At 69.1% G+C, this 57,671-nt stretch carries 48 protein-coding genes and 2 pseudogenes (2 of these 50 cut by a window edge); 17 read left to right on the top strand and 33 right to left on the bottom strand.

What is annotated here, in order from left to right; translation table 11 throughout:
• Together ABI214_RS16495 and ABI214_RS16490 are read right to left on the bottom strand one after the other, a co-directional pair.
• On the bottom strand, positions 1-699 hold the 5' portion of the coding sequence (locus tag ABI214_RS16495; protein WP_348603597.1) for an aromatic ring-hydroxylating oxygenase subunit alpha. 729 nt of this gene lie to the left of the window's left edge; 699 of the gene's 1,428 nt are visible here — the first part of the coding sequence; its start codon is at positions 697-699; the stop codon falls past the left edge of the window.
• Positions 700-1,017: 318 nt separating this feature from the next.
• Entirely contained in the window at positions 1,018-2,262 is a 1,245-nt protein-coding gene (locus ABI214_RS16490; protein WP_348603596.1) for an acyl-CoA dehydrogenase family protein, read from the bottom strand.
• Positions 2,263-2,430: 168 nt separating this feature from the next.
• On the opposite strand from ABI214_RS16490, the gene ABI214_RS16485 reads away from it, so the two are divergent.
• The gene (locus tag ABI214_RS16485) at positions 2,431-2,916 is read left to right on the top strand and encodes a MarR family winged helix-turn-helix transcriptional regulator (RefSeq protein WP_348603595.1); all 486 of its coding nucleotides are present in this window, start codon (positions 2,431-2,433) and stop codon (positions 2,914-2,916) included.
• Between the two features lie 34 nt (positions 2,917-2,950).
• Complete coding sequence (locus tag ABI214_RS16480) at positions 2,951-3,346, top strand: DUF5313 family protein (RefSeq protein ID WP_348603594.1); 396 nt, start codon at positions 2,951-2,953, stop codon at positions 3,344-3,346.
• 10 nt (positions 3,347-3,356) lie between these two features.
• Here ABI214_RS16480 and ABI214_RS16475 read toward each other — a convergent pair whose 3' ends face one another.
• From ABI214_RS16475 to ABI214_RS16455, 5 genes are all read right to left on the bottom strand, one after another.
• The gene (locus ABI214_RS16475; RefSeq protein WP_348603593.1) at positions 3,357-4,592 is read right to left on the bottom strand and encodes a PucR family transcriptional regulator; all 1,236 of its coding nucleotides are present in this window, start codon (positions 4,590-4,592) and stop codon (positions 3,357-3,359) included.
• Between the two features lie 64 nt (positions 4,593-4,656).
• Positions 4,657-5,937: an RNA polymerase sigma factor gene (locus ABI214_RS16470; protein WP_348603592.1), complete on the bottom strand. Its 1,281-nt coding sequence runs from the start codon at positions 5,935-5,937 to the stop codon at positions 4,657-4,659.
• A 6-nt stretch (positions 5,938-5,943) separates the two neighbouring features.
• The gene (locus ABI214_RS16465; RefSeq protein WP_348603591.1) at positions 5,944-6,288 is read right to left on the bottom strand and encodes a YciI family protein; all 345 of its coding nucleotides are present in this window, start codon (positions 6,286-6,288) and stop codon (positions 5,944-5,946) included.
• Between the two features lie 108 nt (positions 6,289-6,396).
• Complete coding sequence (locus ABI214_RS16460; RefSeq protein WP_348603590.1) at positions 6,397-7,374, bottom strand: alpha/beta fold hydrolase; 978 nt, start codon at positions 7,372-7,374, stop codon at positions 6,397-6,399.
• Between the two features lie 9 nt (positions 7,375-7,383).
• A complete protein-coding gene (locus ABI214_RS16455) occupies positions 7,384-8,226 on the bottom strand; it encodes an alpha/beta hydrolase (protein ID WP_348603589.1) in 843 nt (280 codons plus the stop codon).
• Between the two features lie 93 nt (positions 8,227-8,319).
• Between ABI214_RS16455 and ABI214_RS16450 the strand changes: the two genes are divergently transcribed.
• Positions 8,320-8,940: an FHA domain-containing protein gene (locus ABI214_RS16450; RefSeq protein WP_348603588.1), complete on the top strand. Its 621-nt coding sequence runs from the start codon at positions 8,320-8,322 to the stop codon at positions 8,938-8,940.
• A gap of 3 nt (positions 8,941-8,943) precedes the next feature.
• Here the strand turns inward: ABI214_RS16450 and shbA are convergent, their stop codons facing one another.
• Positions 8,944-9,558, bottom strand: a complete 615-nt coding sequence (shbA, locus tag ABI214_RS16445) for an RNA polymerase sigma factor ShbA (protein ID WP_348603587.1) — start codon at positions 9,556-9,558, stop codon at positions 8,944-8,946.
• Positions 9,559-9,723: 165 nt separating this feature from the next.
• Here shbA and ABI214_RS16440 point away from each other — a divergent pair, with 165 nt between their 5' ends.
• Complete coding sequence (locus ABI214_RS16440; protein ID WP_348603586.1) at positions 9,724-10,710, top strand: sigma-70 family RNA polymerase sigma factor; 987 nt, start codon at positions 9,724-9,726, stop codon at positions 10,708-10,710.
• A 12-nt stretch (positions 10,711-10,722) separates the two neighbouring features.
• Here ABI214_RS16440 and ABI214_RS16435 read toward each other — a convergent pair whose 3' ends face one another.
• Together ABI214_RS16435 and ABI214_RS16430 are read right to left on the bottom strand one after the other, a co-directional pair.
• Positions 10,723-11,127, bottom strand: a complete 405-nt coding sequence (locus tag ABI214_RS16435; protein WP_348603585.1) for a VOC family protein — start codon at positions 11,125-11,127, stop codon at positions 10,723-10,725.
• 98 nt (positions 11,128-11,225) lie between these two features.
• Positions 11,226-11,948 carry an SDR family NAD(P)-dependent oxidoreductase gene (locus tag ABI214_RS16430; protein WP_348603584.1) on the bottom strand — a complete coding sequence of 241 codons (723 nt, stop codon included), beginning with the start codon at positions 11,946-11,948 and terminating at the stop codon, positions 11,226-11,228.
• Between the two features lie 137 nt (positions 11,949-12,085).
• Between ABI214_RS16430 and ABI214_RS16425 the strand changes: the two genes are divergently transcribed.
• Positions 12,086-12,331, top strand: a complete 246-nt coding sequence (locus tag ABI214_RS16425) for a hypothetical protein (protein WP_348603583.1) — start codon at positions 12,086-12,088, stop codon at positions 12,329-12,331.
• 21 nt (positions 12,332-12,352) lie between these two features.
• Here ABI214_RS16425 and ABI214_RS16420 read toward each other — a convergent pair whose 3' ends face one another.
• Positions 12,353-12,640 carry a hypothetical protein gene (locus tag ABI214_RS16420; protein ID WP_348603582.1) on the bottom strand — a complete coding sequence of 96 codons (288 nt, stop codon included), beginning with the start codon at positions 12,638-12,640 and terminating at the stop codon, positions 12,353-12,355.
• A 281-nt stretch (positions 12,641-12,921) separates the two neighbouring features.
• On the opposite strand from ABI214_RS16420, the gene ABI214_RS16415 reads away from it, so the two are divergent.
• From ABI214_RS16415 to ABI214_RS16380, 8 genes and pseudogenes are all read left to right on the top strand, one after another.
• A complete protein-coding gene (locus tag ABI214_RS16415; protein ID WP_348603581.1) occupies positions 12,922-13,818 on the top strand; it encodes an alpha/beta fold hydrolase in 897 nt (298 codons plus the stop codon).
• A 339-nt stretch (positions 13,819-14,157) separates the two neighbouring features.
• Positions 14,158-16,713, top strand: coding sequence for a LuxR C-terminal-related transcriptional regulator (locus ABI214_RS16410; RefSeq protein ID WP_348603580.1), 2,556 nt, complete (start codon positions 14,158-14,160; stop codon positions 16,711-16,713).
• A gap of 102 nt (positions 16,714-16,815) precedes the next feature.
• Positions 16,816-17,781 (top strand): pirin family protein, encoded by a 966-nt coding sequence (locus ABI214_RS16405; protein ID WP_348603579.1) that lies wholly within the window; start codon positions 16,816-16,818, stop codon positions 17,779-17,781.
• A 213-nt stretch (positions 17,782-17,994) separates the two neighbouring features.
• Positions 17,995-18,759 carry a pirin family protein gene (locus tag ABI214_RS16400; protein WP_348603578.1) on the top strand — a complete coding sequence of 255 codons (765 nt, stop codon included), beginning with the start codon at positions 17,995-17,997 and terminating at the stop codon, positions 18,757-18,759.
• 44 nt (positions 18,760-18,803) lie between these two features.
• A complete protein-coding gene (locus ABI214_RS16395; protein ID WP_348603577.1) occupies positions 18,804-19,736 on the top strand; it encodes a PaaI family thioesterase in 933 nt (310 codons plus the stop codon).
• Positions 19,737-19,751: 15 nt separating this feature from the next.
• The gene (locus ABI214_RS16390) at positions 19,752-20,675 is read left to right on the top strand and encodes a PaaI family thioesterase (protein ID WP_348603576.1); all 924 of its coding nucleotides are present in this window, start codon (positions 19,752-19,754) and stop codon (positions 20,673-20,675) included.
• 71 nt (positions 20,676-20,746) lie between these two features.
• Positions 20,747-20,860, top strand: a pseudogene (locus ABI214_RS16385) (protocatechuate dioxygenase); the annotation flags it as partial.
• Positions 20,861-21,082 carry a hypothetical protein gene (locus ABI214_RS16380; protein ID WP_348612085.1) on the top strand — a complete coding sequence of 74 codons (222 nt, stop codon included), beginning with the start codon at positions 20,861-20,863 and terminating at the stop codon, positions 21,080-21,082. It begins immediately after the preceding pseudogene.
• A 177-nt stretch (positions 21,083-21,259) separates the two neighbouring features.
• Here the strand turns inward: ABI214_RS16380 and ABI214_RS16375 are convergent, their stop codons facing one another.
• Positions 21,260-22,414, bottom strand: coding sequence for an RNA-guided endonuclease InsQ/TnpB family protein (locus ABI214_RS16375; protein ID WP_348603575.1), 1,155 nt, complete (start codon positions 22,412-22,414; stop codon positions 21,260-21,262).
• 89 nt (positions 22,415-22,503) lie between these two features.
• On the opposite strand from ABI214_RS16375, the gene ABI214_RS16370 reads away from it, so the two are divergent.
• Positions 22,504-24,462 carry a M13 family metallopeptidase gene (locus tag ABI214_RS16370; RefSeq protein WP_348603574.1) on the top strand — a complete coding sequence of 653 codons (1,959 nt, stop codon included), beginning with the start codon at positions 22,504-22,506 and terminating at the stop codon, positions 24,460-24,462.
• A gap of 36 nt (positions 24,463-24,498) precedes the next feature.
• On the opposite strand, the gene ABI214_RS16365 is transcribed toward ABI214_RS16370, so the two are convergent.
• The 13 genes from ABI214_RS16365 to ABI214_RS16305 all read right to left on the bottom strand — a co-directional run bounded on the left by ABI214_RS16365 (position 24,499) and on the right by ABI214_RS16305 (position 37,619).
• Positions 24,499-25,533, bottom strand: coding sequence for a hypothetical protein (locus tag ABI214_RS16365; RefSeq protein WP_348603573.1), 1,035 nt, complete (start codon positions 25,531-25,533; stop codon positions 24,499-24,501).
• A gap of 120 nt (positions 25,534-25,653) precedes the next feature.
• The gene (locus ABI214_RS16360) at positions 25,654-25,980 is read right to left on the bottom strand and encodes a YnfA family protein (RefSeq protein ID WP_348603572.1); all 327 of its coding nucleotides are present in this window, start codon (positions 25,978-25,980) and stop codon (positions 25,654-25,656) included.
• A 22-nt stretch (positions 25,981-26,002) separates the two neighbouring features.
• A complete protein-coding gene (locus tag ABI214_RS16355) occupies positions 26,003-27,097 on the bottom strand; it encodes an ABC transporter ATP-binding protein (RefSeq protein WP_348603571.1) in 1,095 nt (364 codons plus the stop codon).
• 21 nt (positions 27,098-27,118) lie between these two features.
• Positions 27,119-28,450, bottom strand: a complete 1,332-nt coding sequence (locus ABI214_RS16350) for an ABC transporter substrate-binding protein (protein WP_348603570.1) — start codon at positions 28,448-28,450, stop codon at positions 27,119-27,121.
• Between the two features lie 33 nt (positions 28,451-28,483).
• On the bottom strand, positions 28,484-29,386 hold the full coding sequence (locus ABI214_RS16345; protein WP_408586849.1) for a carbohydrate ABC transporter permease: 903 nt from the start codon (positions 29,384-29,386) through the stop codon (positions 28,484-28,486).
• Positions 29,383-30,315: a carbohydrate ABC transporter permease gene (locus ABI214_RS16340; RefSeq protein WP_348603569.1), complete on the bottom strand. Its 933-nt coding sequence runs from the start codon at positions 30,313-30,315 to the stop codon at positions 29,383-29,385. The genes ABI214_RS16345 and ABI214_RS16340 overlap by 4 nt, the downstream gene beginning before the upstream one ends.
• Before the next feature lie 145 nt (positions 30,316-30,460).
• Positions 30,461-31,468 (bottom strand): L,D-transpeptidase, encoded by a 1,008-nt coding sequence (locus ABI214_RS16335; RefSeq protein WP_348603568.1) that lies wholly within the window; start codon positions 31,466-31,468, stop codon positions 30,461-30,463.
• A 110-nt stretch (positions 31,469-31,578) separates the two neighbouring features.
• Positions 31,579-33,264, bottom strand: a complete 1,686-nt coding sequence (locus ABI214_RS16330) for an FAD-dependent oxidoreductase (protein WP_348603567.1) — start codon at positions 33,262-33,264, stop codon at positions 31,579-31,581.
• A 126-nt stretch (positions 33,265-33,390) separates the two neighbouring features.
• Positions 33,391-33,597, bottom strand: coding sequence for a dodecin (locus tag ABI214_RS16325; protein ID WP_280759655.1), 207 nt, complete (start codon positions 33,595-33,597; stop codon positions 33,391-33,393).
• Between the two features lie 13 nt (positions 33,598-33,610).
• The gene (locus ABI214_RS16320) at positions 33,611-34,798 is read right to left on the bottom strand and encodes a serine hydrolase domain-containing protein (protein WP_348611681.1); all 1,188 of its coding nucleotides are present in this window, start codon (positions 34,796-34,798) and stop codon (positions 33,611-33,613) included.
• A 181-nt stretch (positions 34,799-34,979) separates the two neighbouring features.
• Entirely contained in the window at positions 34,980-36,026 is a 1,047-nt protein-coding gene (locus ABI214_RS16315) for a DNA polymerase domain-containing protein (protein WP_348603566.1), read from the bottom strand.
• 3 nt (positions 36,027-36,029) lie between these two features.
• The gene (locus ABI214_RS16310) at positions 36,030-37,103 is read right to left on the bottom strand and encodes an ATP-dependent DNA ligase (RefSeq protein WP_348603565.1); all 1,074 of its coding nucleotides are present in this window, start codon (positions 37,101-37,103) and stop codon (positions 36,030-36,032) included.
• Between the two features lie 48 nt (positions 37,104-37,151).
• Positions 37,152-37,619, bottom strand: a complete 468-nt coding sequence (locus tag ABI214_RS16305) for a carboxymuconolactone decarboxylase family protein (protein ID WP_348603564.1) — start codon at positions 37,617-37,619, stop codon at positions 37,152-37,154.
• A gap of 47 nt (positions 37,620-37,666) precedes the next feature.
• On the opposite strand from ABI214_RS16305, the gene ABI214_RS16300 reads away from it, so the two are divergent.
• On the top strand, positions 37,667-39,085 hold the full coding sequence (locus tag ABI214_RS16300; RefSeq protein ID WP_348603563.1) for a PLP-dependent aminotransferase family protein: 1,419 nt from the start codon (positions 37,667-37,669) through the stop codon (positions 39,083-39,085).
• Between the two features lie 56 nt (positions 39,086-39,141).
• Here ABI214_RS16300 and ABI214_RS16295 read toward each other — a convergent pair whose 3' ends face one another.
• From ABI214_RS16295 to ABI214_RS16280, 4 genes and pseudogenes are all read right to left on the bottom strand, one after another.
• Entirely contained in the window at positions 39,142-39,669 is a 528-nt protein-coding gene (locus ABI214_RS16295; protein WP_348603562.1) for an OsmC family protein, read from the bottom strand.
• A gap of 222 nt (positions 39,670-39,891) precedes the next feature.
• Positions 39,892-40,962, bottom strand: coding sequence for a magnesium and cobalt transport protein CorA (locus tag ABI214_RS16290; protein ID WP_408587031.1), 1,071 nt, complete (start codon positions 40,960-40,962; stop codon positions 39,892-39,894).
• Between the two features lie 324 nt (positions 40,963-41,286).
• Positions 41,287-41,714, bottom strand: a pseudogene (locus ABI214_RS16285) (gamma carbonic anhydrase family protein).
• Between the two features lie 44 nt (positions 41,715-41,758).
• Positions 41,759-42,466 (bottom strand): FadR/GntR family transcriptional regulator, encoded by a 708-nt coding sequence (locus ABI214_RS16280; protein ID WP_348603560.1) that lies wholly within the window; start codon positions 42,464-42,466, stop codon positions 41,759-41,761.
• A gap of 75 nt (positions 42,467-42,541) precedes the next feature.
• On the opposite strand from ABI214_RS16280, the gene ABI214_RS16275 reads away from it, so the two are divergent.
• Positions 42,542-43,816: an MFS transporter gene (locus ABI214_RS16275; protein WP_348603559.1), complete on the top strand. Its 1,275-nt coding sequence runs from the start codon at positions 42,542-42,544 to the stop codon at positions 43,814-43,816.
• On the opposite strand, the gene ABI214_RS16270 is transcribed toward ABI214_RS16275, so the two are convergent.
• A complete protein-coding gene (locus ABI214_RS16270) occupies positions 43,806-44,657 on the bottom strand; it encodes a helix-turn-helix transcriptional regulator (protein ID WP_348603558.1) in 852 nt (283 codons plus the stop codon). The genes ABI214_RS16275 and ABI214_RS16270 overlap by 11 nt on opposite strands.
• A 203-nt stretch (positions 44,658-44,860) precedes the next feature.
• Here ABI214_RS16270 and ABI214_RS16265 point away from each other — a divergent pair, with 203 nt between their 5' ends.
• Positions 44,861-46,471 carry an acyl--CoA ligase family protein gene (locus tag ABI214_RS16265; protein WP_348603557.1) on the top strand — a complete coding sequence of 537 codons (1,611 nt, stop codon included), beginning with the start codon at positions 44,861-44,863 and terminating at the stop codon, positions 46,469-46,471.
• On the opposite strand, the gene ABI214_RS16260 is transcribed toward ABI214_RS16265, so the two are convergent.
• From ABI214_RS16260 to ABI214_RS16250, 3 genes are all read right to left on the bottom strand, one after another.
• Positions 46,454-47,350, bottom strand: coding sequence for an MBL fold metallo-hydrolase (locus ABI214_RS16260; protein WP_348603556.1), 897 nt, complete (start codon positions 47,348-47,350; stop codon positions 46,454-46,456). The two genes, ABI214_RS16265 and ABI214_RS16260, sit on opposite strands and share 18 nt — an antisense overlap.
• Before the next feature lie 91 nt (positions 47,351-47,441).
• Entirely contained in the window at positions 47,442-47,927 is a 486-nt protein-coding gene (locus tag ABI214_RS16255; protein WP_348603555.1) for a hypothetical protein, read from the bottom strand.
• A 62-nt stretch (positions 47,928-47,989) separates the two neighbouring features.
• Positions 47,990-57,671 carry the 3' end of a non-ribosomal peptide synthase/polyketide synthase gene (locus ABI214_RS16250; RefSeq protein ID WP_348603554.1) on the bottom strand. It continues 14,696 nt past the right edge of the window, so the window shows 9,682 of its 24,378 coding nt (coding positions 14,697-24,378); its start codon lies beyond the right edge, outside the window — the gene reads right to left on this strand; it ends in the stop codon at positions 47,990-47,992.

Raw genomic sequence — 57,671 nt, 5'->3', positions numbered from 1 at the left:
CTTGCGCTTCTCCGCCTTCGGCTCACGGAACAGGCCGATCTCCACGACGCTCGTGTGCGTCTGCGGCGTGTGGTACATGTCGCCGGCGAAGTTCTCGGCACCGATCTTCCAGTTGGCCTTGACCCGCCAACGCTGCGGTCCGCGAACCTCGACGCCGCTGGCGCTCTGCTTGGTGTAGTAATCCAGGTAGAACTTGAAGTCGCCGAGGAAATCCTCGAGCGGCTCGGCGTCCGGGTCCATCGACACGAAGATCAGACCGTTGTAGATGCCCAGCTTCGGGGCGGGCAGCAGTCGCTGACCCTTACGCGCGAAGCCTTCCTCGCCGCCGTAGGCCTCCTTGTGGAACGGCATGCCGACGATGCGGCCGTCGTTCTTGTACGACCAACCGTGGTACGGGCAGCGGAAGTGTGAGGCGTTGCCCTGCTCGGCGCGGCAGACCTGCATGCCGCGGTGCAGGCACATGTTGAACATCGCGTGGATCTCGCCGGACTGGTCACGGCTGACGATGAACGAGTTGTCCATGACACGGCGCACGACGTAGTCGCCGATCTGCGGCAGCTCCGACTCGTGGGCGACGAACATCCACGCCCGACTGAACAAGCGTTCCTTCTCGGCCTCGAAGACCTCGGAATCGTTGTAGATGTGTGCAGGGAGCATGCCCCGCCGGACGTTGGCGAGGACGTCGGCCGCGTCACGCATGGGACCTCACTTCAAAGGGTTCGATGTTTCTGTATTACAGAAAGAGATTCTGCATGGCGATGTTGGGTGAGTCAACCACTTCTCGGCGGCGAGCCGTGAGCGCCGGAACGGAAAGGGGTCCCGGACCGTCGGGACGTGCAGAAACACAACGACCTCCGGTCGTCCGCGAAATGGTTCGCGGACGACCGGAGGTCGTCAGGCATTCAGCCGATCGGAGTCCGTGCAGGCAAAGACGATTGCCGAAGAACCCCCCAGGCAACCGACTGCGTCAACGCCGCCCCGGGTCCGCGCGCAGCCTCGCGCCGACCGGGGACGGAATCACTTGGCCAGCAGGCCCTTCGCGATGTGGGTCACCTGGATCTCGTTGGAGCCGGCGTAGATCATGAGCGACTTGGCGTCACGCGCGAGCTGCTCCACCTTGTACTCGGCCATGTAGCCGTTGCCGCCGAACAGCTGGACGGCCTCCATCGCGACCTCGGTCGCGGCACGCGACGAGTACAGCTTCATCGCCGACGCCTCGGCGAGCGTGACCTTGTTGCCGGCGGCGGTGCGCTCGATCGCGTTGAACACCATGTTCTGCACGTTGAGGCGCGCGACCTCCATCTCGGCCAGCTTGAGCTGGATGAGCTGGAACTGGGCGATCTCCTTGCCCCACAGCTTGCGGTTCTTGGCGTAGTCGATGCACAGCCGCTGGCACTCGTTGATGATGCCGAGGGCGAGCGACGCGATGCCGATGCGCTCGGCCGCGAACGACTCCTTCGCGCTCTCCTTGCCGTCACCCTTGGCCGGGTTCTCGGTCTCGCCGAGCAGCCGGTCCTTGGTGATGCGCACGTTGTCGAAGAAGAGCTCACCGGTGGGCGAGGAGTTCATGCCCATCTTCTTGAACGGCGCGCTCTGGGTGAAGCCCTCCATGCCCTTGTCGAGGACGAAACCGAGCACCTTGCGGTCGCGGCGGTCGACCGACGGATCGCCCTCGTCGAGCTTGGCGTAGACGATCGTGACGTCGGCGTAGGGGCCATTGGTGATGAACGTCTTCTGCCCGTTGAGGATGTAGTCCTCCCCGTCGCGGCGGACGTAGGACTTCATGCCGCCGAAGGCGTCCGAGCCGGAGTCGGGCTCGGTGATGGCCCAGGCGCCCACCTTCTCCATCGTGACCAGCCCGGGCATCCAGCGCTTCTTCTGCGCCAGCGTGCCGCGGCTGCGCAGGGTGCCGACGGTCAGGCCCAGGCTCACACCCATCGACGCGACCAGACCCAGGCTCACGCCCGCGAGCTCGCTGTTCAGGATGACGCCCATGCTGCCGGCGCCACTGAAGCCGCCGGACTTCTCGCCCGACTCGGGGAGCGTCTCGCCGCGCTCCTTGGCCTCCTCCTTCGCGAAGGCCTTCTCCAGGGCCTCGCTGGCCATCTCGTCCATACCGAAGGTGGCGTACATCTTGCGGATGATCTCGAACGGGGGAAGCTCACCGCTCTCGAGCTTGTCGACGTGCGGCTTGATCTCCTTGTCGATGAAGCCGCGAAGGGCATCGCGGAACATCAGGTCGGTGTCGGACCACTCGTACATGTCGTGAACTCCAGTCGGTGCGATCGAGGTGGCGGCCAGCGGAACAGGCCGGGCGGCCGCGTGGCGACCATCACATCCACACATATAGAACGCGTTCTCATTTGTCCACTCCGGGCGACTCGATCACATTTAGTTAGTGCACGACTTAATCGTGTATGATTCATTTCCATGACCGCGACCACCGCAGATCAGGACATCGACTGGGGCGACGCCGACCCCCTGGCCCTCGACCGCCAGGTGTGCTTCGCACTCGCGGTGGCCAACCGCGCGGTCCTTGCGGTCTACCGCCCTCTCCTCGAGCCCATGGGACTGACGCACCCGCAGTACCTCGTGATGCTCGCGCTGTGGGGGGACGCGCCGATGTCGGTGAAGGAGATCGGGCAGGCCCTCCAACTCGACTCGCCCACCCTGTCGCCGCTCCTCAAGCGACTCGAGTCGAGCGGGCTGATCACCCGAACCCGGAGCAGTTCCGACGAACGCCAGTTGATCGTCGAGCTGACCGACGCCGGAAAGGCCCTGCGCACCCAGGCCGAACGCATTCCCGGTGCCGTCGTCCAGCGCCTCGGCGTCAGCCTCGCCGAGCTCGAAGAACTCCACGCCGTCCTCACCCGCGTCAACGCCGCCGCCCTGCGCGCCGGCGCCCTGCACGAGTGAACCGCCCCTCCAGACAGGTACAGGTATCCAGGACATGACCAGCAACAAGAAAGTCCACCGCCGCCCCAATCCCCTGCAGTGGATCGGGTACTCCTGCGGCCGCAAGCTCCCCGACTCGATGCAGGACTGGGTCCGCAACGACCTCGTCGGCGACTGGGCGGTGCCCCGGCACATGATCCGCAGCATGGTGCCATTCCTTCCCATCTTCGCCGCGTTCTTCCTGTTCCCCGGCCCGCTGTGGCTGCGCGGCTCGATGGTCCTCCTGGGTGTGTTCCTCGCGCTGTTCTTCGCGGCCGCCTACATGGAGCAGAACCGGCGCCGCCGGCTCGAGAAGCACGGACTGTCGCCGGACCTCGAGAACCCGAAGAAGGTGGCCCGCTACAACGCCGAGAAGGCCGCGTACGAGAAGGCGCACCCGCACACGATCTAGGACGGTCGGATCACTGGGCCCCGCCCGGCTCCCAGCCCCGGGCCCGGCGCGCGTCCAGTGCCGAACCGAGCGTCATGATGCCCTCGTAGCGGCTCGGATCGACGCCCGCAAGATCGCGGATCCGACCGAGTCGGTTGTTCACCGTGTTGGGGTGGACGTCGAGTGCTCGCGCCGTCCGCCCGCGGTCGAGGTCGTGATGCAGGTACGCGTCGAGGGTCTCGACCAGTTCCGGATGCGGATCGAGCGGCAGCAACCAGTCGGCCAGGTACTGCCGGCCCTCCGTCGGCCGGGACAACTGGAACGGCAACGCCAGATCCTTGAGCTGATACACCGCGGGTTCACGGCCGAGCCGACGCGCCAGCACCAGCAGCTCGCCGGCGAGCCGTTCCGAATCCGCGATTCGAGCACGGGTGACCGGTTCCGTCACGGCCGCGGTCACCGGCGCGTCGACCGCGGCCGAGAACGACTCGACCAGGACCACCGCGCGGCGATACCAGTCGATGTCGCCACCGACCTTGTGCGGCACCAACAGGGTGCCGCCGTCCTGCTCGAGTACGCCCAGGACCGGCGGTGGACCCTGCCGTTCGAGAACTCGCGCCATCCGAGCCTGCGCCGACCATTGCGAGGCCGGATCACGTTGCGTGTCAACATAAGACAGCGCGAGGACCGAGTACTCGTCGGCCAGCTCGATACCGCACCAGCGCGCGGTCGGGTCGGCATCCTGCCCGGCCATCAACAGCCGCGCCAGCAACTCCTTGGACGGCTTCTCGTCCCCGTCCAGCGCCACCCGCTCGCTCTCGTAGGATTCGACCACCGCGCTCGTGATGGTCTCCTGCAGCCGTAGGACGGCCGAGGCGATCTCCACCACCCCGGCGGCGCGCTCGCCCGCCGCGGCCGCGCGACATTCGTCGTGGAGCGTGCGGCCGAATCGATGCCAGTTGTGGAGCACCGCAGTCAAAGACGCACCGTCCGCCGCCGCCTGCACGGCACCCTCGCGGATCGGACGCAACTCTTCCTCGGTGAATGTTCGGTACTCCCGAATCGCCCGAGATGCGACTTCAAAGTACCGGCGGGTGCTGTGCCGCAACAGTTCCGGATGCGGCGCGACGGGCACACCCCGCCTGCCCTCGTGAACCGGGATCTTTCGCCCGTGGGCCAGCGAGTCGAACCTGGCGTCGAGCCGGTCCAGGATCGCGATCACCGCGGCGCTGGCCTCCGGACGGTGCCGGTCGTCTTCCGACGGCATGGGCCGAACGATACGCCGCCGGATCGACGCGAAGCCACGGATCGCGGCGTCCGTTGCGCCACCGTCACCGCGATCCCCGCGATCCGCCTTCCGCCTCACCGAGTCTGCGCCGCAGATACTCGCGCTCGGGTTCGGTGCCGGCCAGATCGAGCGCGCACCGGTACGCCTCGGCCGCTTCGGGCAGTCGTCCGAGACGGATCAACAGTTCGGCCCGCGCTGCCGCGTAGGGGTGGTGTGAGCGCAGACGCGGTTCGTCGGCCAGGTCGTCGAGGAGCGCGAGACCTGCCTCGGGGCCGTCCCGCATCGCGACCGCAACCGCCCGGTTGACCGCGACGACGGGGGACGGCACGATCCGGAGCAGCACGTCGTAGAGCGCCACGATCTGTGGCCAGTCGGTGCTCGCGACGTCGGCTGCCTCGTCGTGCAGCGCGGCGATCGCCGCCTGGACGCCGTAGGCCCCGGGCGGCCCGCCGGTGAGGGCGACGAGCACCAGTTCGCCGCCCTCCTCGATCATTGCGCGGTCCCAGTCGGTGCGGTCCTGGTCGCCGAGCAGCACCAGTTCGCCGCCTGGGCCGGTGCGGGCCCCGCGACGCGCGTGGACGAGCAGCATGAGCGCCAGCAGACCCGCCACCTCGCGCTCCCCCGGCAGCAGTCGGTGCAGGACCCGCGTGAGCCGGATCGCCTCCTCCGCGACGTCCAGGCGCTGCAGTCGCGCGCCCTCGCTGGCCGCGTACCCCTCGGTGAAGATCGAGTACAACACCTGCAGGACGCCGGGCAGGCGCTGCGGGAGCTCGTCAGCCCCCGGCACCCGGAACGGTATCCGGTTCGTCCGAATCCGCTTCTTGGCCCGGACTATTCGTTTCGCCATCGTGGCCGTCGGTACGAGGAAGGCGCGGGCCACCTCGGGCGTCGTGAGGCCGGCGAGGCAACGAAGCGTCAGGGCCGCACGGTCCTCGGCCGGCAGGGCCGGGTGCGCACACGTGAAGAACAGTTGCAGTCGCTCGTCGGGCAACTCGCCACCCACGTCCGCGGGTGGGGCGGGATCGGCGCGATCCGCTTCCACCTGCAGCACCGCGATTCTCGCCGCGAGTGTCTGGTCCCGTCTCAGTCGGTCGACGGCCCGGCGCCGCGCCGTGGTCAACAGCCAGGCACCGGGCTTGGACGGCACCCCGTCCACCGGCCAGTGCCGTAGCGCCGACTCGATCGCCTCCGACGTCACCTCCTCTGCCAGGTCCAGATCGCCGAAGCGGCTCACCAGAGCCGCGAGCAGGCGGCCGCGTTCCTCCCGGAAGACCGCCTCGACGGAGGCCTCCGCGCCGGTCCCGCGGCCGCTCGCCCGGCTCATCGGTCGTCAGTTACCGAAGTCGGCGATCGGGCGGACCACGATCCGGCCCGGGCCGCGCGATCCGGGGCACCGGGCCGCCCAATCGAGCGCGACGTCGAGATCGGGGACGTCGATGACGTAGAACCCGCCGAGGACCTCACGGGTCTCGGCGAACGGCCCGTCGGTGGTGATAGCGCGATCGCCGTCCGGCCCCACCTGCACGCTGGTCGCGGTGGTCAGGTCGGCCAACGACTCACCCGAGACGTAGATCCCGGCATCCTTGACCTGCTTGTCGTAGACCATCCAGTCTTCGGGGGTGCACCCGTTGTCCGGGTTGACGGAATCTGCGTTGATCAGCAGCAGATACTTCATGATCGGTTCCTCCTCGGGAGGTTCTCATTGTTGCGGTACACCATGACGACGAACGAGGACGCCGCGAATGGACAGGCCCGTCGAGAATTCTTCCTACGGGCCGACCGGTCAGTCGAGTCCGCGCAGGAACTCGAGCATCGCGGCGTTGACCTGCTCGGCGGCCTCCATCTGTACGAAGTGCCCGACGTCGGGGATCACGTGCGTCGAGACCAGGCCCGGCACCATCGCGGTCATCGTCTCGAACGGATTCGCGCCCATCATCTCCAGCACCGGGTCCTTCGCGCCCGCGATGAACGTCGTGGGAACGGTGATGGGGCGATCGTGCAGATCCGCGTTCTGCTCCCACACGTAGTCGTCCGCGCGGTACCAGTTGAGCCCGCCCGTGAACCCGGTGCGCGTGAACTCGTCCACGTAGTAGCCGAATTCGTCCTCGGTCAGCCACGACCACGGCAACGCCGGCGGCTCGGGCAGCACATCGAGGTAGCCGTTGCCCTCGGACGGGAAGTCCCAGCAGTCGAGGTACCGGTTGGCGCCGCTGAGGGCGTGGAAAATCTTGGCCAGGAACTCTCGCGGACTGCCGCCCAACTCCCGGTCGGCCGGGCCGTACTCCTGGAAGTAGTGCAGGTGCACGAAGTGCTGGGACGCGAGGTAGCGGAAGCCGATCGTCGGCTGGATCGGCTGACGCGGCATCCGCGGGACGCTGAGCTGCATCAGCGCGCGCACCCGCCCCGGAGCCCAGTTCGGCAGATCCCACACCAGCTGCGCGCCGAAGTCGTGGCCCGCGAACACCGCCTGTTCGATACCGAGCGCGTCGAGCAGGCCGACCATGTCGTCGACGGTGTGCCGGCGGTCGTAGGCGCGTGGATCCGCCGGCGCATCGGTGCGGCCGTAGCCGCGCATGTCGGGAGCGATCACCCGGTAGCCCGCGGCCGACAGTGCGGACAGCTGGTGTCGCCAGCTGAACCAGAGCCCGGGGAAGCCGTGGCACAGCACGACGGGCTCGCCCTCCCCCTGCTCGGCGATGTGCATGTCGATGTCGCCGACGCGAACGGTCCGATGAGTGAGTGTGCTCGCGGGATCAGTCATTTCGGGAGGTTATGCCACGCGAAGCCTCGGACGGAGCCAATCGACGAGGTCGTCGAGCACCTTCTCCTGCTCGGGCTCGTTGAACACCTCGTGGAACAGGCCGTCGTAGGTTTTGAGCGTCAGGTCCTTCGCCCCGGCCCGCTCGGCGATCATCCGGCTGCCCGAGACATCGGCGAGGCGGTCGTCGGTGCCGTGCAGGATCAGCGTCGGCATCGTGAGCGACGGCAGCCGCGCCGGAAAGCTCTCGGCCGCAGTGATCATCCCACGGGCGATGCCCGCCTTGACCTTTCCGTGATAGACCAGCGGGTCCGATTCGTACGCCGCGACCACAGCAGGGTCGCGGGAGACGTCCTTGGCGTCGAGGGTCTCGACGGGGACGCCCGGCGCGACGCGTCCGATGATCTTGCCGATCTCGATCACGAACTTGGGCTTGCCGCCCGCGACCACGACCGCCGGCGCCGACAGGATCAGGCCCGCGAGTTCGTCCGGATGGTCCAGCGCGTAGGTCAGCGCGATCGCGCCGCCCATGCTGTGCCCCAGCAGGAACCGCTGCAGGCCCGGATTCTCGGTGATCGCGATCGCCGACAGTTGATGCAGGTCGTCGATGAACTCGGACCAGTCGCGCAGTTCGATCCGCTTGCCGCCCGAGCGGCCGTGGCCCCGATGATCCGGCGCGTACACCACCAGTCCGAGCTCGAGGAGACGCTCGACGACGTGGTCGTACCGGCGGGCGTGCTCGCCGAGGCCGTGCGCGAGCAGCAGGACACCGGTCGGCGCACCGTCCGGTCGCCATACGTCGTACGCGATGCGGGTGCCGTGCACCCCGGTGAACTCCGACTCTGTGTGCTGCACGAATGCGAGTCTAGGTCGATCGACGGCATTGTGCGGGCGCTTGTCAGCGCGATGTGCGGGCGGCACGATGAAGGTGTCCCCACAGGAGCGGCAATGAGCATCACGGAAGCCCCCTACCTGCGGTACACCGACCAGACGGGGTGCCCGCGCGAGTTGACGCTGTCCGTCGACACACCACGGGTGACGGTCGGCCGCTCCCCCGACGCCGACGTCGCGCTGATGTCGGACCCGGAGGTCTCCCGCCTGCACGCCACGATCGAGTGGATCGGCACCGACTGGACCATCGCCGACGACGGTCTCTCACGCAACGGCACCTTCGTCAACGGCGAACGGATCTCGGGCCGACGCCGACTGCGCAACGGCGACAGCATCCGGATCGGCAGCTCGGCGTTCGTGTTCCGCGACCTGTCCGGGCAGGGCGGCGAGCCCACCCGGGTGGCGGCCCAGATGCCGACGGTCCGTTCGCTGACGGCGACGCAACGCTCGATCCTGGTCGCGCTGTGCCGGCCCTACAAGCACAACGCGACATTCGCGAACCCCGCGTCGAATCAGGAGATCGCGGACGAGGTGTTCCTCAGCGTCGACGCGGTCAAGACGCATCTGCGGACACTGTTCGCGAAATTCGGCGTCGAGAAGCTTCCACAGAACCAGAAGCGGTTGCGGCTGGTCGAGAAGGCGCTGCACAGCGGCGTGATCACCGAGCACGACCTGTAGCCGTCAGGCGGCATCCGACGCCGGACGCAGTCGCATCCGCAATCTGCCGAGCGCGCGGTGCTGCGCGATCCGGACCGCACCGGGGGTGGTGCCGAGCGCGTCGGCGGTCTCCGCGGCCGACATCCCCCACACCAGCCGCATCACCACGATCTCGCGATAGCGCGGAGGCAGGGATGCGACGAGTTCCCGCGCCTGCTCGCCGGACTCCACCTCGATCGCGCGTTCCTCCGGACCCGCATCCGGGCAGGCCACGTCGCCGGCGTCCTCGAGCGGCGCGCACGCCCGGCCGGCGGCGCGGCGGGCGTCGACCACCTTGTGCCCGGCGATCGCGTACACGTAGGTCAGGAACGACGAGCCCTGATCCCGGTATCGGGGCAGGGCCGTCATCAGTGCCACACACACCTCATGGGCGACGTCCTCGGCCACCGCCTGCAGCGCGCCGCGTCCCAGCCGCGCGAAGCAGTAACGCCGCACCAGTGGATAGACCACGGCGACCACCCGTTCGCGCGCCTCCCGCTCACCCGCGACGGCGCGTGGCACCCACTCCTCCAATGCCTCCCTGGCGCGGGCGGCCGACATCTCACCGATTCGTGTTGTAGTGCAGACATTCCCGTACATGCCGGTCTCCTCACCGGGAGGCGCGGTCGGCCGTCCCACGTCTTCGATCCTCGGCCGGGATCGGACGCTCCGACAGGCACCCTCGGGTGGGAGTAACGCACCCGCCCGCCCCTCGCCCGCTTCCTCCCCCTCCACTTGTCGGCGTCCGCAACTACAGTGCGGGGCATGACCGTAGGCCAGAGCCTGGACGACGAATTCCTCACCGCGGCAGATCCTTACCGGCGCGAACTACTTGCGCACTGCTACCGCATGACCGGATCGATCCACGACGCCGAGGATCTGCTGCAGGAGACCTTCGTGCGCGCGTGGCGCGGTTACCCGAAGTTCGACGGACGCTCGTCGATCCGCACCTGGCTGCATCGGATCGCCACCAACACGTGCCTGACGGCGCTCGAGAGCCGCGCCCGCCGTCCGTTGCCGACCGGCCTCGGTGCGCCCAGCTCCGATCCGTCCGACGACCTGGTCGAACGCCGCGAGGTGCCATGGCTCGAGCCGATTCCGGATTCGATGGTGTGGGGCGACGGCCGGGGTGCGGACGATCCCGCGACGGTCGTCGGGGCCCGGGAGTCGGTGCGGCTGGCGTTCGTCGCGGCGCTGCAGCACCTGTCCGCACGGCAGCGTGCCGTGCTGGTGCTGCGCGACGTGTTGCAGTGGAAGGCCGCCGAGGTCGCCGAGGCGCTCGGCACCACGCCTGCCGCGGTGAACAGCCTGCTCCAGCGGGCCCGGGCGCAACTGGCCGAGGCCACTCCGACGCCGGACACGCTCGTCGAACCCGAGTCCGAGGCCACCCGCGAACTGCTGCACCGATACGTTGACGGGTTCGAGCGGTACGACATCGACGGCCTCGTCGAGCTGTTCACCCGCGACGCGATCTGGGAGATGCCACCCTTCGTCGGCTGGTATGTGGGCGGCGCCGACATCGCCCGCCTCGTCAAGGAGAAGTGCCCGTCCGAGGGCCCGGGCGACATGCGCCTGCTGCCGGCGGCGGCCAACGGCCAGCCCGCGCTCGGCCTGTACATGCGCGGAGAGGACGGCGTCCACCGCCCCTTCCAGCTGCACGTCCTCGACATCACCGAGCGCGGGGTCGCGCACGTCACGTGCTTCTTCGACACCGACCTGTTCACCAGGTTCGGCCTGCCCGAGCGTCTCTGACCGGCCCCGCGGTCACTGCCCGGCGGCGGCCGGATCCATCCACATGATCTCCCACACGTGGTTGTCGAGGTCACGGAACGAACGCTGGTACATGAAGCCGTGGTCCTGCGGGTCCATCCACTTCGAGCCGCCGGCCGCGATCGCGGCGTCGACCAAGGCGTCGACGCCCTCGCGGCTGTCGGCGGAGAGGCAGGTGAGCAGTTCGCGGCTCTTCGTGGTGTCGCAGATGTCGTCCTCGATGAAGTCCCGGAACCGGGCCTTCTGGAGCAGCATGACCCACGCCGAGTCGTTGATCGCCATGCAGGCGGAGTTTTCGTCGCAGAACTGTTCGTTGAACTCGAAACCGAGGCCGCCGAAGAACGCGCGGGTGGCTGCGATGTTCTCGACCGGCAGGTTCACGAAGATCAGACGGGACATGGGCTACTCCTGACTCGAAGTGACGGTGAGTGCGTGGGCTTTCCGTACTCACACGGGAAGCTTGCACCGATACAGACCACCGGCGCCCCGAAAACTCATCACACCCGCTGCGCCACCCCGATCTCCACGCAGTCCTTCCCAGCGAAGAGCGCCTCGAGCCCCCGCTGGGCCACGTCCTCCGGATCGGCTTTGGGTCCGCGAGCCAGCTCGGTGTTCTCCATGCCGGCGCGATCGAAGAAGTCCGTATCGGTGGCGCCGGGCATGAGCGTCGTGATCGCGACTCCGGTGCCGGCGAGTTCGTCGCGGACCGCCTCCGCGAAGGACTGCACGAACGCCGTGGACGCCGCGTAGGTGGCGCAGAGGGGTCCCGGCATCGCAGCGGCCGAGGAGGACGTGAACAGCACCCGGCCGTCGCCCCGGTCGACCATCGGCGGCAGGACGTACTTCGCGAGCCGGACCATGGCGGTCACGTTCAACGCGATCATGCGCAGGTCGTCGTCGATCGGCATCCGGTGGAAGCGCCCGTGGGCCCCGATGCCGGCGTTGAGCGCGGCCACCCCGATGGGTCGCTCCAGCGCGTCCAGCGAGCGGCGGACCTCGGCGAGCCCGACATTGGTCGCGAGGTCCGCCTCGATCGCGTGAGCGGTGATCCCCTGCGGCGCGAACTCGGCGGCCACAGGACGGACCGCATCGTCGTCGGCCACCAGCACGAGGTCGTAGCGGCGGGCCGCGAGCCCGCGAGCCAGCTCGTACCCGATGCCGGTCGAGGCGCCGGTCACCAGTGCGAGGGCTCGAGTCCCGTTCGATTCGCTGTCGTTCATCCGACGCCTCCTCCGAAGCAGATACGTCCCACGACTTCCCCGAAACGAGGGCTGCGAAACCCGACGGCCGCCGACAAAGGGCCGGTCGGCGGGCATTCGGGGTATGCACGCGGACCGTCCGGTGGTCTCATGGATTCATGAGTGAGGACAAGCGACACTTCGTGGCGAGCCGACTCGACGGAATCGTCCACACGCTCGAACTGAACGCACCGACAGCGGACGAGTCGTCGCCGGTGCCGACCGCGACCGGGTTCACCGGTTCGCTCGCCGAGGCGCAGCGGCACCGCGCCGAACTCGAATCCGCGACGCCCGCACGCGTCGACGAGATCGCGGCGGGCTACCCGGAGATCGAGAAGGACTGGGCGCAGCGGCAACCGACGTGACCCGTTGGACCGCAACCGCCGTCAGTGGCCGAACGGGTACAGCACGCCCGCAGCGTCGAGCCGCTTGACTCGACGGTGCTCGTGGAGCACCAGCGTGGTCCCCAGGACCAGGCTGAGCGCGCAGATCGACCCTGCGATCCACGCCCAACCCTGGAAGCCGTAACCGGCCGCGACCAGGGTCATGCCGAGGGTCACGATCGCGACGCCGATCAGGGCGTAGCCGGGCCAGTTGCGGGTGTCCTCGATGGCCTCGCCCGGGTGCTCCCGCGCAAACGCGGCCGGTTTACGTGCATCGTCGAAGTAGTTCACAAAAGCCTCCCGGTGCCGAGTTCCGTTTGCGCTCTCGTCGTACTGCGGTCGACGCGTCGCCGGTGCAGGCACCAGCGGCGGCCTTATCCCGTGATTGTCCTCCCGCAGCGGACCCTCCCGCACGGATACCGGCAAACGCGTCCCGCCACCCGGGGTGGCTGAACCGGCACCCTCAGGGTTCCGCCGCCACTCCCGGGGGCGCTGGCCGCGGTGTCCGATCGAGACGAGATTGAGGTGTGCGACTCCACAGCACATCCTCGTCTCGACCTCGGGAGGGCGTCATGATCACCACTCTCCGCTCCGATCGGCGCGGCCGACGTCGCGTGGTCGAGACCGACGACGGCGTGGCCCTGGCCGTCCGCGAGTTCGGCGACGCCGACGCTCCGGTGACCGTCGTGTTCGCGCACGGGCACTGCCTGCACACCCATTCCTGGGCGCGGCTGCGCTCGCACCTGAGCCGCGAGTGGGGACCGGCGGTGCGGATGGTGTTCTACGACCACCGCGGTCACGGCGAGTCGGGGAGCGCACCCGCGCACACGTACACGATCGACCAGCTGGGCCACGACCTCGACGCCGTCATCACCGCGGTGGTGCCGACCGGACCGGTCGTCCTGGTCGGTCACTCGATGGGCGGAATGGCCGTTCTCGCCTACCTCCGTCAGCATCCCCATACGGTCGGCTCGCGCATCGTCGGCGTCGGACTGCTCTCCACTGCCGCGAGCGACATCACCCGGTCGGGCCTGTGTCGGTTCCTGCGACACCCGCTGGTCTCGGCGATCGAGTTCGGCGCCCGGCGCATGCCCGGGCTGACGCAGCGTCTCGCGACGATCGCACTCGACAACCGGACATCGGTCGTCACGATGTGCGGATTCCTGCGGTCGCTCGCCGGGGTCGACGAATCCCGTACGCTCGCGGCGCTCGGCGACATCCCGTCGCTGGTGCTCGGCGGCACCGCCGATCTGCTGACGCCTATCGAGCACTCCGTCGCGATCGCCGCCACCCTGCCGTCCGCGGAGTTGGTGCGCCTGCACGACGCCGGGCACTCGGTGATCCTCGACCAGGCCGCGGAGGTGGCGGACGCCGTGGTCCGGCTCGTCGACCGAGCCGGCCTCCACTACGCGACCTGTGCGACCGGTGCGACCGGTGCGTCCGCCTTCTCCCCCGCCATGGCCGGTTGAGCACCGGGCGACGGCCTCCGAGCGAGCGTGCGGTAGTGCGCTCACGTCGCTTTCGAGCGCATCGGATTCAGCACAGTCCCTGAACTGAACTCGTGGCCCACCGCGCGCAGAACCCCTACCCGTCGACGACCGAAGGTGCGCCGTCCTCACCGACGTGGCCGCCGAGAAGGTGGCGCCGAACCACCCGTAACAGGGGTCGCGAATCCTCTCCCGCGACCGGCACGTTGTGACACACTGTGCTGTCCGTGCACGTGGCCCCGAGGGCCACGTGCACGTCAGGGTTTCGCGGGGGCAGTACCGCGTGCGCCGACGGTGTCGGCGGGTCTGGGGAGTGTGGTTGTGGAGCCTGAACCGGGGACGGGAAAGCGTGAGCGTCGGAGTGCGCACGCCCACCGGACGCTGCTCGACCGGCCGCGGCTGTTCGCGGCCCTGTCCGAGCTGCCCGCTCTGACCGTTGTCCGCGGGCCGCGCGGCTCGGGCAAGACGAGCCTCGTGACGACGTGGATCGCGTCATCTCAGGCGCCGCCCGGGCCGGTCGTCACGATCGATTCGCCCGCACCGTCCACGGCAGGCGAGGACTACTGGGCCGCGGTTTCCCGGCGAATCGACGACACCCTCGAGTCCGCCGGGGCCTCCTCGGGTCCGGTGACCTTGATCCTCGACGACGTCGACCGGCTCGACGACCCGTTGACGGAGACGCACGTCCTCGAACTCCTGGACCGACACGCTCGAGTGCATGCGGTGGTCACCACGCGCAGCACCCGGATCTTCGGTGACCTCGGCATGCTCGACGTCGATCACGTCACGATCTCCCCCGCCGATCTGTTGTTCACCCAAGACGAGTCGCGCGCGGTGCTGCTCGCCCGCGGCGTCGCGCTGCCGCAGCGCCTGATGGAGACGGTGCAGGCCGCCACCGGCGGTTTCCCGCCGCTGGTACAGACGGCGGTGCCCGTGGCACGTTCCTTCGGCACCGACTACGCGCAGAACCGCGAACTGGTCCGTCAAGCACTCGAGCGATCGATCGACCGCTACGTCGAACGAGAGATCCTGCGCGATCCGGTCCTCACCGATCTCCGAGAGTTCATGCTCACGATCGCCGCGGCGCGGACCGTCACCACCGCGGCGGCCGAGACGCTCACCGACGACCACGCGCCACAGCACCTCCGGGAACTCGAGGCCGCGGGTGTGCTGGTGCGGTCGCCGTGGCCCAAGGACGACGAGTGGAAGTACCCGACGCCGATTCGCGAGTCCCTGATGCGCGACGTGCGTCGGGCATCACCGGACGGACCGCTGCGGGCATCGAGCGATCTGGCCCGCTGGTTCCTCGACTCCGGCGATCCGGCGTCCGCGCTCGCGCACGCCGTCGAAGCGCACGACTGGGGCCTCGCGGTCGTGATCATCAAGGCCGACTGGGTGCAGCTGATGTCCCGGCACTTCCACCTGGTCCGGGAAACCCTGATGGCGCTGCCCGAGGAGGCGGCGGCAGGCGACCTGTCGATCCGGGCCGGACGAGAACTGTTCCTGCGGTTCGGATCCGATGCAGTTCACATCGCCGACCCGGTGCCGCTCGAGATCAGCGCCGCGGAGCCCCTGAACACCGCCGATCTGGCCGACGCACTGGCGGTCGGCAGCGTGCAGTCGCTGATCCTGCGGGTCTCCGGCAACTTCGCCCAGGCGTCCCGGATGAGCATTCGGATGGCGGAGCTCGGCGATCGCGCCCTCAGCGCGCTGCCTACCGAGGTCGCGCCCTTCCTGCCGCTCCTTCGGCTGCAATGGGGCATCACGCACCAACTGCACGGCGACATCGCCCGGGCGTCGGCCGAATTCCGCCGCGCCTACAACAACAGTCGTCCGGGCGGGATCGATTTCATCGCGCGCAACGCGGCCGCCGGTCTGGCGCTGAACTATGCCCTCACCGGCGAACTGGGGCACGCCGAGTCGTGGCTCGACAGGGAACGACGACAAGAGGACGCGGCGTCCTGGGCTACCCCGGCGATCCGTGTCGGTGGACTGGTCGCGTCCGCTCTGGTCTCGATCGACCGGATGGAGCTCGACCTGGCCGGACGGGCCCTCGCCGAGCTGGGCAATCTCCCCGACGACGAGGAGTTGTGGGCGTTCGCGTTGTATGCGCACTGCCAGCTGGCACTCGTCAGCCGTCACGCCGAGATGGGACTCGACCGCATGCACCGCGACGTCGCGGTGTACGACCGCTGGTGCACTCCCGAGTCGATCGCAGCGCAACTACTCGCGGCCACCGAAGCCGATCTGCACTTGGCGCTGGGCCGCGGCAACGAGACGTGGATGACGCTCGAGAACGCCCGCGGACGCGGCCCGTGGACCACGATCGCCCACGCGCGGATGGAGTTGTCGAGCGGCCAACCCGCCGCTGCGCTCGCGGACTGCTTGCAGCCGGTGGTCGCGGACTGCCCGTACCCGCGCATCCGCTTGGAATCCGCACTCATCCAGGCCGCCGCGAACGTGGATATGGCGCACCACGCGCGGGCGCAGACGATGTTGCGGCGGGCGATCGCGCTGTTCGAGCAGACCGGGATGGTTCGCCCCTTCGCCTCGCTGCCCGCGGGGCGGATCGCGCAGCTGTCGGAGCTGGGCGTCGCGCTGCCGGAGGCGTGGCGGGCGGCGGCGCCGGCCGACGGCGACGGTGTGTTCCCGGACCGGGTCCAGCTGGTCGACATCAGCGACCGCGAGTCGGCCGTGCTGGCCGCGCTGGTGTCGACGCCGTCGATCGCCGAGATCGCGGCCAGGCTCTTCGTCTCACAGAACACCGTGAAATCCCAGCTCCGCAGCCTGTATCGCAAACTCGGCGTCCATTCCCGGGCCGACGCGCTGCTGACGGCGTCGCGGCTGGGGCTGATCGGTTCGGGATCCGACACCTAGTCCCCGACGGCGCCCGGACGGGCCGGGAATAACTCCGCACGCGGTGCGTTGAGCTACGGTGAACTAGTTGAATACTCAACTAACCGATCTCAGGAGCGCCACATGCCTGCCGTGACCGTCGACAACATCCTCGCGCTGCCGCGCCTCGAGGCCGTGAATCCGTCTGCAGTGGACCGGCCGGTGCGCGGAGTGGTCACCGCCCCCGTCGGGTACGAGGGTGAGGGATTCCCGGTACGCCGCGCCTTCGCCGGCATCGACCTCGCTCACCTCGACCCCTTCATCCACATGGACCAGATGGGCGAGGTGGACTACGCGCCCGGCGAGCCCAAGGGCACCCCGTGGCACCCGCACCGCGGCTTCGAGACCGTGACCTACATGATCGACGGGATCATGGAGCACCAGGACTCGAACGGCGGCGGCGGCATCATCGGTGGCGGCGACACCCAGTGGATGACCGCGGGTGGCGGCATCCTCCACATCGAGGCCCCGCCCGAGCACCTCGTGATGAGCGGCGGGCTGTTCCACGGCGTCCAGCTGTGGGTCAACCTGCCCAAGAGCAACAAGATGGCCGCGCCGCGCTACCAGGACATCACGGGCAGCAAGGTCGCACTGGTGTCGAGCCCGGACGGTGGCGCGCTGATCCGCGTGATCGCCGGCGAGATCGGCGGTCACCACGGACCCGGATCCACCTACACCCCGATCGCGCTGTCGCACACGACCGTCGCGCCGGGGGCGAGCGTGACACTGCCGTGGAACCGCGACTTCAACGCGCTGGTCTACGTGCTCGCCGGTGAGGGCTTCGTCGGCGCGGAACGCCGGCCGATCTCGTCGGGCCAGACCGCGGTGCTCGGTCGCGGCGATTCGATCACGATCGCGGCCGCCGACGTCCAGGACTCGCGCACCGAGTCGTTCGAGGTGTTCATCCTCGGCGGGCAGCCCATCCGAGAACCCGTCGCGATGGCCGGTCCGTTCGTCATGAACACCAAGGCCGAGGTCATGCAGGCGTTCGAGGACTTCCAGGCCGGTCGCCTGGGCTCGATCCCCGCCGCCCACGAAACCCTCGACTGACATCAATACTGTTGCTGGACAAGCGATCACCTGGGTCGGGCGACCGACCCGGGTGATCGGGTCCGATACTCGTCCGTGAACACTCCGAGACCGAACCGACACCGCTGATTCGGCGCCGACGGGCCGCACTTCGTACCCTTGTGTCTGGACAGCGCGAAACGCCTCGAATGCACCGGAGAAGCCCCATCCGCGCTCGTCACCGAGGAGGACCGCATGCCAGCTCTCACCACTCCCCACATCGACGTCCACCGTGCGGGTGATCGTTTGAAGACCCGCATCCCGTGGCTGGACTCGAAGCACTCGTTCTCGTTCGGCCACCATTACGACCCTGACAACACCCATCACGGGTTGCTGCTGGTCAACAACGACGACATCGTCCAGCCGGGCCAGGGCTTCGACACCCACCCCCACAAGGACATGGAGATCGTGACCTGGGTGCTGCGGGGTTCGCTGGTACACCAGGACTCCATCGGACACTCCGGAGTGATCTATCCGGGCCTCGCCCAGCGGATGAGCGCGGGCACCGGGATCCTGCACTCGGAGAAGAACGACTCGTGGAAGCTGCAGGGCGACGAGCACACCGACCCCGTCCACTTCATCCAGATGTGGGTCGTCCCGGACGAGGCCGGCATCACCCCCGGCTACGAGCAGCTGGAGATCGACGCCGAACTACTGACCGGCGGCCTGGTGCCCGTCGCGTCGGGCATGCCGCAGCACCGGGACCACGCCGCGATCCGCATCAAGAACAAGTACGCGTCGCTGCACGCTGCCCGCCTGCAGCCGGGGCAGCCGGTGCGCATCCCGGAGGCCCCGTTCGTGCACGTCTTCGTCGCGCAGGGCACCGCCGAGATGGAGGGCGTCGGGACGCTGTACGAGGGAGACGCGGTCCGCGCGAGCGCATCCGGCGGCCAGACCGTCACGACCGAAACCGGTGCCGAGATCCTGGTATGGGAGATGCACGCGCGTCTCGGCGGATGAGATCCGAGCCGCCGCGGATCGTGTCCACCTGCTAGCCAGGAGGCATGACTTCCGTATCGGTCACGCCACGCGGCATCGACCCGCTCAACACCGTGATGGGTGTGCGCACCCTCTCGATGAACGCGGCGGGGGCGAGCTTCGAGCAGTCCGTCGGCCCGCGATTCCACGACCACCGCGGGCTGACGACGCTCGGATCGGTGGGCGTGGTCGCCGACGACGCCGTCGCCGGCGCCGGCGCCTTCTACGCGTCCGTGCCGACGGGCAGTCGCACCGTGGTCTCCCAGCTCACCGCGACGGCCGCGGCTCCGCTGCCCGCGACCGGCGCCGTCACGGCGGCCGCGTCGACCGCCCACCTCGACCTCGACGCGGGCACCGGCATCACCATCCGCGATCCGCACGGTCGGGTCGCCGCGGTCCTGCGGGCCCGCAGTTTCGTCGTCTCACGGCCGTCGCAGGCCGAGGTGCACTACGGCCCGGCCGCCGAACTCGTCGTCCCCGAACCTGAGGCGGTCACGGCCGCCGACGAACTCGCGACGATGCCGGGACTGGCGATCGTCGAGGCGATGGCGGCGGGTGGCGTGCGCCGCGGACCGCTCGCCGGCCTCGTGGATCTCACGGTCGACGCCGCGACGCGCGGCTCCGTCAGCGCCCGGATGACGCCGCAGGCGTGGATGAGCAACGCGATCGGCACCGTGCAGGGCGGTGTCCTGCTGTCGGTGGCCGATCTCGCGGCCGGCCTGGCCGCGCAGACGCTCACCGAGCCCGGCGGTTCGTTCCGGACACTCGACGCCCACCTCGACCTCGTCCGCTCGCCCGCCGTCGACGGCCCTCCGATCCGGGTGAACTCCGCAGTGGTGCGCGCCGGCCGCCGCCTCGCGCTGATCGAGACGCGGCTGACGGCGCCGGACGGGCACCTGCTGGTTTCCGTCCGGGCGAGCGTCCAGCTGGGACAGCCGTTCGGCGGCGCCGGACGGTAGTGGTACACAAGTCCGGTGACCGATACCGCCGCTGATCCGCGCACTGCACCCGAGCTGGTCGACCGGCTCAACCTGTTCATGGGAGTCGGGGCGCGGGAGATCCGACCCGGGCATCTCGTGCTCGCGCAGGAAGTCGGCGCCCGTTTCCACGACCACCGCGGTCAGACGATCCTCGGCTCGGTCGGCGTGCTGGCCGACGCATGCCCCGGCGGCGCGCTGGGCAACTCGATCCCCACCGACGCCGGCATGGTGCTGTCGCAGATCTCCGCGACACTGGCCGCGCCCATGCCGGCCCACGGGACTGTCGTCTCGACCGGTGACGTCGTCGACCTCGACCTCGACGCCGGAATCGGTCTCGCCGCCGGCGCCATGAAGGACGGCAACGGCAACACCGTCGCGGTCCTGCAGTCGCGTGGTGTCTTCGTCACGCGACCCCGCGCGAACGCCGACGCGGTGCTCAGCGGCGAACGCCTCCCCGTACCCGCGTCCGAACCGTGCGCGGCGCCGGACGAACTCGCCGGACGGGCGGGCCTGGACATCGTCGACGGCATCGCGTCGGAGCGGATCGCACGCGGCCCCCTCGCCGGCCTGCTCGACGTCCGCCTCACCGACGTCGAACGGGGCAGCCTCACCGCGACGTTCGCACCGCAGGACTGGATGAGCAACTACCTGGGTTCGATCCAGGGCGGCATCCTGATCACGGCGACGGACCTCGTCAACGGCCTTGTCGCACAGACCCTCACCGCTGTCGACCAGCAGTACCGGATCCTGGACCTGCGCATCGACTTCGTCCGCTCCCCCGCCACCGACGGCCCCGCCATCCGGGCCGAGGCGGAGGTCGTCCGAGCCGGACGGCGACTGGCGCTCATCGAATCCCGCCTGGTCGACGGGTCCGGGCAGGTGCTGATCCGCGCGGCCGCGAGCGCGCAACTGTTCTGATCCCGTTTCCCCACAGGCGATTCACACCCGACATCCAGACAGCGGAGCCCGCTCGACCACGATGAACCTCGCTCGCAGTGCTCGACCAGGCGCCGCGGTGCGTCATGGCGGTCTAGGAGACGCAGGGGCCGTGCTGGTTCGACGTCGACTCGATCCGTAGCGATATCCGCGAGGACTGCCGGGGCTTGGACTGGATCTCGTCGTGCACCGACCACCACGGTCGCGACGCCCGCAACGACACCGACGGCATCTTCGACAACGCCGGGTTGATGGCCACGTCTCGGCAGTCGGACCGGATGCTCGCCGCGATCAACCTCGGCATCGATGTCTGGCGCTTTCCGCGTCCGGCCCAATTTCACATGCGCCTGTTCAAGGCGACCCCAAGTGGTATGCAACTGGTTCCCTGACATGGGGAGACGGTGCGTGTGGCGTGGCAGGATGTGCGGGTGTGCGAGGAGGACCCAGTCAGGTTCGTCGGCATGGTCGATACAGGAGTTGCGGTCGCGGCCGCGGCGACCGAGTCTGAGTCGGTGTAAAGATGGAGCGTTAACGCTTCTCCAACCTGAAGGTGGGAGATTTCAAGCTCAGACCGCAACCGGACCATCCGCCCGGAGGGGGTGATCAGATTGTCTGACGTCGTCGACACTCGTGTGGCCGCGTTCTGCCACAGCCAGGATCACCCCGGCGGCGTTCCGATCCCGGCCCGCGGTGTAGCCGCAGGCCGTGCATCGGAAGGTTCGTTCGTCGAGTCCGAGTTGCTGCTTGGCTCTCGCGAAACACCCCGAACACGTCATCGTCGTGTAGGCGGGCTGCACCAACACCACCTTCCGGCCAGCCCGCACACCACGGTCGATCAACTCCCGCTTCGCCGCGCCGATCGCCGCGTCCGCGGCCTCACGCGCCATTGTGGATTTGGCGAGGAAGACCGGTTTGAAGTCCTCCACCGCAATCAGGTCGTGGCGTTCGACGACCTTCTTCGCCCACACACAGGTGTCGTGTTGGATCTGGCGGGCCGCCTTCTTGTGCAGCTTCGCAGCCTCCCGTTTCGCACGCTCGTAACCCCTGGACTGCGGGCCACGCTTACCTGTGTGGCGGCGGGCCATCTTCCGCTGCACGCGCGCGAGTTCGGCGGCGCAGCGCTTGCGGTGTCCAAGGTACGGAAGATCGAATTCGCTGTCCGTCGTGGTGGCGGTGGTGGTCACACCCCAGTCGACACCGATCCCACCCGCACCCTCCGGAAGGGAGGAGACGTCGCGGCGGACGACGAACGAGGCATACCAGTGGCCGAGCGAATCCCGCGTGATCCGGACACTTGTCGGCTCCGACGGCAACTCCCGCGACCACACCACCGGAATGCATGTTCCCTTCGGAAGCACCAGACGACCGTCACGGATCCGGAACCCGCGCCGCGTGTACTCCAGCGACAACAGTGCCTCCTTACGGGGCTTGAACGCCGGTCGACCGCGACCCTTCACCGTGAACGACTGGTCCAAGGCTTGCGCGTAGGTCCGCAACATCTGCTGCTGCGCCACCTGCGACCCGTCCCGCAGCCACGCATTGTGGGACCGCACCGCCGTCAACAGCTTCGACAATCGCCCGAATGTCGGCCTGGCACCCGACTTCTGTTGGTGGACAGCCTCATTCCACAGGAACCGGCACCGATGCCACTCGTCGGTCAGCGCACGTTCCGACTGCATCCCGGGACGCAACCGGTATGTGTACCGCACGACTTCCCCCATGCACGGCAACCTAACCGACACCACCGACAGAAAGGAGGATGGCGCATCTTCTCCCCCGCGGACGAGGGAGTATTCGCGCCAGACACCAGATGACGACTGCGCAGCATTCCGGCATCGACCTGACCTATCTCGACGCGGGCACGCGCCCGCAGGACGACCTGTTCGTGCACGTCAACGGCAAGTGGCTGGACGAGTACGAGATCCCGGCCGACCGCGCGGTGGACGGCGCGTTCCGCACGCTGTACGACAAGGCCGAGGAGGACGTGAAGACGCTCATCCAGGAGGCGTCCGAGTCCGGCGCGGCGCACGGCACGGACGCGCAGAAGATCGGCGACCTGTACTCGAGCTTCATGGACGCCGACGCCGCCGAGGCCGCCGGGCTGACCCCGATCGCCGAGGAACTGTCGGCGGTCGCGAACGCGGCCGATCTGAGCGAGCTGGCCGGGATCGTCGGGCGCCTGCAGCGCACCGGCGTCGGCGGTGCGGTCGGACAGTACGTCGACACCGACGCGAAGAACTCGGGGCGCTACCTGGTGCACTTCACGCAGTCCGGCATCGGCCTGCCCGACGAGTCGTACTACCGCGAGGACAACTACGCCGAGATCCGCGACGCGTACCTGACGCACATCCGGAAGATGTTCGAGCTGGCCGGCGTCGAGTACGACGCGCAGCGCGTGTTCGACCTCGAGACCGCGATCGCCGCTGGCCACTGGGACGTCGTCAAGCGCCGCGACGCGGAGCTGAGCTACAACCTGGTGACGCTGGACGACCTGCAGTCCAACCGCGGCGGGTTCGACTGGGCTGCTTGGATTTCCGGCCTGCATGCCACGCCTGAGCAGCTGGCCGAGATCGTGGTTCGTCAGCCGAGCTTCGTCGAGTCGTTCACCGAGCTGTGGACGTCGCGTCCGATCGAGGACTGGAAGGCCTGGGCCACGTGGCGGATCCTGCACTCGCGGGCGCCGTACCTGACCGAGGCGCTCGTCGCGGAGGACTTCGCGTTCTTCGGCACGACCCTCAGTGGCACGCAGGAGAACCGTGAGCGGTGGAAGCGCGGCGTCTCGCTGGTGCAGGACCTGCTCGGCGAGGCCGTCGGCAAGTTGTACGTGGAGCGGCACTTCCCGCCGGAGTCCAAGGCGCGCATGCAGGTGCTGGTCGCGAATCTGCAGGAGGCGTACCGCCGCAACATCTCCGACCTCGAATGGATGAGCCCGGAGACCCGGCAAGCCGCCCTCACGAAGCTCGAGAAGTTCGCCCCGAAGATCGGGTACCCGGACAAGTGGCGGGACTATTCGGCCGTGGAGGTCGACCCGGCCGATCTGGTCGGCAACTACCGCAGCGGCTACGCCGCCGACCACGACCGCGACATCGCGAAGCTGGGCGGCCCGGTCGATCGCGACGAGTGGTTCATGACCCCGCAGACCGTCAACGCGTACTACAACCCGGGGATGAACGAGATCGTCTTCCCCGCAGCGATTCTGCAGCCGCCGTTCTTCGACGCCGACGCCGACGACGCCGCCAACTACGGTGGCATCGGCGCGGTGATCGGGCACGAGATCGGGCACGGTTTCGACGACCAGGGCGCCAAGTACGACGGCGACGGCAACATGATCGACTGGTGGACCGACGACGACCGCACCGAGTTCGGCAAGCGCACCAAGGCTCTCATCGAGCAGTACAACGACTTCGAGCCCAAGGACTTGCCGGGCCATCACGTCAACGGCGAGTTCACGATCGGCGAGAACATCGGCGATCTGGGTGGGCTCTCGATCGCTCTCGAGGCGTACCGCATCGCTACCGAGGGCACCGCGGCGCCGGTGCTCGACGAGCTGACCGGTCTGCAGCGCGTCTTCTTCGGCTGGGCGCAGGTGTGGCGGACGAAGGCCCGCAAGGAGGAGGCGATCCGACGGCTCGCCGTCGATCCGCACTCGCCGCCGGAGTTCCGCTGCAACGGCGTGATCCGCAACCTCGACAGCTTCCACGAGGCGTTCGGGGTCGAGCCGGGCGACGCCCTGTACCTGGAGCCCGAGAAGCGCGTCAAGATCTGGTAGGCGCTTCGCGCCCGTGCACCTTTTTGGTAGCGGCCCCTACCGAAAGGGCGCACAGGCGCGACAGCGCCCCGCGTAGTCGCGCCTCCAGCCCTCCCGGGTGAGGACCGACTCGACCTCCTGGGCAACGACACACGGCATGCCGCCGACCTCGTCCATCCCGTATACCAGCCGCGGGCGATCGGCGAGTTCGGCGGCGTTGTCGCGCCGACGGTCCCGGAACTGGACCTCGCGCATCGAGTGCGCCCAGCGGCCATCGAGTCGAACGATCAGCGGTACACCGCACCCGGAATAGTCGACGTCCTCATAGAGCGTGCGGCCGTCCACGATCACCGGGCCCTGGCGACGCGCGGGCGGCAACCCGTGCGCCTGTTCGACGTCGACCGCGTAGTGGTACTCGAGCACCGACTGCACACCGTCGGCGAGGAGCGCCACTGCGCTGTCGAGTGCACGACGGTAGCGGCGTGGACGCCGCTCGTTCATCCGTTGCCGAATGTCGGCCAACCGGATTCGCGAATTGGTGACGGTCGTGATCAGCGATACGTAGGCCTGTCGCGCGCTCGACTCGGCGATCGCGACATCCAGGGCGGTGTCCGCTTTCGACGTCCTCGGGCGCATCGCGTCGACGCCGATATGCCGATGCGCGCGCGACCGATGCACGACGACCCCGGGGTGCAGGAGCGATCCGGGCCGGAGCACGGGGTGCGTGGACGCCCGCGCGGGCAGCGTCTCTGTTGCCGCCTGTGGCCGAGACGACTTGCCGTACGGCACCGTCACGTGAACCGGCACAGTCTCGTCGACCTCGAACATCCCCCATTCCTCGACAGCGGTCCGATGGCTGAGCATCGCGTGGTCACCGCCGTAGAGCAGTGCGGCCGACAGCGTCATCTCGCGGGTCAGCGGGCCGTTCGTCACGGCGTAGACGCCTTGAAGGACGCGACGCCACCGTCCTGTGTCCAGTAGGTGCCGGACGCGTCCACGGCCGTAGCCCAGCACCTTGACCTGAGGTTGAGTGACCATCCCGCACTGGGCGTCCACGAGGCGCTGGAGGTCGGAGTGCTCGAATGCAGTCATGACCGGAGCGTGCGTGGTGATCACGACAAGATCCGGTCGTGGCAGGGAAGTTGTCCACAGCCCCTGTGCGCCTTTTCGGTAGGGCCAGCTGCCAAAAAGGCGCACAGGCGGCGCAGCCGCCTAGCGCGCGTACATGATCACGCCGACACCGCACAGGCAGATCAGCGCACCGATGATGTCGTAGCGGTCGGGCCGGAAGCCGTCCATCACCACCGCCCACAGCAGCGAACCCGCCACGAACACACCGCCGTACGCGGCGAGGATGCGCCCGAAGTTGGCGTCGGGCTGCATCGTCGCCACCAGTCCGTAGACGCCGAGCGCGATCATCCCGGCGCCGACCCACAGCCAGCCGCGGTGTTCGCGCACGCCCTGCCACACCAGCCAGGCGCCGCCGATCTCGAACAGCGCGGCCAGGACGAACAGCAGGAGCGAACGCGTCGCGGTCATGGCACGGATTATGCGGGAACGGTCACCGCAGCCGCTCGTCCGAGTACGCCGAGAAGAACCGGATCTCGTCGAGCTTCGGCAGCAGGTGCAGCTCCTCGCCGGGACGCACCGAGACCTTCCGGTCGACGCGGATCACCACCCGGCCGCCCCGGCTGGTCCACGTATCGTCCGTCGGATCGGCCTTGACCGCGTGGACGAACGATTCGGCGCCGAGTTCCTCGAACAACTCGGCGGCCACCGTGAGCGCACCCTTGCGCCACTCCCCCACCAGGGTCCACGACTCCGGGCGGATCCCGACCACGACGCGCTCCTCTCTGCGCGCAGACGCGGGCAGGGGCACGCGCAGGTCGCCCAGAACCGCGGTCGACCCCTCCACCCGCGCCTCGAGCAGGCTCATCCCGGGAGAGCCGATGAATCCCGCGACGAACGTGTTGACCGGGTCGTCGTACAGTTCGCGCGGACGCGCGATCTGCTGCAGCCGGCCGTCGCGCATGACCGCCACCCGGTCACCCATGGTCATCGCCTCGACCTGGTCGTGCGTGACGTAGACGGTCGTGGTGCCCAGACGCCTCTGCAGACCGGAGATCTGGGCACGCGTGCTCACCCGGAGCTTGGCGTCGAGGTTGGAGAGCGGTTCGTCCATACAGAACACCGCGGGATGCCGGACGATCGCCCGTCCCATCGCGACACGCTGCCGTTGTCCGCCGGACAGCTTGGCGGGCTTGCGATCCAGCAGTGGCTCGAGTTCGAGCATCCGCGCGGCCTCGAGGACGCGCGCGGTGCGATCGGTCTTGTTCACACCGGCGTTTCGCAGCGCGAAGCCCATGTTCTCGGCCACCGTCATGTTCGGGTAGAGCGCGTAGTTCTGGAAGACCATGGCGACATCGCGCGCCTTCGGCGCCACGCCTGTGACGTCCGCTCCGCCGATGCGGATGTTGCCGGTCTCGACGGATTCGAGACCGGCGAGCATCCGCAGGCTCGTGGACTTTCCGCACCCGGACGGCCCGACGAGGACCACGAACTCGCCGTCCGCGATGTCGAGGTCGAGCCGGTCGACGGCTGGTCGCTCGCCGCCCGGGTAGCGGTGGGTAACCGACGAGAACTGCACGTGTGCCATGGTTTTCCTTCTGCGTTTCTACTACTGGGGCAGCTTCGGGGCGATTTGCCGGTCGATCGTCTGCTGCAGCTGCGCTGCCACCGAGGCGAACGTCGACTTCACGTCGGCGTTCTGCAGCGCGATCTGCTCGAGTCCGGTGCCGATCATCTGGTCGCCGCCCGGGACGAAGACGCGGGCGTAGTCCTGCGACCGCGTGTGTGCGAGCTGCTCGACAGCCGTGCGGGAGTTGGGGTTCGCGTCCAGGAACGCCTTCATCGACGGCACTTCCACCGCGGACTTGCGGACCGGCATGTAGCCGACGTTCTGTGAGAAGTACGACGTGTTCTCGGCATTGGTGATGAACTCGATGAACTTCAGTGCGTTCTTCTTGCGCTCGTCGGAGATGCGCGACGGGATCGCGAGCCCGGCGCCACCCGTCGGGCAGCCCGGACGTCCGTCCGACGTCGGCAGGAACGCGGTGCCGAAGTCGAAGGCTGCGGACTTCTTGATGCCCGACAGGTCTCCGGTCGACGCGATCGTCGAGGCCAGGATCCCGGCGCCGAACTCGTTCGCGATGTCGCTCGACACCGCCGCGTACTTCTTCTGGAAGACCATGTCGCGCAGGAAGTTGCCGGCCTCGATCGTCTTGGGGTCGTCGAACTTGAGCGTCCACTGGTCGGAGTACGCACCGCCGAAGGTCCAGATCGGGCCCTCGTAGGTCCAGCCCAGGTAGTTCTTGGCGTTGCCCCAGCCGTGCGCCAGCTTGCCGTCACCGACGACACGCTGCAGTTCAGGACCCCACTGGTCGAACTCCTGCCACGTCGCGGGGCCACGGTCGGGCAGCCCGGCCTGCGACCAGATCTGCTTGTTGTAGTAGAAGATCGGGGTCGAGCGGGCGTACGGAAGCGCGAAGTGCTTGCCCTGGAACAGGTAGTCGGCGAGCAGCGAGTCGACGTAGTCGGACGCGTTGACACCCACCTCGCCGAACAGCGGGTCGAGCGGCTCGATCGCACCGGTCAGCGCGTAGTTGAACCACCAGACATCGGACAGCACAACCACATCCGGCAGTGCCCCACCGGAGAGCGCGGCGTTGAACTTCTGCGAGACCTCCTCGTAGTTCTTGCCGCCGTCCACCAGGTCGACCTTCAGATCGGGGTACTTCGCCTCGAAGCGCTTGATCAGTTCCCGCTCGACGTCCTGGGACTTGCCGGGATGGTTGGACCAGAACGTGATCGTGTTCGAGCTACCCGAGCTCGACGCGCTCGAGCTCGACGAACCGGAGCCCGATCCCGAACCTGCGCATGCGGTCAGCGCGGCCCCTGCCGCGAGCGCCCCGGTCAGTCCGAGGAAGCCACGGCGATTGATGTGTGCCATTTCGTCAGTGCCTTTCATGCATGGTTCGAAAAGTCAGCCCTTGACCGCACCGGAGGTGAGGCCCTTGATCATGTGTCGTTGCAGGAGAAGGAAGATCACGAGGATCGGCAGCATCGTCAGCACGGTGCCGGCCATGACCGGACCCCAGTTGGTGAGACCGTCGTTGTTCTGCAACTGGGTCAGCCCGATCGGCAGCGGCGCCACCGATGCGTCGTCGGACATCAGGAACGGCCAGAGGTACTCGTTCCACTCGTTGACGACCGTGATGATCGCGAAGGCGACCATCGTCGGCCCCGACACCGGCAGCACGACCCGCCACAGCAACCGGAAGTGCCCGGCGCCGTCCATCCGGGCGGCCTCGATGATCTCCGCCGGGATCGACAGGAAGTGGTTGCGCATCAGGAATGTTCCGAAGGCGACGCCGGCGAGGGGAATGATGATGCCCTGGAAGGTGTTTCGCCATCCCCACTCCGCGACCAGCGCGTAGTTCGAGATCACCGTGATCTGGTTCGGGACCATGAGCGCCGCGATGATGGTCAGGAACACGACATTCTTGCCGGGGAAGCGCAGGAACACCAGCCCGTACGCGCTGAGGACACCGAGCACGAACTTGATCGCCGCCAGCGCCGTCGTGATGATGACCGAGTTCCGCAGGAACGTGGTGAAGGGTACCGAGGTGACCGCCTCGGTGTAGTTCTCGGGGTGGAAGGCACTCGGCCACCACGTGACCGGCTGCGTGTAGATGTCGGGCCGATCCTTGAACGACGTCATGACGATCCAGTACAGCGGCAGCGCCACCATCACCAGCGCACACGCCATCGCCAGGTAGCCGAACACCTTCAGCATGCGCTCGCGTCGGCGCTGCACACGCGTGTCGGGAGCGACGATCTCTGTGGGGAGCGCCCCGACGACGGAGCGCTGTTCGACGGCCGTCACGCCTGCTCACCCCGATCCATGACTCGCACCTGGTAGACGGTGATGGCGAGCAGCACCAAGAACATGATCGTCGCGACCGTCGCGCCGTAGCCGGCCCGGAAGTTGCGGAACGATTCGTTGTAGACCTGGTAGACCATCGTCGTGGTCCCGGTCCCGAGCGGGCCGCCGCGCGTCATGACGTTGATGATGTCGAACACCTGCAGCGAGTTGAGCATCACGGTGATCGAGAGGAAGAAGGTGGTGGGTCGCAACTGCGGCAACAGGACTCGACGGAAGCGGGTCCACATGCTCGCGCCGTCGATCGCGGCCGCCTCCGACAACTCCGGGCGCAGGCCCTGCAGCGCGGCCAGGTAGATGACGAAGGTGTAGCCCAGGTTCTTCCACATGTAGGTGACCGTCACCATGAACAGCGCCCACCCGGGCTCCTGGTAGAAGTCCGGCACCGAGGTGACGCCGACGCGGTGCAGGAGGTCCTGGACGAGCCCGAACCTGGGGTCGAACACGAACTGGAAGGCCACACCGATCGCAGCCCCGGAGATCACGAACGGCGCGAAGATCGCCGATCGAACGAGGTTGCGCCCCACGAGCTTGCGGTCGAGCAGCAGCGCCAGGCCCAGACCGAGCACCATCGATCCGACCACCGTCGCCAGGGTGAACACCACCGTGTTGGTGACGATCTGCCACGTGTCGTCGCGACTCCACCATTCCCGGTAGTTGTCGAGACCGATGAAGGTCGCCACCGGATCGGCGATGTTCCAGTCGAAGAACGAGAGCCGGATGTTGTCCACGAGCGGTCGGTACGTGAACAGGGTCAGCAGCACCAGGTTGGGGCCGACCAGGGCCACGAACAGCACATAGTCGCGCCACGGGCGGCCGAACAGGCCGCGGCCGGGTGACTGCGGGATGGTTCTCTCCGGACTCGATCTCACCGCCGCAGTGTTACCGTCGACTTCGAATGCCGGGTGAATGCACGCGACACGTGGCCTGAACGTCTCGGGTCGAAGTGTCCGGGAACGAAAACGGCGCTACGCGAATAGTTCTCGCGCAGCGCCGGTGTTCTCGCTTCAGTGCAGGTCAGCGGTTCCAGTCGCCGAGGCCGTCGGCGCCGCTCAGGATTCCGCCAGCGGTGTTCTCGACGATCACCGGGTCACCCTTCTTGGCGTTCTCGTAGAACCACTTGCCATCCTCGGTACTGACGTTGAGGCAGCCGTGGCTGACGTCGGTGTGGCCCTGGTCCGCGACCGACCACGGGGCGGCGTGGACGAAGATGCCGCTGTAGGAGATGCGCGTCGCGTACTCGACGTACGTCCGGTAGCCCTCGGGGGCGTCGATCGGCACGCCGTAGGTCGACGAGTCCATGTACATGTCGCGGTACTTCTCGCCCACGATGTACGTGCCGTTGGGGGTCTCGTGGCCGGGCTTGCCGAGCGACGTCGGCATCGTCTTGACCAGCTCACCGTTGCGGAAGACGCTGATCTGCTTGGTGTTGTCGTCGGCGTAGGTCACCAGCGCGTCGCCGATCGTGAACGTCGAGTGCGAGTCGCCGGCGTCGACGGTGACCCGGGTGCCGGCCGGCCAGAACTCGGTGGGCTTCCACCGGACCTGCTTGTCGTTGATCCAGTAGAAGCTGCCCGCGACCGGCGGGTCGGTGGTGACGCGGATGGCGCGCTCGGCGACCGCACGATCCCCGATCGGCTCGTTGAAGCCGACGATGATCGGCTGCGCGACGCCCACTACCTCGCCAGGCGCCGGGTTCAGCGAGGGGGCCGAGAAGTTCGCGGGGCCGATCGGCGCGAGCGCGGGCGCGACCGAGCCGGCCGGCAGCACCGCCTGGACCTCCGGCGGCAACTGGAATCCGGGCGGGAGCTGAACCTGTGGCAACTGGAATCCGGCGGGGAGCTGCAACTGCGGAGTCGGCACCTGGATGTCCGGGATCTCCACCGAACCACCTCCGAAGAGCGGTGCGGCCTGCGCCGGAGCGGCCAGAACCGCGCCCGCGGCGGTCGCGGTGGCGACGAGTGCCGCGGCGCGGGTGAACCAGCGGCGACCCCGGCCGGAGGCTGCGGTCGATGTGTCGGTCATGTGCGTACCCCTTGTCTACGCGCGTGCCCACCGCAGTGGGCAGCTGCCCCGTTTGTCCCATTAGACAGACTGGACAGCCGACCGACAACCTCGACCCGCTGTGACGTGCGTCAGCCCGCTTCGCCGCGGGCCGCTTCGAGCATCGCCGCGAGATCGACGATCTTGGTGCGCAGACGTCCGTTCTCGGCGCCGAGCACCCGCTCCTTCTTGTCGATGCGCTGCCAGCCCTGGAAGTCGATGACCTCGGGCTGGCGCTCACCGATCAGCTGCGTGAGGTGCTCCCCGTCGTGGCCGGGCTGCGTGAGCAGGCCGTTCGCGAAGTCGGAGAGCAGCAGGTCCACGGTGGCCGCGGAGCAGTGCTTGTTGGTGCCGATGACACCGGTGGGCCCGCGCTTGATCCAGCCGGCGACGTAGACGCCGGGGATCGGGGAACCGGACTCGGGATCGATGACCCGACCGTTCTCGTTCGGGATGACACCGCGACGATCGTCGAACGGGAGGTCGGCGACGGGCACGCCCTTGTAGCCGATCGAGCGGAGCACCAGACCGGTCTCGAAGGTCTCGGTGCGATCGGTGGGGCGCGCGCTCAGCTTGCCCGACTCGTCGGCGACGAGCTCGTTGCGCACGAGACGGATGCCCTCGACGCGCTCGCCGCCGAGGATCTCCTCGGGCGACGCGAGGTAGCGCAGCACGATCCGCTTGCGGCCGTCGGTCGCGGTTCGCTTGGCGAACTCCTCGACCTGACGCACCTTGAGCTTCTCGGACGGTTCCGAGTCGGGGCCGTCGATCCATGCCCGGCTGGCCGAGTCGAGGATCGCCTCGTCGGGATCGACGACGATGTCGACGTCGGCCATCTGGCCGAGCGCGATCAGCTCGGGGTTGGTGTACGCGGCCTGGGCCGGTCCGCGGCGGCCGACGATGACGACCTCGCGGATGTTGCTGCTGCGCAGCGCGTCGACGGCGTGCTGCGCGATGTCGGTCTTGGCGAGCTCGTCGGGGTCGGTGACGAGGATGCGGGCGACGTCGAGCGCGACGTTGCCGTTGCCGACGATGACGGCGCGCTCACCCGAGAGGTCGAACGTGCGGTCCGCGTAGTCGGGGTGGCCGTTGTACCAGGCCACGAACTCGGTGGCGGCGTGCGAGCCGGGCAGGTCCTCGCCGGGAACCCCGAGGTGACGGTCGCTGGCGGCGCCGACCGCGTAGATGACCGCGTGGTGGTGCTGCAGGAGCTCCTCGTGGCTGACGTGCTGACCGATCTCGACGTTGAAGTGGCACTGCACGGAGCGCTTGCTCAGCGCCGAGCGGAAGACGTCGGCCACACCCTTGGTGCCGGGGTGATCGGGGGCGACACCGGCGCGGACCAGGCCGTAGGGCGTGGGCAGCCGGTCGAACATGTCGACCTCGACCCGCGGGCGCGAGGTGAGTTCGATCGCGGCGTAGCACGCGGCCGGCCCGGAACCGACGATCGCGACGCGCAGCGTACCGAGGTCGGCGCTGAGCGAACGCGGCTCGGCGAGCTCCGGCCAGTCGGGGCCGATCGGGTGCTTCTCGAAGTAGGCGGCGTTGATCTCGGAGTAGACCGCGTGGGCCTCGCTCAGCTCGTTGTCGCCGAAAATCGCGTCGACCGGGCACTCGTCCACGCACGCGCCGCAGTCGATGCACGTCTGCGGATCGATGTAGAGCATCTCCGTGGTCGCAAACTCCGGCTCGTCCGGCGTCGGATGAATGCAGTTGACGGGACAGACGTCCACACACGAGGCATCATTGCAGCACGCCTGCGTAATCACATAAGCCACAGTTCTTCCCTACCTGTGAGTACCCGACCGAGACTGTCGTTCTCGGACAAGACTATAACGTGTTCCAGTTATGGTCGAGGTTCCGTACACGAGGGGACTTTCGGCCCACGATTTCCGTGCGCCGACCTAGTCGAGCCGGAACCCCACCTCGAGCGTCACCTGTGTGTGGGCGACAGTTCCATTCTCGATGTGGCCGCGGGTTTCGACCACCTCGAACCAGTCGAGGTTGTGCATCGTCTGGCTCGCGCGGTCGATGGCGTTGGCGATCGCGGCGTCGACGCCCTCGGTCGACGACCCCACCACCTTGATCACCCGGTAGACGTGGTTGCTCATCGGCAGACCTCCCTCACGAACGCACGATCTCCTGGGCCTCGGCACCGAGCCGAGCCAGTCGCAGGTCACCTAGTGCGGTGACGGCATTGCCGAGGCGGTTCGTCACGAACGCGAGCGCGAGGCCGGTCTCCGGGTCGGCGTACGCACCGGAGCCTCCGACCCCGTAGTGGCCGAGTCCGCGCGTCGGCTGGACGCGGCTCGCCAGGATCGGCGGGTGGTAGCCGAGGCGCCACGCGAGCTTGATACCGAGCACGTAGTCCCGGTCGCGGGTCTGCACCGCGCCCATCTGTTCGAGGGTTTCGGGCTTCAGGAACCGGGTGCCGTCGATGACACCGCCGTTGGCGATGGCGGCGTACATGCGCGCGAGGGACCGGGCGCTGAACACGCCGTTCCACCCGGGCATCACCGCATCGTGCACGGCGGGATTGCGGACGAGCTCGTCGAACCCGTCGGGCATCGCGGCTTCCGCCAGCCCGCGCAACGGGCCCATGTGGGCGAGCACCGAGGACGTGAACCGCCAGTCGAGTCCACCGGGGTTGATGTGCGGGAACAGCTTCGCGATCCGTGGCTTCTGGTCGGCCGGCACCTGGTACCAGAACTCGTCCACACCCAGGGGTTCGGCGATCTCCTCGCGGACGACCTGCGTGAACGGTTTGCCGGTGGCGCGCGATACCGTCTCGGCGACGAGCCAGCCGTACGTGACGGCATGGTATCCGGGGCCGCGCTGCCGGCGCGGATCGGGCGCCGCCGCCGCGAGCGCGTCGATCACGGTGTCGTAGTCGAGGAGGCCGAGCCGGCCCGGCACCAGTCCGCGAACCTTGTGCAGACCCGTGCGGTGGGTCAGCAGGTCGCGAATCGTGATGGACTCCTTGCCGGCGGCCGCGAACTCGGGCCAGTACGCGGCGACCGGGGCGTCGTAGTCGACGATGCCGCGCTCGGCCAGGCGGTGCGTGACGGTGCTGGCCACACCCTTGCCGGTGGAGAACGACAGGGCGACCGTGTCGCCGTTCCAGCGACGCTCCCGGTCCGCGTACCCGGCCCAGACGTCGAGGACCTTCTCGCCGTGCACGTACGCGACCAGCGCGCCGCCGCCGTTGTGCGGGTGTCGGTACATCGAGAAGAACCGGTCCGCGAGGGGCAGGAACCGGGGGTCGACCAGCATCTCGGTGCGCGCCGACGGATACGCCGGCACCGCCGGCATCCGTGCGGGGGCCGCAACCTGCGACACACTCTCGCGCTCGACCTGGATCGTCATGGCGGCCTCCGATCCCGCTCCCCACACCATTGTGATTGGCGCAGCCTACGGCCGGAAGGGCCTGCCGCGGAGCGAAACAGACATACGCGATGAGTCCGGCGAACATCCGCCCTGGTCAAGTGACCGACTAGGTTTCCTTCCGGTCGCGGTCGCGGCTCGGCTGCACGCGTTTGGGCTCGCCGGGCATCTTGGGATAGTTCGGCGGATACGGCAGATCGCCCAGGCCCGCGGCGAGGTCCCGCTCCGCCATCTCGAGCAGGCCGTCGAGCGAATGCGCGACGTCGTCGAGCGTCGCCATCGGGTCGCCGCGCCCCGCGAGCAGCGCCGGGACCGTCGCGATCGTGAAGTCGTCCGGTTCGACGGACTCCAGTTCGGCCCAGGTCACCGGCGTCGAGACGGTCGCAATCGGGGTCCGTCGGGCGGAGTACGCCGAAGCGATGGTCTTGTCCCGGGCGTTCTGGTTGAAGTCGAGGAAGATGCGCTTGCCGCGCTCCTCCTTCCACCACTTGGTCGTGGCCCGGTCACCGCTGCGGCGCTCGACCTCCCGGCACAGCGCGATCCCGGCGCGGCGCACCTCGACGAAGTCCCACCGCTGCTCGATCCGGATGTAGACGTGCAGGCCGCGGCCGCCCGACGTCTTCGGGAAGCCGATCAGACCCAGTTCGTCCAGCAGCGGGTGCAGGACGTCGAGCGCGACGCGTCGGGCGTCGCCGAAGTCCGTGCCGGGTTGCGGGTCGAGGTCGATCCGCAGCTCGTCGGGGTGGTCGACGTCGGGGCAGCGGACAGCCCACGGGTGGAAGGTGACGGTGCCGAGGTTCGCGGCCCACACGATGTCGGCGGCGCCGCGCACCCGCAGCACGTCGGCCGTGCGGCCCGACGGGAAGGTGACCTGGCACGCCCCGACGTGCTCGGGCCGTTTGGCCGGCACCCGCTTCTGGTAGATCTCCTCGCCCTCGACGCCTTCGGGGAACCGCTGGATGTGTGTCGGGCGGTCCCGCAGCGCCCGCAGCAGCTCCCCACCGGTCGCGACCTTGCGGTAGTACTCCACGAGGTGTCGCTTGGTGCCGCCCTCGGCGCCGAGCCGCGGGTAGTAGATCTTGTCCGGGTTGGACAGTCGGACGGCGACGCCGTCGACGTCGAGTTCTTCTGCCGGAGAACGCTTGGTGGTGGCCATGATTCAGTGCTCTCCTGTCAGGACGTCGGCGAGGTCGTAGCGCAGCGGGACCTCGAGCTGGTCGAACGTGCACGACTCCGGCGCCCGGTCGGGACGCCACCGCAGGAACCGGGCGGCGTGCCGGAAACGGACGCCCGCCTGGCTGCCGCGTTCGCCGAGCCCGCCTTCCATCTGGTCGTACGCGACCTCGAGCACCCGTTCGGGGCGCAGGGGGACCCAGCTGCGGTCGGCACTCGACCGCCACCGCGTGGCCTCGCCCTCGGCGACGACGTCGTCCCCCACCCGCAGCGGTTCGAGTTCGGCGAGCAGTTCGACGCGGCGCTTCGCGGTGAACGCCGACGCTCCGCCGACCATGTGCAGCTCGCCGTCGTCGTACAGGCCCAGCAGGATCGACCCGATGCCCGGCTGACTCTTGTGCGGCCGGTAGCCGATCGCCACGACATCGGCCGTCCGGGAGTGCTTGACCTTCACCATCTCCCGCTTGTTCGGCAGGTAGTGGCCGTCGAGCCGCTTGGCGACGACACCGTCGAGTCCGGCGCCCTCGAACGTCTCGAACCAGCGTTCGGCGGTCGTCGCGTCGAGGGTGGCCGCGGTGACGTGACAGCTCGGTCCGCCGCCCACGGCACCGAGCAATGCCGCCCGGCGCTCCGCGAAGGGTCGCTTCGTGAAGTCGTCGTCCCCGAGCGCCAGCAGGTCGAACCCGATGAACTGGGCCGGGGTCTCGGCGGCGAGCAGCCTCACCCGGCTGTCGGCGGGATGGATGCGCTCGGACAGCGAACCCCAGTCCAGCCGGGTGCGTCCGCCGATCTCGCGCGGCACCACCAGTTCGCCGTCGACGACGCACCGCGACGGCAACTCCGCGCGCACCGCGTCGACCATCTCCGGGAAGTAGCGCGCGAGGTCCTTGCCGCCGCGTGACCCGAACACGACGTCGTCACCGTCGCGGAACACGATGGCACGGAATCCGTCCCACTTCGGCTCGTACGACCACACGGGTTCACCGGCGGGTTGCTCGGGCACTCCGGATGCGGCCTTGGCCAGCATCGGTTGCAGGGGTGGCGCGATCGGGAGATCCACGGGGTCCATAGTGGCACCCGTTCGCCGTCTTCGCGCTGCGCTTCAGCATCAGTGTCGGCGACGCTCGTCGGTGCCGGCGACCTTACCGGTGCTGATAGCGAGCCGATTCCAGGTGTTGATCGTGAAGATCACCGCGAGGACGTGGGCGATCTCCGTGTCGTCGAAGTGCGCCGCGGCCTCGGCATACACGGCATCCGGCACTCCGCCTGCAATCAGCGTCACGGCCTCGGTCAGCGCGAGCGCGGCCTGTTCGCGCTCGGAGAAGAAGTGCCGAGCCTCGCGCCACACCGCAACCATGTGCAGGCGCATCTCGTCCTCGCCCGCCGCGCGCGCGTCACCCACGTGCATGTGCAGGCAGTAGGCACAGCCGTTGAGCTGGGAGGAGCGGATCTGGATCAGCTCGATCAGGGCCGGGTCGACGCCCTCGCGGGCCGCGGCGTCGAGACCGAGCAGGGCCCGGAACGCCTTCGGGGCGGCGTCGGCGAAGGTGAGTCGAGGGGCGGCAGTAGTAGTCATGACCACTACGGTAGGGAGCGAATAGACCACCCGAGAGGTGCATTCCGATGTCGAAATCATGGGTCAATTTCGCCGAACGGCTCGGCTCCGACCTGCACCTCGAGCTGACCGGAACCGGTTCGCGCCGAGCAGCTCTCGCGGAGGCGCTGCGCACCGCGATCCAGGACGGCCGACTCGCCGCGGGGACCGCACTTCCGCCCTATCGGTCGCTCGCGGCCGACCTCGGCATCGCACGGAACACCGTCGCCGCCACCTACTCCGAACTGGTCGCCGAGGGCTGGCTCACCGCACGGCAGGGTTCGGGCACCCGCGTGGCGGAACGCTCTGCGCCCCTCCCGCGGCCGCGCACGCCCGGGAGACCGACCACCGCGACCGCCGTGCCCGAGCACAATCTCCTGCAGGGACAGCCCGACGCCTCCGCCTTCCCGAGGAAGGCATGGGCGACCTCGACCCGCCGCGCGCTCGCGAACGCACCCAACAGCGCCTTCGGGCCCGGCGACCCCCAGGGGCGACTCGAGTTGCGGACCGCGCTCGCGCACTACCTCGCCCGCGCCCGGGGTGTGCGGGCCGAGCCCGAGCGCATCGTGATCTGCGCCGGATTCTCCGACGCCCTGCGTCTGCTGTTCGGCGGCGGCGTGCTGCGCGGGACGCTGGCGGTCGAGGCGTACGGTCTGGCGTTCCACCGCGCTCTGCTGGCGTCCGCGGGTGTCCGGATCGTGCCGCTGGGCCTGGACGAACACGGCTCCCGGACATCGGAACTGGACGACCACGACGACGTCCGCGCGGCACTGCTCACCCCGGCCCACCAGTTCCCGGTCGGTGGCCCGCTGGACCCGGTGCGCCGCCACGCGGCGGTGGAATGGGCACGCCGGCACGGCGGCACGGTGATCGAGGACGACTACGACGGTGAGTTCCGGTACGACCGCGAACCGGTCGGCGCGGTCCAGGCTCTCGACCCCGACCACGTCGTCTACGTCGGGTCGGCCAGCAAGAGTCTCTCGCCCGCCTTACGCCTGGGCTGGATGGTGCTGCCGGAACCGCTGGTCGACGCCGTCCTCGAGGTCAAGGGCCGGCGCGAACGGTGGACCGGCGTGGTCGACCAACTCACCTTCGCCGATCTGATTGCCTCCGGGGCCTACGACCGGCACGTCCGGCAGATGCGTCAGCGCTATCGGGCTCGCCGTAACAGTCTGGCCGCTGCTCTCGCCGAGCATGCACCGCACATCGAACCCACGGGCATCGCCGCGGGACTGCACGCCGTGCTGCGACTGCCGCCCGGCACCGAGGCATCGACCGTGGAAGCCGCTGCAGCGCAGGGAATTGCACTCGACGGACTCGCGGGCTACCGCCACCCCGACGCCGCACCCGCCTTCGACGGCCTGGTCGTCGGCTATGCGGCGCCGTCGGACCACGCGCTCACCCCGGCACTCGCCGCGCTGTGCCGGATCCTGCCGCCGCGCCCGTGAGCCGGGACGGACGTCGGCGCTGTTCGCCGGCTTCGACGAACAGCGCCGACGGTCGATCAGCCGTTCGACTCGACGGTTTCGAGCACCGAGACGACCGGCGTCGGATTGCGCGTCAGGTCCAGCACCGGGCAGTGCGCCTCGGCCGCCGCGTGCAGTTCCAGGTAGCGCTCGCGCGATTCCGGCCCGGTGATGGTCACGACCACACGGACCTCCCCGAATCCCGGGCGGACGGCGTCGTCGAACCCGAAGAAGCCGCGGACGTCGAGGTCACCCTCGGCGCGGGCCTTGATGTCGTCGACCCGGATGCCGAGGCGCTCGGCCCAGAACCGGTACGTCACCACGTGGCACGACAGCAGCGAGGCCAGGTAGTACTCGACCGGGTTGGGTGCGGTGTTCTCGCCGCCGAGGGCCGGCGGCTCGTCCACCTCGACGGAGTACTTGCCGAGCCTGACGGTGCTGGCGACGGCGTCGTGGGCCTGCGCCGACGCGCGGAAGACGACGTGCGCCTTGGTGGCGTCCTCGGAGACGGCGTCGCCGGTGGCGGCGACGATCGCGGAGAGATGCGTGACTGCTGCAGTGGTCATGGGAGGTACCGGTCCTGTCGGGTGCGTCGCCGGGCGCGCGAGGACGCCGCAGCGAGGTGGTTGTCGTGCGAGGCGGGGTCGATCAGGACCGCGGACAACCGGACGTGCACACCAGCGCGAAATCGACGTGGCGGCGCCGCGTCAGCAGCTCACCGGAGTCGATCGCGCGAGGGTCGGTCACAGTGGTGACTGTAACCGGCCGATCGGTTCCGGTGCCACCCGCTACAGCCAGCCGCGCTTCTTGAAGATCGTGTAGAGGCTGAAGCAGGTCAGGAACATCAGGATCAGCGCGAAGGGGTAGCCGCCCGCCCAGTGCAGTTCCGGGATGTTGTCGAAGTTCATGCCGTACACGGTGCCGATGAGGGTGGGCGCGAACAGGATTGCGGCCCACGACGAGATCTTCTTGATCTCCTCGTTCTGCGCATAGCTGGCCTGCGTAAGGTTGCGCATCTCCTCGTTCTGCGCCTGCGACACGAGCGTCGCGTTCACCGTCAGCATGTTCGCGAGCAAGTCCCGGAACCCGTCGACGCGCTCGACGACGGTGGTCGCATGGTCGGTGACGTCGCGCAGGTACTTCTGCAGTTCCTCGTCGGTCTTGTACTTGTCGAAGCCGGCGGACAGCGCCCGGAGCATGGCGAGCAGAGGCTTGGTGGCGCGCTGGAACTCGATGACCTCGCGGGAGAGTTCGTAGATGCGTCGCGACACCATCGGGTCGCCGCTGAACACCTCGGTCTCGATCTCGTCGATGTCGTTCTGCAGGCCGGCGACGACCGGCGCGTAGCCGTCGACGACGGCGTCGAGGATCGCGTAGAGCACCGCCTCGGGCCCGAGCTTGAGAAGTTCGGGATCGCTCTCCATGCGCGTTCGAACGTTCGACAGGTCCGGCGACTCGCTGTGCCGGACGGTGAGGACGAATGTGGGGCCGCAGAAGATGTGCAGCTCGCCGAAGTCGACGGTCTCCGACTCGTCGAGGTACCGCGCGGCACGGAGCACGACGAACAGGGTGTCGCCGTAGCGCTCGAGCTTGGGGCGCTGGTGCGCCACGATCGCGTCCTCGACCGCGAGCTCGTGGAGATCGAACTGCTTTGCCGCAGCGTGCAGTTGGGCGTCGGAGGGACGGTACAGACCGATCCACGCCATCGACGAGGCGTCCGGCAGGCTGTCGAGCGCCTCGGCGAGCGTGGCGGGCGAGGCGATGCGCCGACCGTCACGGTAGACGGCACTGTTGACCACGCTCGACTCCACCGCGCTGTGGTGCGGCGCGGGCGCGTGGCCCGGATGTCGCGGAGCCATCGAGTGTTCCGGCGAGACGACATCGTCGGCGGTCCCCGCGGCGCGCCGGGGCAGGATGGAGCGGATGGGGCGCTTCTCACGCATGAGCGAATACGGCTTTCAGGAAGGTCCGCGGCCGGCAATACATGCCGCCCGTCGTGCGGACACCAGTCGAGCACCACCCATCGGGATGGTGTGAATTGTCCTAGTTCAGCTGGTACTCGGAGGTTGGCTACTCATTACTAGCCCCACCTCCTCTTCCTCGATCCCGCAACCGCGCGGGCAACACGTGATACGAACGACGACACCCTACTCCGACAGAGTCTGGGCGGACAACCGGAGACGTCAGCCGATCCGCTCCATCTCGGAGCGGTAGCGGGCGGCATTGGCCACGTAGGTCGCGACACCACGCCGGATCTCCTCGCCAAAGGCATCCGGATTCGGGTGCGGCGCAACGGTTGCCGGAGCACCGAGCGCGCGGGAGCGTGGCGGGACGACGGTCCCCTCGGTCAGCAGCGCCGCCGCGCCGACGAGGCTGCCTGTGCCCACCACCACTCGCTGCAGGCACGTCGACATCGACCCGATCAGGCACCCGTCCTCGACGACCGCGCCCTCGAGGTGCGCGTTGTGCCCCACGACGCAGCCCGCACCGACGACGGCCGGATCGACGCCTCCGCACCTATCGTCAGGGCACCGACGACGACGGCGTCGGGATGCACGAACGCGCTGGGATGGATGTCGGGAACGAGGTCACCGAGACGGTAGATTGCCACGCGGAGAACACCTTTCGAACACGAAATGAACTTCTCGGGAAGTTCTACCCGGATTGCGACGAGCCTTCGGCATCGGCCCGGCGTTCGTGCACCCCGGAGACGAACAGGTCGAGATGGCCGCACGTGCCCCGCGCGGCGAGCACCTCGTCGCCCTGCTCGATCCCGTCGACGACGTGCTGGTGGTGCGCCGCCCCGAGTTCCGGTTCGTGCACGCCGTCGGTGAAGTCGTAGGTCGCCCGCAGCGGCTCGGAGATGCCGGCGAACAGTTCGTCGAGGACCGGGTTGTGGGCGGCGGCCACCACCGCGACGTGGAAGGCGAGATCGGCGTCGGCGAACGCGGCACCGTCCCCACTGCGGCCGGTCTCGTTACGCCGATCCAGGGCCTCACGCAGACGGCGGACGTCGTCGTCGGTGCGGCGGGCGCACGCGAGTCGCACGGCCTCGAGCTCGAGGGCCCGACGCACTTCGTAGACGTGCAGCATCTCGGAGACGGCGACCTGCCGGGTGAGCAGCCCACCGATGTCGGTACGGGCACGCACGAAGGTGCCCGCGCCCCGCCGGATCTCGAGGATCCCGGTCGATGTCAGGCACTTGATCGCCTCCCGGAGGGTGTTCCGCCCGACGCCGAGCAACTCCATCAGCTCCGGCTCGATGGGAATGCGCTCGCCCACCGCCCAGTCGCCCGAGGAGATCCGGGCGCGCATCCAGTCCAGCGCCTGCTGGTACGCCGATTCCTTCTGCACCACCGTCACCGGTTCATCCTCACACGACCTGCCGATACCCACCCTCACCAGCTTACATAGGACGTCCTACGTAGGATGTAGTCCGTGCGCCCGACCGTCACCCGCCCGCAGCCAGTTCCAGCCGATCACGTCGTCCGCGTACGCGAGGCGCCGACCGGGCGCTGGCCGGCCCGCCACTTCCACGGCATCGGGTACGTGCTGGCGATCCTGCTGCTGGGCACGAACATGCCGACCGCGTTGTACGGCGTCTACCGGTCCGAATTCGGGTTCAGCCCCGTCACGCAGACGGCGATCTTCGCGGTGTACGCGGCCGCCCTGGTGCCGACGCTCTTCCTGTTCGGACCGCTGTCGGATCGGATCGGGCGACGCCCGATCCTGATGATCGCGCTCCTCGCCGGAGTCGTCGGCGCGGCCGTCCTCGCGACCGCCGATTCGACGGCGTGGCTGTTCGCCGGGCGCATTCTGCAGGGAATCTCGGTGGGCGCCTGTTCGGCCGCCGGGACGGCCGCGCTGCTCGAGCACGTCCCGGCGCGCAACCCGGTCCGCGCGGCGCGCGCGGCGACCGCGAGTACCGCGCTGGGTGCGGCGCTGGGTCCGCTGTTCGCGGGCGCGATCGCCGAGTACCTCCCCTACCCGACGGTGCTCCCCTACGTGCTCTTCACGGTGGCCCTCCTCCCCGGCGTCGTCGCGTTGATGGTGCTGCCGAAGCCGGACGGCGGGGCGCGGACCACCGGCGGCCGCCTGATCGAACTGCCCCGCGTCCCTCGCGAGATCCGCTCGGTGTTCCTGCGCGCGACCTTCCCGTCCGCTGTCGCCTGGGCCGCCGTGGGGCTGTTCCAGTCGGTGGTGCCGTCGTGGGTCGCGGAGATGCTCGGCGTCTCCAACCTGTTGATCGGTGCCGGGACGGCCGCCCTCGTGATGTCGTGTTCGGTGGTGTCCCAGCTGAGCATGCGCGGGCTGGATCCGGTTGTCGCGCAGCGGATCGGACTCGGCCTGATGTTCGTCGGAATGGTCGGCGTGGTCGTCGTCGACCGGCTGCGCAGTCTGCCGTTGCTGTTCGTCGTGGCCGTCTCCGTCGGCGTCGGGCACGGCTTCGCGTTCGCGGGCGGAATGCAGCGGGTCGGTACAGCGATCGCGACGCGGGCACGCGACGCCGGCGGCTCCGTGCTCGCCGCCTTCTTCACACTCACGTACGTCGGGACCGGCGTGCCCGCGATCGCCGCGGGGCTCCTCATGACCTACCAGGGCACATCGGCTGCGGTTGCCGAGTTCGCGGCGGCGACAGCGCTGGCCTGCCTGATCGCACTGGTGCTCAACAGGACCCGACGCGGACCGGCATCGGACGTGGCTACGGAATGAGGCCCTGCCGCCGAGCCTCGACGACGGCCTCGTGCCGGCCGTGGACGTCGAGCTTGGTCATGATGTTGCGCATGTAGCTCTTGATCGTGTCGAGGCGCAGCCCCAGCCGCTGCCCGATCTCGGCGTTCCGGCAGCCGAGCGCGACGTGGACGAGTACCTCGAATTCCCGCGCCGACAGCGACACCTTGGCCGGCGCCGAGCCCCCGGTGGTGAGGCCGCGCAACTTCTGTTCCACGGCCTGCACCTCGGCGCTGAGGGCGGCGTCGTCGAGCCGGTCCGCGATCGAGCGCAAGGCCAGGTAGCTCTCGGTGATCCCCTCCGACACCCGCGGATCCCGGTGGGCCACCGGTTCGGTGCGCGCGTTGTCGATCATCGTGATCCGGCGGTCCACTTCGTCGCGGATCTCGATCTCGCGGGCGAGCTTGCGCGCCGACCGCATCACCGCCTCGGCCGTCACCTCACCGATCGGCAGGTTGGTGCGCAGGCCTCCGTACACCGCGGCGCGCGTCGTCCCGCGCACCACGACGGGGGCCGCGAGCAGCGACTCGATACCCTCGCTGGCCACCTCGTGGTCGTAGTCGTGTGTGATGTGCCGCGAGTTCGCGTAGTCCTGGACCGCGCCGGGCCGCTGCTCGGCCATCACCCGGCCGCCCAGGCCGCACGCGGTGTCGATCACGAGGTCGCGCAGCATCGTGCCGCGGGTCCCGACGAAGCCGGACAGCCGCATGCTTGGCCCGTCCGCCATGCCGCCGAACAGCACCGGTAGCGACGTGCTGGTGCGCAGGTACCGGAGTTCGGCGCGGATCGCGTCCTCGTCGCTCGGTCTCAGGGTGTCGGTCATCTGTTCGTTCGGAAGGCCCGGTCGGTTCGTCGGAAACGGTCGTCGGGCACCCGCCCGGATACCCACTTCAGAGGGTAGCGGCCCGCTCGCCGCACCCCATAGCGTCGGCTCCGACGGGCTGTAGCGCCCGTCACAGCGATGCCGGAGACCGGGCGAGGCCACACCGCCCGGGTCTCGTCACCACCAGCACCACGGAGGTACCCGTGCCCGAACTTTCCGCCTCGGCGAACCACACCCCGCTCAGTCCGCTGCGCTTCCTGGACCGTTCGGCATCGGTGTTCCCCGACAAGACGGCGATCGTCCACGGGGACCGCCGCTACACCTACCGCGAGTTCGCGGACGAGGCGGCGCAGCTCGCACGGGTCCTGCGGTCGCGGATCGAACCCGGTGACCGAGTCGCGTACCTGTGCCCCAACACCCCGGAGATGCTGATGGCGCACTTCGCGGTGCCGCTCGCGGGTGGCGTGCTGGTGGCGCTCAACTCCCGCCTGGCCGGACCCGAACTCGAGTACATCCTCGATCACGCCGGCGTGAAGATCCTCTTCGTGGACTCCGAGTTGGTGGACTCGGTGCGCACCGTGCGGGCGAACGTCGGCAGCGTCGCCGAGATCATCGAGATACCGGACTCGACGATCTCGCGCCCCGACGTCCCCGCCGGTGTGGTCACGGGCGTCTACGACGAGTTCCTCCGCAGCCGCGACGGGCTCACCGAGGAGCCGCTGCACTGGGGCGTGGACAACGAACACCAAGTCATCGCGATCAACTACACGTCCGGCACCACCGGAAAGCCCAAGGGCGTCATGTACACCCACCGCGGCGCCTACCTGAATTCGCTGGGCGAGACGTTCCACAACGGGTTCGACGGCAACACCAAGTACCTGTGGACACTGCCGATGTTCCACTGCAACGGCTGGTGCACCCCGTGGGCGGTGACCGCGGCCGCCGGCACCCACGTGTGCCTGCGGGCGGTCCGCGCCGACGCGGTCTGGGACGCGATCGACGACCTCGGCATCACGAATCTGTGTGGCGCCCCGGCGGTCTGCACCACCATCGCCGGCGCCGACCGGGCTCACCCCGTCGATGCCCTGCGCATCACCACGGCCGGCGCTCCCCCGTCGCCGACCGTCATCGGCCAGCTCGAGGCGCTCGGCATCACCGTCGTGCACGTCTACGGGCTCACCGAGGTGTACGGGCCGTACACGATCTGCGAGTACCAGGAGTCGTGGAACGACCGCACCCCCGACGAGCGGGCCGCGTTGATCTCCCGCCAGGGCGTCGGCATGGTGCAGGCCGAGAACGCGCGCGTCGTCGACGAGAACATGGTCGACGTGCCCGCCGACGGCGAGACGATGGGCGAGATCGTCCTGCGGGGCAACAACGTGATGCTGGGCTACTTCCGTGATCCCGAGGCGACCGCGCAGGCGTTCGCGGGCGGCTGGTTCCACACCGGCGACCTCGGCGTCATGCACGCCGACGGCTACATCCAGCTCAAGGACCGCGCCAAGGACATCATCATCTCGGGCGGCGAGAACATCTCGACCGTCGAGGTGGAGCAGGCGATCATCTCGCATCCCGCGGTCCTCGACGTCGCCGTGGTGGGAGTGCCGCACGAGAAGTGGGGCGAGCGCCCCAAGGCGTTCGTGCTCGTGAAGCCGGGGCAATCGGTGACCGCCGAGGAGATCGTCGCGCACACGCGCACGCTGCTCGCCGGCTACAAGGTGCCCGACGAGATCGTGTTCCCCCTCGACCTGCCGCGCACCCCCACCGGCAAGGTGCTCAAGTTCGAACTGCGGCGCTCAGAGCCAACCGGCTGACAGGATCCGGCCGACGTCGCCTTCGGGGTGTTCACGCACGCCGTAGAGTGCGCTCGCTCCGGCCCACAGCACCGTCCGCCCCAGGTAGTCGGGGTAGCGATCGATCATCGCGTCGAAGAAGTCGACGGCGGTGGTCTGGGTTCGCAACATCTCGTCGGCGTCGTCGAGGTACCGCCGCGTCGCCGCGATGGTGCGCTCGGCGTCGTCGTCGAGGTCCCGGTTCTGGTGTCCGCACACGATTCGCCGCGGCCCCAGCGCCTCGACCTTGTCGATCGCGTCCCGCCAGGGACCGAAGCCGCCGACGACCGCTCCTTCCCCGAGGTACTGGTGGACGCCGTTGTAGATCACGTCGCCGGCGACGACGAGCCCGAGGTCGGGGACGTTCAGGACGCTGGTGTCGTCGGTGTCGGAATGGCCGACCTCGACGATCTCCAGATCGTGTCCCTCGAGAGCGAAGCGGTTGCCCGGCACCGTCTCCGCCGTGACGGAGGTCGGCGGGATGTTCGTGTACACCTTGTCCCACACCACCGGCCGGGCCGCGATGTTGGCGTGCATCTGCGCGATCGTCCCCGGGCCGGCGACGACACGCGCGCCGAACCGTCGTGCCAGCATCTCGGCGGCGAACCAGTGATCGCCGTGGCCGTGGGTGATGAAGATGTCCGTGAGGTTCCGACTCTTCCCCTCGACCCAATCACCGAGCGCCCGAACATGATCCGTCGTGAATCCGGGATCGGTGAGAACCGCGTCCTCGGCTCCGTAGACGAGGGTAGCGGCGACGGGAGAGAACCTCTTGGGCTCCCCGTTGGGAAGTAGCCCGTTGTTCTGCGGGGGTGCGTCGTTGACGAAGACGGCGTAGCCGAGACTGTCGGTCGAGTTCATGGTCGCACCTGTCCTTCCATCGGGGCGCGACGCAGTTCCTGCGGACCGCGCCCCGGATGCAATCGAACGGTGTTGCCGTTCATCGAGATGCTCAGCTCCCCTCTCGAGGCGCTGGGCCCGCACCGCCCGCACCGTCAGCGTTCTGGGCTTCGACCGCCGTGACGCTCTTCACGAATGCCTTTCTCAGGACGCCCTTTCCGACGCTCCCGAGCACGGCGCCCAGGACCCGTCCCCGAAGGTTCTTGCCCTCACGAACCACGACGGCGTCCACTTCGGTGGTTCCGTCGGGCATCGGGGTCAGCGTGTAGACGTCGCCGGAGGCGCCGCCCCAGATGTTGGAGTCGGTGGTCTTCATGACGACACGGTGCGGATCGGACCAGTCGTAGTGCAGGGTTTCCCAGATTCCACCCGAGCCCTCCGTGACGTCGGCGTCGGTGGTGCCCTGATGGTGCACGACGAGGTAGTCGTCGTCGCTGTTGCCGAACACCTTCGAACGACCGGGACCGAAGTCCACGAGAGCGGCCAAGTACTGCTCGGGTGTCGAGGTGGTCTTCTGCGTGAAATGAAGGGTGGACATTGTCGTTTCTCCTTTGCTGGTTGCGTTCGTTTCCTCGGCATCGGCGACCATGCCCCCGCAGGTCACCCGCCCCGTTCGAGGTACGCGGCGAGCACCGGGCCGATCACGGCCAGCGACTCGGGCTCGATCATGTCGTTGTGGCCGCAGTCGACGGGACACTCGTCGATGCCGCCGGTCACGATCCGGCGCCATTCCTGCGGAGACCGGCGCGCCCCGTCCCGGTCGCCGACCGCGGGGAACGCGAGCAGGTCGCCCTCGAACACGTCCGGGACGAACCGGTGTACCAGCAGCCGGGAGTTCAGGTAGCCGTCGCTGATGCGTTCGAGGTGCTCGGCGGTGATGCCGTCCGGTATCCCGAAGTGGTCGTTGAACATCCGAGCCGCGGTCGCGTAGGTGAGGTCCTGCGTCGCCGCGACGTCGAGCCCGAGCCCCTGCAGCAGGTCTACCAGGTCCAGGCGGCTCAGCAGGGGATCCGAGCCGTCGTCGGGGAAGGCGTCCATGACCGCGAGCGTCGCGACGGCGAGCCCGCGGCGCTGCAGTTCGACGCCCATCGCGTGCGCGAGGACACCGCCGAGCGACCAGCCGAGCAGGTCGTACGGGCCGTCCGGGGCGACCGCCACCATCTCGTCGACGTACCTGGCGGCGAGGTCGTCGATCGACGCGTACCGGGGTCCGCCCGCGATGGCCGGCAGCTGCAGCCCGAACACCGGGCGATCCGTCGGCAGGTGGCGCAGCAGAGCGCCGTAGCCCCACGACAGACCGATCCCGGGGTGGACGCAGAACAGCGGCCGTCCCGAGCCACCCGCGCGCAGCGTGATGCGGGCCGCCAGGGCCTCGTCGATCCCGCCGGGCGCCACCGCGGTGATCCGTGCGGCCAGCCCGGCCGGTGTCGGATCGAGGAACAGTGCCTGCAACGGAACGGTCGAACCGAGCCGGACACGCAGGTCCGTCACCACCTTCGTCGCGAGCAACGAGGTGCCGCCGAGGTCGAAGAAGCTGTCGTCCATGCCCACCCGGTCGACGCCCAGGACGTCGGCGAACGCCCGGACCACGGCCGACTCGACCGGGCCGTCGGGTTCCCGGAACACCGCGGACGCGGCCAGGAACCCCGGGTCCGGCAGCGCGTCGCGGTCGAGCTTGCCGGTCGGCGTCAGCGGGATGCGGTCCAGGACAGTGACCGCGGCCGGCACCATGTACGCGGGCAGGTGCTGGGCGGCGACGCGGCGGAGGTCGTCGGGATCGACGTCCGTGTTCTCGACCGGGCGCACGTACGAGCACAGCAGCGTGTTGCCGGCCGGGCCCGGACGGGCGAGGGTCACGGAGAACCCGACGCCCGGCTGGGCGGTGAGCACCGCGTCGATCTCCCCCGGTTCGATCCGGAATCCGCGCACCTTGACCTGGAAGTCGCTGCGGCCGATGTACTCGAGCGTGCCGTCGAACCGCCAGCGCACCAGATCGCCTGTGCGGTAGAGCCGTTCACCGTGACGACCCCACGGGTTCGCGACGAACCGGGACGCGGTGAGTCCCGGGCGGGCGTGGTACCCGCGCGCCAGCGCCGGCCCGGAGATGTACAGCTCCCCGACCACACCTCGCGGCACCGGATGCAGGCGCGTGTCCAGCACGAGTTCGGTGGTACCGCGGATCGGGCCGCCGAACGTCACCGGCTCGCCGGGGTGCATCGGGGCGCTGATGTTCGCCATGATCGTCGTCTCGGTGGGGCCGTAGGCATTGAGCATCGTGCGGCCGGGCGCCCAGCGCGCCACCAGTTCCGGCGGACACGGCTCACCGGCGACGACCAGCGTGCGCAGCGAGTCCTGACCCACCGGGTCGACCGAGGCGAGCGCGGTAGGGGTCACGAATCCGTGTGTCACTCTCTCGGTTTCGAGCAGCGAGCCGAGCTCTGTGCCGCCGTAGATGCCGGTCGGGACGACGACCATCGTGGCGCCCGCACTGAGCGCCATCACCGTCTCGAACACCGAGGCGTCGAAGCTCGGCGACGCGAAGTGCAGGGTGCGGGCGTCGGGGGTCACCGCCAGGTGGTCGCGTTCCTCGACGGCGAGGTCGGCGAGGCCGCGGTGGGTGAGGACGACGCCCTTCGGGATGCCGGTCGAGCCGGACGTATAGATCAGGTAGACGGGCTGGTCCGCGTGCACGGGACGGAGACGATCCGACGCGGATATCGGGGCCGACGACGTCGCGGCGACCGCGGCGGCCGTCGCAGGGTCGTCGAGCACCGACCAGTCGACCGCGTCGGGCAGCCGGTCGCGGCGCGAACGCACCGTCACGCCGAGCGCCGCCCCCGAGTCACTCAGCATCCGCGAGATCCGCGGGGCCGGGTAGTCGGGGTCGACGGGCACGAACGCCGCGCCGGTCTTCGCGACCGACCACACCGCCAGCACCGAGTCCGGCGAGCGGGACAGGCCGAGTGCCACGAACGACTCGGGTCCCGCTCCCGCGCCGATCAGATAGCGCGCCAACCTGTTCGAGCGCTCGTCGAGTTCCCCGTACGTCATCGCGGCGCCGTCGTGCGCGACCGCCACGGCGCCGGGGTCGCGGGCCGCGTCCGCGAGCAGGTCGGCCAGCACGACCGGATCCGCGTCCGGCCCTCCCCGCGCGGGGGCGAGCCCGGCCAACTCGCCGGCGGCGAGGATGTCGAGATCGCCGACGGCGCGCTCGGGATCGGCGAGTGCCGACTCGAGGATTCGGACGAAGCGTTCCGCGAAGCCGCGCACGGTACCCGGATCGAACAGGTCGGTCGCGAAGGCGACGCCGCCCGCCAAGCCGGCGGGTGCGCCGGACTCGTCGAACTGCTCGGCCAACACGAACTCGAGATCCTCCTTGACCACCTCGACACCCGGCGCCAGTCCCTCGAAGGTCAACCCGGGCAGCTCGAGTCGAGCGCCGGCGCCGTCGTGGAACTCGAGCGCCACCTGGAACAGCGGCGAGTACGCCGTCGAACGCGCCGGGTCGAGTTCTTCGACCACCCGCTCGAACGGCACGTCGGCGTGCGCGAACGCGCCCAGGTCGACGTCACGCACGAGGTCCGAAAGCTGCGAGAACGACAGCCGTGCATCGATCCTCGTGCGCAGCGCCAACGTTCCCACGAACATCCCGACGAGATCGTCGAGCACCCGCTCCCCACGCCCGGCGATCGGCGTGCCGATCACGATGTCGTCGGTGTCACCGAGTCGGCTGAGGAGGACCGCGAGACCCGCGTGGACGGTCATGAACAGGCTCGTGCCCCGGGTCCGGGCGAACGTCTGCAACCGGCGGTGCAGATCCGCGTCGATCGCGAAGTCGACCCGCCCGCCGCGGAACGACTGCTGGATCGGACGCGGCCGGTCGGCGGGCAGCCCCAACAGGTCCGGGGCACCGGACAGGGTCCGGGTCCAGTACACGAGTTGGCGCGCGAGGAGCGATCGCGGGTCGTCGGCGTCGCCGAGCAGATTCCGTTGCCACAGTGTGTAGTCGGCGTACTGCACCGGAAGCGGCGCCCAGTCCGGCCGGTGCCCCGCCGACCGTGCCGCGTAGGCGCGCACGAGGTCCGTCGCGAGCGGTCCTGTCGAGTATCCGTCGATCAGGATGTGGTGGGCCACGAGCACCAGGACATGATCGTCCGGCCCGAGGGCGAACAGCGCGACCCGCACCGGGACGCGTTCGGTCACATCGAATCCCGCCGTCGTCACCTTACGCACCCGCTCGTACACATCGGATTCGGCCGCAACGGCTACCGGGTCCAGGACGATCCCCGTGTCGGCCGCCTCGCGCACGTCCTGTACCGGGCCACCGCCGTCGATCGGGAAGACGGTGCGCAACGCCTCGTGCCGGGACACTATGTCGTACACCGCGGCACTCAGGGCCGCGGTGTCCAAGGTTCCCCGCAGCCGGACCGCGATCGGCACGTTGTAGGCGGGCGACGACGGGTCGAACTGGTTGATGAACCACATCCGTTGCTGTGCCGCGGACAGCGGCACCCGTGGCGGGCGTTCGGTCGGCTCGAGGACGGGCCGTCCGGACGGGCCGGTGCCCTCGTGCTCGATCCGTTCGGCCAGTGCGGCGGCCGTGGGCGCCTCGAACAGCGCCCGCACACCGAGATCGATGCCGAGGGACTCGCCCAGACGGGCGACGGCGCGTGTCGCGGACAGCGAGTTGCCGCCCAGGTCGAAGAAGCTGTCGTCGGTGCCGACCCGGTCGGCGCCGAGGACCTCGGCGAAGACCTCCGTCACGGCTTCTTCCACCGGGTTCGTCGGCGCCCGGAACACCGGTGCCGCAGTGCCGAATTCAGGCTCGGGAAGCGCCCGACGATCGAGCTTGCCAACCGGTGTCAGCGGTATGGTCTCGAGGACCTCGACGGCCGCGGGAACCATGTACTCGGGGAGGAGTTCCGCGAGCCGCGCGCGCAGGCCGTCGACGGTGATGTCCCGGCCCGGGGTCGCGGCGACGTAGCTGACGAGCACCGTGTCGCCACTGGGACCCCGACGACCCAGCGTCACGGCGAAACGCACGTCGGGGTGCGCGCTGAGCACCGCGTCGATCTCTCCGAGTTCGATGCGGAAGCCGCGGACCTTGACCTGGAAGTCGCTGCGGCCCCGGTACTCGAGCTTGCCGTCCGGGGTCCAGGCACCGACGTCACCGGTGCGGTACATGCGTTCGCCGGGCGCGCCGAACGGGTTCGCGACGAAGCGCCCAGCGGTCAACGCCGGACGCCGGTGGTAGCCGCGGGCGAGTCCCGGACCCGCGATGTACACGTCGCCCTCGACCCCGGTCGGCACCGGCTGCAGGCGCCCGTCCAACACCAACTCGGCGACACCCGGGATCGGCGCGCCCATCGTCAGACGCGGCTGCCCGCTGTACTCCTCGATATTGACGACGATGGTCGTCTCGGTGGGCCCGTACACGTTCAGGACGCGGCACTGCGGCAGCCAGTCGGTCACGAGCTCGCGTTGCCACGACTCGCCGCCGACGAGGACGCACGAGAGGTCGTCGAGCCCCGACGGATCGACCGACGCGATGGCGGCCGGGGTGATGAACGCGTGGGTGACCCGCTGCTTCCGCAGCACCGCGGTCAGTTCGGTGCCGCCGTAGACGGTGCGCGGAACGATCACCATCGTCGCCCCGGCCGCGAAGCACAGCAGGTACTCGAGGAGCGAGACGTCGAAGCTGGGGGACGAGAAGTGCAGGGTGCGTGCGTCCGCCGTGACACCGCTGTGTGCCCGCTGGGCGTCCGCGTAGTTGGCGAGACCACGTTGGGTGATGGTGACCGCCTTGGGGCGTCCCGTGGAACCTGACGTGTAGATCAGGTATGCGGGGTGATCGATGCGGAGCGGCGCCGTACGGTCGCTGTCGGTGACCGGACCGGACGGCCGCCTCGCGCACGCGCGCACGACGTCCGGGTCGTCGAGCTCGAGCCAGTGCACCGAGTCCGGGAATTGGGATCGGAACTCGCTTGTGGTCACGCCGATCTCGGCGCCGCAATCCGCCAGCATGTTCGCGACCCGCTCGGGTGGGTAGTCCGGGTCGACCGGAACGAACGCAGCCCCGGTCCGGGCCACCGCCCACACGGCGAGGACGGACTCGATCGATCGCGGAATCCCCAGTACCACGAGCGATTCGGGGCCGATTCCCCGATCCGCTAGGTGCCGGGCCAGCCGGTTGGCCCTGGCGTCGAGGTCCCCGTAGGTCACCTCACGGCCGTCGCCGACGAGCGCGAGGGCCTCGGGGTCCCATGCGGCGGCGGTGTCGAGGATCGCGGCGAGTGTGCGCGGCGACGACCCGGGACCCGCACCCACCGGGACGAATTCGTGCCACTCGACGTCGGTGAGAAGGTCCAGGGCGGCGAGACGGCGCCCGGGTTCGCCCGCGAGGGCCCGAAGGGCCCGCAGGAGGCGTTCGGCGATGCCCGCCGCGCGCCCCTCCTCGAGCAGGTCCGGGCGGAACTTCACCGTCACCCGCAGCCGGTCGGGCGCGGACGCGACGACACTGAGCGGGTAGTGCGCGGAGTCGCGGGCCTCGACGCCGACGATCCGGAGTCCGCCCACCTCCCTGCCGGCGCCGCCGTCGCCGCGGACCGGGTACGACTCGAACACGGTCAGCGTGTCGAACGCCGCGCCCGGGCCGGCGGCCCGCTGGATGTCTACGAGGCCCACGTGGTGGTGGTCGAGCAGTGCCGACTGCTCGGCCTGGGTGCGGTCGAGCAGTTCGCCGAGGCTCTCGTACGGGTTCAGGCGAATCCGTACCGGCACGGTGTTGATGAACAGGCCGACGGCCGTCTCGACGCCCGGCAGGTCCGGCGGGCGCCCGGACACGGTCGTCCCGAACACGACGTCGTCGCGACCCGTCAACAAGCCGAGCACGATTCCCCAGGCGGCCTGCACGACGGTGCTCAACGTGACTCCCCGGTCCCGGGCGACGTCGCGCAACCGGTCGGTCGTCGTGGCGTCGAGTCGGTAGGTCAGATCGCGGGACTCGGTGTACCGGTCCGTCGTCGCCGACTCGGTCGTGAGGAGCGTGGGGTCCTCGACGCCGGCCAGCGCGTCCGTCCAGGCCTGCAACGCGGTCGCCTGGTCTCGCGCGGTGAGCCACTGCAGGTAGCGGCGATACGGGGCCGGGGGCGGCAGCGCGGACGGGTCGCCGTCGGCGGCATACAGCGTGAACAGTTCCGCGAGCAGCAGCGGCGTCGACCACCCGTCGAACAACACGTGATGATTGGTGATCACGAGGCGTTCGATGCCGCCGGGCATGTGCACCAGCATGATTCGCACCAGCGGAGCGCGCCGGACGTCGAAGGGTGTCGCGCGATCGGCGTCGAGCACTTCGGTGAACCGCTCGGTCGAATCGGCCTCGCCGAGCCCGGCGAGGTCGATCTCGGTGCACGGCACGTCGGCCACACCTGGCACCACCTGCACGACGTCACCCCCGGGTTCGCGGACGAATACCGACCGCAGGTTCGGGTGACGGTCGAGCAGTGTGGCTGCCGCGCGGCGCAATCGAGGCACGTCCGCGGCGCCGTCGAGCGTGAGGATCAACTGCACCAGGTAGGCGTCGGCGGCGCCCTCCTCGGCCGCCGACAGTTCCGCGTGGAACAGCATGCCGCGCTGCATCGGCGACAGCGGCCACACGTCCGACAATTCGGGGTACCGGTGTTCCAGGCGCTCGATCGCCGCCTGTTCCATCGCGACAAGATCCAGATCCGACGGCGTCAGCCCGCCCGCACCCGGGGTGCGCGCGTGTTCGACGATTGCCTCGGCGGCGCGAATCCACCAGTGCGCCAGCTGATCGACCTCACCTGGGCTGAGGATCCCGCGCGGGCAGTCCCACGTCGCGGTGATCCGCGGGCCGTCCGGCCCGGGGACCGTGGCAGCGTTGACCTCGATCACCGCGGTCGCCGACAGGTCCGGTGCGAGCACTCCGCGCAGCTCGGAATCGTCCACGGGAAGCCACGTTCCGCCGGTACCGGCATCGAACCGGCCGAGGTAGTTGAAGCTGATCTCCGGCATCCCCCGCGCGGAGAGCTCGGGCCGGGTGTCGTCGTTCAGGTAACGGAGCAGGCCGAACCCGATGCCGTGGTCGGGGATCGAGCGCATCGTCTCCTTGACGGCCTTCACCACGGCGCCCGCGGGCGTGTCGGCGGACATCGCACCATCGACGTCGATGCCGGACAGGTCGAACCGCACGGGATACAGCGACGTGAACCATCCGACGGTCCGGGACAGGTCGGCTCCCGGCAGCACCTGGTCCTCGCGTCCGTGCCCCTCGAGCGCGACCGACATCGCGTCGACGTGGATCCCGCGTTCCCGGCGCCACCGCACCACCGCGAGAGCGAGCGCGCTCAGCAGGCCGTCATCGACGGAGCCGTGAAAGACACGTGGCACGGTCGTCATGAGCCCCCGGGTGGTCTCCGCCGACAGGTCGACCTCGATCCGGTCGGTGGTGGTGCCGACGTCGACGGTCGGATCCAGTTCTCGTGCACCGAGACACGGCCCCACCGGTTCGGTCATGGACCGCCACAGCTCGAATTCGCCGCCCCGGTTCCGTGCGGCGGCCGCAAGTCCGTCCGCCCACGTCCGCATCGACGTGCCGACGGGTGCGAGCGCCGGATCCTCTCCGGCGCCGGCCCGGGTGCACGCGACCGCCAGGTCCGCGAGGAGGATCCGCCACGACACCCCGTCGATCGCCAGGTGGTGTGCGACCGCGAGCAGCCGCACGCCGTCGGGTGCGGTGAACCGTACGAACTGGATCATGCTGCCGGAGAACGGATCCAATCGGTCGGCAGCCGCGTCCAGCTCACGCCGCGCCGGCCCGGTGAAGTCCGTGCCGTGCACCGCCTCGACCGGGACCGACCGCGTGACGGACTCGGCGTCCACCGCACCGGGCGGCCGCACCGTCACCCGCCATCCGGTGCGGGAGCGCGTGTCGCGCCGCAACAGCGCCCGCAACATGTCGTGCCGGTCGAGCACCGCACCGACACCCGCGGCCAGCGCATCGGGGCCGAGGTCGGGCGGGACGTCCAGCAGCACGGACTGCGAGTACCGGCCGAAGTCGCCGGAGCGCTCCGCGAGCCAGCAGACGATAGGGGTCGCCACGACGTCACCGACGCCGCCGCCGGGCAGTTCCGGCAGCGGTTCGACGCCGTGCCCGTCGACCCGTTCGGCCACGTCGGCGAGTCGAGCGACGGTGCGGCACTCGAACACGTCCCGCGGCGTGATCGCCACCCCGGCGGTCCTCGCGCGTGACACCAGCTGGATGGACATGATCGAATCGCCGCCGAGCCCGAAGAACGAGTCGTCGACCCCCACGGTCGGGGCGCCGAGCACGTCGGCGAACAGCCCGGCGAGGATGCGCTCCACTTCCGTGGCGGGCGGGCGGCCCTGCCCACCGCGGACCCGTGGGTCCGGCAGCGCGCCGCGGTCGATCTTGCCGTTCGGCGTCAGCGGGAACTCCGCGAGCACCGTCACCACGGACGGCACCATGTACGGCGGCAACCGCTGCGCGACAGCCTCGACCACCGTTTCGGCCGTGACCGTCGCCCCCGTCTCCGGGACGACGTACCCGAGCAGCCGGGACGAGCCCGCGGACTCGTCCCGGGCCAGGATCACCGCTGACACGATGCCCGGCACCGAGACCAGTACGGACTCCACCTCCCCCGGCTCCACCCGGAAGCCCCGCACCTGCACCTGAAAGTCGCTGCGCCCCAGGTATTCGAGGTCGCCGTCCGCGGTCCGTCGGACCCGGTCGCCCGAGCGGTACATCCGCTGCGCGGTCGCGAACGGGTCGGCCACGAACCGCGATGCGGTCAGGTCCGGACGGTGCCGGTAGCCTCGCGCCACCTGCGGACCCGCCACGTACAGCTCGCCGACGATGCCCACCGGCACCGGGTGCAGTCGGTCGTCGAGGACCCGCAGTCCGATCCCGGGAAGGCCGGCACCGATCACCGAACCGGCGGAGCCCGCGGCGCGGACCTCCCCCGCGGCGACCCGGTGCCAGGTCACGTGGACGCACGTCTCGGTGATCCCGAACATGTTGATCAGCTCGGGTCGGTCGTCGCCGCGGCGACCCACCCAGTCGCCCAGCCGCGTCGCGTCGAGTGCCTCGCCGCCGAACACCACGCGGCGCAGCGCGAGATCGCGTTCGGTGCCGGCGTCGGCGCGGGCCAGTTGGTAGAACGCCGACGGGGTCTGGCTGAGCAGGGTCACCGACTCGGCGCACAGCAACTCCAGCATGTCGTCCGGCGACCGCGCGGTGTCG

The sequence above is a fragment of the Prescottella soli genome (assembly GCF_040024445.1).
In the GTDB taxonomy this organism is placed as follows: domain Bacteria; phylum Actinomycetota; class Actinomycetes; order Mycobacteriales; family Mycobacteriaceae; genus Prescottella; species Prescottella soli.
Note: the sequence above shows the minus strand (reverse complement) of the source record. Positions and strands in the feature narration are given on the sequence as shown.

Excerpts from the sequence above, each read along its gene's own strand:
- ABI214_RS16370 (WP_348603574.1), top strand. The coding sequence starts at position 22,504 with ATGACGACTGCGCAGCATTCCGGCATCGACCTGACCTATCTCGACGCG.
- ABI214_RS16430 (WP_348603584.1), bottom strand. The coding sequence starts at position 11,948 with ATGAACGACAGCGAATCGAACGGGACTCGAGCCCTCGCACTGGTGACC.
- ABI214_RS16435 (WP_348603585.1), bottom strand. The coding sequence starts at position 11,127 with ATGTCCCGTCTGATCTTCGTGAACCTGCCGGTCGAGAACATCGCAGCC.
- ABI214_RS16490 (WP_348603596.1), bottom strand. The coding sequence starts at position 2,262 with ATGTACGAGTGGTCCGACACCGACCTGATGTTCCGCGATGCCCTTCGC.
- ABI214_RS16440 (WP_348603586.1), top strand. The coding sequence starts at position 9,724 with ATGACCGTAGGCCAGAGCCTGGACGACGAATTCCTCACCGCGGCAGAT.
- ABI214_RS16300 (WP_348603563.1), top strand. The coding sequence starts at position 37,667 with ATGTCGAAATCATGGGTCAATTTCGCCGAACGGCTCGGCTCCGACCTG.
- ABI214_RS16460 (WP_348603590.1), bottom strand. The coding sequence starts at position 7,374 with ATGACTGATCCCGCGAGCACACTCACTCATCGGACCGTTCGCGTCGGC.
- ABI214_RS16350 (WP_348603570.1), bottom strand. The coding sequence starts at position 28,450 with ATGGCACACATCAATCGCCGTGGCTTCCTCGGACTGACCGGGGCGCTC.
- shbA (WP_348603587.1), bottom strand. The coding sequence starts at position 9,558 with ATGTACGGGAATGTCTGCACTACAACACGAATCGGTGAGATGTCGGCC.
- ABI214_RS16325 (WP_280759655.1), bottom strand. The coding sequence starts at position 33,597 with ATGAGCAACCACGTCTACCGGGTGATCAAGGTGGTGGGGTCGTCGACC.
- ABI214_RS16260 (WP_348603556.1), bottom strand. The coding sequence starts at position 47,350 with ATGAACTCGACCGACAGTCTCGGCTACGCCGTCTTCGTCAACGACGCA.
- ABI214_RS16465 (WP_348603591.1), bottom strand. The coding sequence starts at position 6,288 with ATGAAGTATCTGCTGCTGATCAACGCAGATTCCGTCAACCCGGACAAC.
- ABI214_RS16270 (WP_348603558.1), bottom strand. The coding sequence starts at position 44,657 with ATGACCGACACCCTGAGACCGAGCGACGAGGACGCGATCCGCGCCGAA.
- ABI214_RS16255 (WP_348603555.1), bottom strand. The coding sequence starts at position 47,927 with ATGTCCACCCTTCATTTCACGCAGAAGACCACCTCGACACCCGAGCAG.
- ABI214_RS16320 (WP_348611681.1), bottom strand. The coding sequence starts at position 34,798 with ATGCCGGCGGTGCCGGCGTATCCGTCGGCGCGCACCGAGATGCTGGTC.
- ABI214_RS16405 (WP_348603579.1), top strand. The coding sequence starts at position 16,816 with ATGCCTGCCGTGACCGTCGACAACATCCTCGCGCTGCCGCGCCTCGAG.
- ABI214_RS16475 (WP_348603593.1), bottom strand. The coding sequence starts at position 4,592 with ATGCCGTCGGAAGACGACCGGCACCGTCCGGAGGCCAGCGCCGCGGTG.
- ABI214_RS16485 (WP_348603595.1), top strand. The coding sequence starts at position 2,431 with ATGACCGCGACCACCGCAGATCAGGACATCGACTGGGGCGACGCCGAC.
- ABI214_RS16290 (WP_408587031.1), bottom strand. The coding sequence starts at position 40,962 with ATGGCTCCGCGACATCCGGGCCACGCGCCCGCGCCGCACCACAGCGCG.
- ABI214_RS16470 (WP_348603592.1), bottom strand. The coding sequence starts at position 5,937 with ATGAGCCGGGCGAGCGGCCGCGGGACCGGCGCGGAGGCCTCCGTCGAG.
- ABI214_RS16415 (WP_348603581.1), top strand. The coding sequence starts at position 12,922 with ATGATCACCACTCTCCGCTCCGATCGGCGCGGCCGACGTCGCGTGGTC.
- ABI214_RS16355 (WP_348603571.1), bottom strand. The coding sequence starts at position 27,097 with ATGGCACACGTGCAGTTCTCGTCGGTTACCCACCGCTACCCGGGCGGC.
- ABI214_RS16335 (WP_348603568.1), bottom strand. The coding sequence starts at position 31,468 with ATGACCGACACATCGACCGCAGCCTCCGGCCGGGGTCGCCGCTGGTTC.
- ABI214_RS16450 (WP_348603588.1), top strand. The coding sequence starts at position 8,320 with ATGAGCATCACGGAAGCCCCCTACCTGCGGTACACCGACCAGACGGGG.
- ABI214_RS16400 (WP_348603578.1), top strand. The coding sequence starts at position 17,995 with ATGCCAGCTCTCACCACTCCCCACATCGACGTCCACCGTGCGGGTGAT.
- ABI214_RS16360 (WP_348603572.1), bottom strand. The coding sequence starts at position 25,980 with ATGACCGCGACGCGTTCGCTCCTGCTGTTCGTCCTGGCCGCGCTGTTC.
- ABI214_RS16480 (WP_348603594.1), top strand. The coding sequence starts at position 2,951 with ATGACCAGCAACAAGAAAGTCCACCGCCGCCCCAATCCCCTGCAGTGG.
- ABI214_RS16305 (WP_348603564.1), bottom strand. The coding sequence starts at position 37,619 with ATGACTACTACTGCCGCCCCTCGACTCACCTTCGCCGACGCCGCCCCG.
- ABI214_RS16365 (WP_348603573.1), bottom strand. The coding sequence starts at position 25,533 with ATGACTGCATTCGAGCACTCCGACCTCCAGCGCCTCGTGGACGCCCAG.
- ABI214_RS16375 (WP_348603575.1), bottom strand. The coding sequence starts at position 22,414 with ATGGGGGAAGTCGTGCGGTACACATACCGGTTGCGTCCCGGGATGCAG.
- ABI214_RS16425 (WP_348603583.1), top strand. The coding sequence starts at position 12,086 with ATGAGTGAGGACAAGCGACACTTCGTGGCGAGCCGACTCGACGGAATC.
- ABI214_RS16315 (WP_348603566.1), bottom strand. The coding sequence starts at position 36,026 with ATGGCCACCACCAAGCGTTCTCCGGCAGAAGAACTCGACGTCGACGGC.
- ABI214_RS16295 (WP_348603562.1), bottom strand. The coding sequence starts at position 39,669 with ATGACCACTGCAGCAGTCACGCATCTCTCCGCGATCGTCGCCGCCACC.
- ABI214_RS16395 (WP_348603577.1), top strand. The coding sequence starts at position 18,804 with ATGACTTCCGTATCGGTCACGCCACGCGGCATCGACCCGCTCAACACC.